Origin of the sequence: Escherichia sp. 10290 (assembly GCF_030295155.1) — a bacterium.
Classification (GTDB): Bacteria; Pseudomonadota; Gammaproteobacteria; order Enterobacterales; family Enterobacteriaceae; genus Escherichia; species Escherichia coli_F.
The window spans coordinates 3,561,269-3,618,939 of sequence record NZ_AP025741.1 but is presented as its reverse complement, the minus strand read 5'-3'; the positions used below and the strand labels follow the sequence as shown (position 1 = coordinate 3,618,939).

The window sequence follows — 57,671 nt, the reverse complement described above, 5'->3', positions numbered from 1 at the left end:
TATATCGATTTTGGTGATGGCAGTCCGCTTAACTTCTTCAGCTATGCCGGAAAGAATGGTCATGCCTATCGCAGTATTGGTAAGGTGCTGATTGACCGTGGCGAAGTGAAAAAAGAAGATATGTCGATGCAGGCGATTCGTCACTGGGGTGAAACACACAGTGAAGCCGAGGTTCGCGAGCTGCTGGAACAGAACCCGTCTTTCGTCTTCTTTAAACCGCAATCTTTTGCTCCGGTGAAAGGGGCAAGTGCGGTGCCGCTGGTTGGTCGCGCTTCAGTTGCGTCCGATCGTTCCATTATCCCGCCTGGTACAACTTTACTGGCAGAAGTGCCGCTGCTGGATAATAACGGCAAATTTAACGGTCAGTACGAACTGCGGCTGATGGTGGCGCTGGATGTCGGTGGTGCAATCAAAGGCCAACACTTCGATATTTATCAAGGTATCGGGCCGGAAGCCGGACACCGCGCAGGTTGGTACAACCACTATGGACGTGTTTGGGTGCTGAAAACCGCCCCGGGCGCAGGTAACGTCTTTAGCGGCTGATGTGTTATTCTGTATACCGTTTTGACGGATACGACAGGGTGAGGGATAACCTCGCCCTTTTTAATTCTGAGGTGCTATGTCTGTGGTAATTAGTGATGCATGGCGTCAGCGTTTTGGTGGCACTGCGCGTCTGTATGGTGAAAAAGCGTTGCAACTGTTTGCTGATGCGCATATTTGTGTGGTCGGTATCGGTGGCGTCGGTTCCTGGGCGGCGGAAGCGCTGGCGCGTACGGGGATTGGCGCAATCACACTTATCGATATGGATGATGTGTGCGTCACTAATACCAATCGGCAAATTCACGCGCTGCGAGATAACGTCGGGCTGGCCAAAGCGGAAGTAATGGCGGAGCGTATTCGCCAGATTAACCCGGAGTGCCGTGTAACGGTGGTAGATGACTTCGTGACGCCGGATAACGTAGCGCAATATATGAGTGCCGGTTATTCGTACGTGATTGATGCCATTGATAGTGTGCGACCCAAAGCGGCGCTGATTGCTTATTGTCGGCGCAATAAAATCCCTCTGGTCACGACTGGTGGTGCTGGTGGGCAGATTGATCCGACGCAGATTCAGGTTACCGATCTGGCGAAAACGATTCAGGACCCTCTGGCGGCGAAGTTGCGCGAGCGCCTGAAAAGCGATTTTGGCGTAGTGAAAAACAGCAAAGGTAAGCTCGGCGTGGATTGCGTGTTCTCTACCGAAGCGCTGGTGTACCCGCAGTCAGACGGTACGGTGTGCGCGATGAAAGCCACGGCAGAAGGGCCGAAGCGGATGGATTGTGCATCTGGATTTGGCGCGGCGACGATGGTGACCGCCACCTTTGGTTTTGTTGCGGTTTCTCATGCGTTGAGGAAGATGATGGTGAAAGCGGCGCGTCAGGGGTAAACAATCAGGTCGGATGCGACGTGAACGTCTTATCCGACCTGGTTTTGCGCTTAACCCTGCTTCGCCGCCGCGATAATCGCCTCGCTTAACGCATTCAACCCCTGACTGCGAGAGGCGCTAAGTTGCCCACGCAATCCCAGCTCATCAAACAATGCCAGCGGCGACTGTGCCTGCAATTCGGCGGCGGTTTTCCCCTCAACGGCAGTCAACAACACCGCCAGCAGGCCGCGCACAATGCGTCCTTCGCTGTCGCCAAAGAAATGCATCGTGCCGTTTTCAGCCACGGTATATCCCAGCCAGACGCGGTTTTCGCATCCGGCGATCTCTTTAGCCTGCGCTTTTAACTCGTCTGGCAAAGCTGGAAGCTGTTTCCCCAACATAATTAGCTGACGATATTTGTCTTCCCATTGAGTCAACGGCGCGAAAGTTTCGTGTAACGTCTTTACGGTAACGGTTGTGCCGAACGGATGTCCGGCGAATTGCGGGTTCGTCATTAATCCACCAATAATTCCAGCGCACGGTCAACGGCATTCACCAGCGCATCCACATCACTCTTTGTATTATATGGCGCAAAAGAGGCGCGCAGTGTGCCGGTTACGCCTAATTCTGCCAGTAGCGGCTGAGCGCAATGCTGCCCGGCCCGCAGGGCAATGCCGTACTCCGCCAGCAGCGTCACCATATCGCTGTGATGAACGCCAGCAAAATCAAAGGCTAGCAGGCTGGAATCCTGGCTGCGGAATGAACGAAAGCCTGGACGTTTTGCCAGCGCCTCTTCTGCAATCGTCGCCAGGCTGCGACTCCAGCTTTCTGCCTGGTTGATATCGTAATCTGCCAGCCATTCCAGCGCCGCGCTTAACCCAATTACGCCAGCGACATTTGGCGTTCCTGCTTCCAGTTTCCACGGCGCAGATTGAGTGATGAAGCCGTCAAAACTCACTTCGTGAACCATTTTGCCGCCGCCCAGCCAGGGCGACATTGCTTCCAGCAGTTCTGGTTTGCCGTAAAGTACGCCTATCCCTGTCGGGCCATACAGTTTGTGACCAGAGAAAGCGTAAAAATCAATATCCAGTTGCTGAACATCCGCGGGGAAATGCACCGCCCCCTGAGCACCATCAACCATCACCACCATCCCGGCTGAATGAGCAAAGGTAATCGCTCGTGCCAGATCCGGGCAACCGCCAGTGACGTTAGACATCTGGCCCAACGCCAGAATCCGACTATGGGGAGTAATCAGTTCAGGCAACAAATCGATATCTGGCAACCGCTGCGCATTAAGCGGCAATTTCACCACTTTGGCTCCGGTTTGTTGGGCGACCATCAGCCAGGGGACGAGGTTGGCGTGATGCTCTGCCACACTGACAATAATTTCATCGCCCGGTTGCAGACGCGGACGGGCATAGCATTGCGCCACCATGTTGATGGATTCAGTGGTGCCACGCGTCCAGACGATAGTTTTGTCATCTGGTGCATTCAGTAATTGCGCCACTTTTTCCCGTGCAGCTTCGTAACGCGCGGTCAGGCGTTGGGCCTCGGCAAACTGACTACGATGGACGTTTCCGGCGCTCAGGCTGTAAAACTGTCGGGTTGCTTCAACCACGACTTCAGGTTTAAGCGCGGTCGCGGCACTGTCGAGATAGACGCCCGCATCCTGTAGCGCGGGAAACTGGGCGCGAAATTGCGCGGGATTAAAAACGTTCATGGTACTCCTCGGCTTGATGCACCGATCGTGACGCAAAATTCACTTTGATACAAGGAGAGTGCTAACCATCAGAATTATCTGGATATCCTGACGAAGCCGCGTAAGTAACATATGCTAAATAGTGTTAGGCGTTAATTTTAGCCTGTTAATCAATACTATTAAGATTTATTAATCGCTTTAAGGAGAAGATGATGAAAAAGACTGCCGCAATTATTTCTGCCTGTATGCTGACTTTTGCCCTGAGCGCCTGTTCCGGTTCGAACTATGTGATGCACACCAATGACGGACGTACCATCGTCTCTGACGGCAAACCACAGACTGATAACGATACCGGTATGATTTCGTATAAAGACGCTAATGGCAACAAACAGCAGATCAACCGTACCGACGTGAAAGAGATGGTCGAACTGGATCAGTAATTCGCGATCGCAAGGTAAAAAAAAGCACCGCAATTAGGCGGTGCTACATTAATCACTATGGACAGACAGGGTAAATGTACAGGAAGTGAAAAAAGGTAGCTTTGCTACCATGGTCTGAATCGCAGACCAATTGCAAACACAACAACACAACATCACAACCGTAAGCCAAAAGTTCACCAGAACACGCATTCCGATAAAACTTTTCGTTCCGGCTCAGGAAGTGCCGCCACTATAGGTATTTGCTGGTAGAAGCTCAACGGACAATTTATAATGGCTCAGATTAAAAAAACTAATAGGTTACACAGTGTGATCTAATTGTTAAATTCATTTAACATCAAAGTTTAAAAGCCATGTCTAAACGATTACCACCGCTAAATGCCTTACGAGTTTTTGATGCCGCAGCACGCCATTTAAGTTTCACTCGCGCAGCAGAAGAGCTTTTTGTGACTCAGGCCGCAGTAAGTCATCAAATCAAGTCTCTTGAGGATTTTCTGGGGCTAAAACTGTTCCGCCGCCGTAATCGTTCACTCCTGCTGACCGAGGAAGGGCAAAGCTATTTCCTCGATATCAAAGAGATATTTTCGCAATTAACCGAAGCGACACGTAAACTCCAGGCCCGTAGCGCCAAGGGGGCGTTGACGGTCAGTTTACTCCCCAGTTTCGCCATTCATTGGTTGGTTCCACGACTTTCCAGCTTTAATTCAGCTTATCCGGGAATTGACGTTCGCATCCAGGCGGTTGATCGTCAGGAAGATAAGCTGGCGGATGATGTTGACGTGGCGATATTCTATGGTCGGGGCAACTGGCCGGGGCTACGGGTGGAAAAACTTTACGCCGAATATTTATTGCCGGTGTGTTCGCCGCTACTGCTGACAGGCGATAAACCCTTGAAGACCCCGGAAGACTTGGCTAAACATACGTTATTACATGATGCGTCTCGCCGTGACTGGCAGACATATACTCGCCAATTGGGGTTAAATCATATCAACGTTCAGCAAGGACCAATATTTAGTCATAGCGCCATGGTGCTGCAAGCGGCTATCCACGGGCAGGGAGTGGCGCTGGCGAATAACGTGATGGCGCAATCTGAAATTGAAGCCGGACGTCTTGTTTGCCCGTTTAATGATGTTCTGGTCAGTAAAAACGCTTTTTATCTGGTTTGTCATGACAGCCAGGCAGAACTGGGTAAAATAGCCGCCTTTCGCCAATGGATCCTGGCGAAAGCCGCTGCTGAACAAGAAAAATTCCGCTTTCGTTATGAACAATAATTTACGTAGGGTACGACCATGACCAGCCGTTTTATGCTGATTTTCGCCGCCATTAGCGGCTTCATTTTTGTGGCGCTGGGCGCTTTTGGCGCGCATGTGTTAAGTAAAACCATGGGGGCCGTTGAGATGGGCTGGATCCAGACCGGTCTCGAATACCAGGCGTTCCATACGCTGGCGATCTTAGGTCTGGCGGTGGCAATGCAGCGTCGCATCAGTATCTGGTTTTACTGGAGTAGCGTTTTCCTTGCGTTAGGCACGGTGCTGTTCAGCGGCAGCCTTTATTGCCTGGCGCTGTCCCATCTGCGTTTGTGGGCATTTGTCACACCGGTTGGCGGCGTGAGCTTCCTCGCGGGCTGGGCGTTAATGTTAGTTGGTGCTATCCGTTTAAAGCGCAAGGGCGTAAGTCATGAATAAGGTTGTATTGCTGTGCCGTCCGGGCTTTGAAAAAGAGTGCGCCGCAGAAATTACCGATAAAGCCGGCCAGCGGGAAATTTTCGGTTTTGCCCGCGTGAAAGAGAATGCGGGTTATGTCATTTATGAATGTTATCAACCTGATGATGGCGATAAGTTAATCCGTGAGCTGCCGTTCAGTTCATTAATTTTTGCCCGCCAGTGGTTTGTGGTCGGGGAACTCCTGCAGCATTTGCCGCCAGAAGATCGTATTACCCCCATTGTCGGCATGTTACAGGGCGTAGTAGAGAAGGGCGGTGAACTGCGTGTTGAAGTTGCCGATACCAACGAAAGCAAAGAGTTGCTGAAATTCTGCCGTAAATTCACCGTGCCGCTACGCGCTGCCTTGCGCGATGCCGGGGTGCTGGCGAACTATGAAACGCCGAAGCGTCCGGTTGTGCATGTATTCTTTATTGCACCAGGTTGCTGCTATACCGGTTACTCATACAGCAACAATAATTCGCCGTTCTATATGGGCATTCCGCGCCTGAAATTTCCGGCAGATGCGCCGAGTCGTTCCACGCTCAAACTGGAAGAGGCATTTCATGTGTTTATTCCGGCGGATGAGTGGGATGAACGTCTGGCGAACGGGATGTGGGCGGTGGATTTAGGTGCTTGCCCAGGCGGCTGGACCTACCAACTGGTGAAGCGCAACATGTGGGTATATTCCGTTGATAACGGCCCGATGGCACAAAGCCTGATGGATACCGGGCAGGTGACGTGGCTGCGGGAAGACGGTTTCAAATTCCGTCCGACACGCAGCAATATCTCCTGGATGGTATGCGATATGGTTGAAAAGCCGGCGAAAGTTGCGGCATTGATGGCGCAGTGGCTGGTTAATGGCTGGTGCCGTGAAACCATTTTCAACCTCAAACTGCCGATGAAAAAACGCTACGAAGAAGTGTCACATAATCTGGCGTATATTCAGGCACAGCTTGATGAACATGGCATAAATGCTCAGATTCAGGCGCGACAGTTGTATCACGATCGTGAAGAAGTGACGGTGCATGTCCGCCGCATCTGGGCTGCGGTGGGAGGCCGTCGCGACGAGCGATAACTAACAAGGCCGGGGCGTCGTCTCCGGCCTGCTACCCTTTCCGTCAGGCTGTTACCAAAGAAGCCGCAACCTGGCGCTCATCAGAAATAATGTGCGTGACCTCATCCAGATGCCCGATGCGGGCTTCCCCTGAACGATTAAATTTACTTTTATCAATCAATAACAACGATTGCGCGGCACGTTTTAATAGCATCGATTTGTAATCAGCGTTGATGGCATTGGAGTCCCACAGTGCACCGCTGCTATCGATCCCTTCACAAGAAAAAATAAACAGATCGATTTCCAGCGATTTAAGTTGGGAAATCAGCGAGGGATTGACGTAACAGCCATATTTGCGCTCAAGTGTGCCGCCGGAACTGATCAGTTGAATGCGTTCACGTTTACCGAGTTCATGGCAAATCGGATGGCTATTGGTGAAGACCTGGATGTTGATGTCAGGCAACTGGCGTGCCAGATACCAGCAGGTTGAACTGGCGTCTAAGGCTATCACCATCCCTTCTTCAATCCACGCGAGCGCCTCGCGCGCGATATCTGCTTTATGCGCATAATGGCTTTTCAGCCGGATGTGAAAGGGATCGCCACTGTCTTGATTTTGACGGTGGATATATTTAGCGCGCCCATGATTGCGCAGAATTTTACCCTGCGTCTGTAATTCATTGAGATCGCGACGAATGGTTTCTTTACTGACCTTTAGCTGTTCAGAGAGAGCTTCCGTGGTCAGGCTGGTATGGTTCAGCAGCAGGTCGACTATCGCTTGCTGGCGTGCCGCTTTCATATTTTTCACCCCATCATTCGATAACCGCCCGCGTCATGCGGGCGTACCGGTATGAGATTACGGTGTTACCCCTTTTTTTAAAAGAATATTCCCATACTTCGCTCGTTCGCCTGTGATAACGATCGCAAAGGCTTTTTGCGCCCGCTCATAAAACGCAAAACGATTGATGCGGATGATGTCAGGACAGGGGGCTTGTAGTGAAAGCGCATTACGATAACGTCGTTCTACTTCAGGATCGAGAGTGTCACCTTCTACCGCCGCCATCATCACCAGCGGCGGTGCATAACTGTCCAGTTCAAATAACGGGATTATCGCCTGGAGCAAGTCGCTCACCAACAGGCCATCAGCGCGGATCACCTGCGGTCCCATCGAATGGGCGGGAAAGTGAGCATCGGAAAAAATAATTTCATCTCCATGTCCCATCTCTGCCAGCACTTTCAATAGTTCGGGGGAAATTAACGGCGAAATTGTTTTCAGCATTTCACACTTCCTCTATAAATTCAGGTTCAGTTTGTGGGTAGAAATAACGGTACTGATAATGAATCTGCGCGCGAGCTTCTTCCGGGCTGTTAAATTCCCCTACGCCATACCAACCGAACAGCGCAGCTCCTGCGACGGTCGTTTCGGCGTCGTCGAGAACTTTTACCGGAATATCAAGCATATTGGCTTTAATCTGATTCCACAATGTGTTGCGACTTCCTCCACCTACTAACAATAATTCAGAGGCTTTAAAGTGCCCGATTTTTTCCAGCATCTGTAGATTGCGCTGTAATTGCGCGGTTAACCCTTCCAGCGCCGCGCGATAGAAATGTCCGCGCGTGGTATTGAGCGTCACTCCTTGCCAGCCAGCGTTCTGACACGACAATAAATCACACTGCATTTTCACACCATCCGTACCCGGGGGGATCAGACGAGCTTCATCAATCAACATTTGCCAGGGCGTTTCAGTAGTCCAGAACAGTTTTCTCACCCATTCCAGCACGCCGGATGCCAGCCATTGCATACCGGGGTTATACAATCCTGCCTGGCTATCCAGTTCGCAGGTCGAACCGGCGTACTGACTTAGCAGTGAAGTATCAACCTGCGTACTGCGGACCATTAAAATTTCCCAGGTACCGGAAGAGAGCACGGGTTCATTTTGTTCGGCACCAGCGCCAAAAAGGGCGAACTGGGTATCGTGACCTGCGGAAATCACCGGTATGCCAACGGGTAAGCCGAGCATTGCTGCGGCGCTGTTCTGTAGCGTACCTATCTGTTCACCCGCTTCCACCAGACGAGGGAAGAGACGGCGTGGAATACCGGTGGCTTGTAAAATTTGCGGACTGAAATCGCGTTGCTGGATATCCAGCATCTGGCTGGTTCCGGCCATCGTGATATCAGTAGTCAATTCGCCGGTTAAACGGTGGTTAATCAGCGACGAAATAAAGAGCCAGGCGTGCGCGCGTTCCAGCAGTTGTGGATGATTTTCTTTCAACCACACCAATTTATATAACGTATTGAAACTAAAGGCTCCGACGCCAGAAATAGCCTGCAACTGCTGTGCGGAGATCAACCGTTCAATATTGTCCATTACCGCTGCTGTTCGCGGACATTTCCAGCTAATGATCGGATAGAGCAGATTGCCTTGCTTATCTACCAGAGCGCCATCCACACCAAAGGTGGTGACGGCGATACCGCGGATGTGGCATTCAGTCAGTTCACTATTGATTTGCCGACAGCAATCAGCAAAGCGTTGCAAAATGGCGTCTAAAGACCACTGGTGCCAGGTGTTGTTTTCCATCGCGATATCGCTGGCATTAGGCGTTGAGGCGCGGGCAACAATTTTTCCCTGCCGATTAACCGCGATGGCCCTGACATTGGTTGCGCCACAGTCGAGTACCAGGATAACTTCTTGTTTCATAATCGCTCCTGCAATATAGCCGGATAACATTGTTTATCCGGCTAACCACTCTTGCTTGTTCAGGCCCGGTAGCCGGAGCGACCGGGCATCACATCAGGGAGTAATGTATTAACGCTTGTACAACGGACCGTAGTTCTGGCAAGCGCGGTAATCCTGGCCTTCAATATCCATGCCGTGCGCAGCCCAGGCAGAAGGACGATACACTTTGGTCTCTTCAACGTTGTGCATACATACCGGGATACGCAGCATGGAGGCGAGAGTGATAAAGTCTGCGCCAACGTGGCCGATGGTCAGAACCCCATGGTTAGCGCCCCAGTTCGCCATTACCGAGTACACATCCGTAAACGGCCCTTTACCGGTGAGGCGCGGTGCAAACCAGGTGGTTGGCCAGGTTGAGTTGGTGCGTTTGTTGAGGATGTCATGCACATCCTTCGGTAACTCAACGCTCCAGCCTTCCGCGATTTGCAGTACCGGTCCCAGGCCTTTGATGATGTTGACACGGGTCATGGTGAACGGGACACCGCCTTCAGTAAGGAAGCGGGAAGAGTAACCACCGCCACGGAAATATTCGTGGATAGCCGGGCACCATTCGGTCGCGGCGAGGCAAGCGTCAGCCTCTTGCTGAGAGATTTCCCAGTGCGGCTTCATCGTCGGTTTACCTTCGCTGTCGCGTTGTTTACAGGATCCGTCCAGCGCAGCAGAACCGGAGTTGATCAAGTGGATGATGCCGTGTTCTGCCAGTCCGTCCAGTTTATGCCCCGTTACTCGCTCAATTGCTTCTGGTGACCAGTAGGTACGCACATCGGCAAATACCTGAGCGGTGCCGGTGAGTTGGTGACCCATTAGCATTGCCACGCCGTTAAGACTGTCGTTTTCGGTCGCCACGACAAAGGGTTCACGCACGCCATTCCAGTCAAATGAACTGTTAAGGATCGCTTCGGCGGTGTCGCCATTGGGATATTGATCGGTCCAGTGACGTTGTCCCTGGAAGCCCGCAGCGATGGCGTTGTAGCCAAGTGATTCTTCCACGCGACCAATATCGGCCAGTTTGCTGTTGCCTTGCATCATGTCGCGGATACACATCGCCATCAGTAAACTTTCGCGCAGAACTGCGCGGCTTTGCTCGGCATTGCGTTGATACTGTTTGTTATTTTCATCTTCGCCATAGCGGAAGTTTTTATCAGCCCAGGCCAGCGCCATTTCCAGTTCTGCTTCGTCGTAAATCTTCTGATCAATACGGCGACGCAGTTCGGTCATATCCACCGCCTGGACTTTCATTCCCAGCCAGGATTCAAAGAAGTTGTGGTCAACGATGGAACCGGCGATCCCCATCGAAACGCCGCCCAGCGACAGATAGCTTTTACCTTTCATACTGGCGACTGCCAAACCGGCGCGGGCAAAGCGCAGCAGTTTTTCTTCAACGTCGGCAGGAATCGATGTGTCATCGGCATCCTGAACGTCATGACCGTAAATGGAGAATGCCGGGATACCTTTCTGACTGTGAGCTGCCAGAGCTGCGGCGAGGTAAACAGCGCCTGGGCGTTCAGTGCCGTTAAAGCCCCAAATGGCTTTCGGGCGGGTAGGGTCCATGTCAATGGTTTCACTGCCATAGCACCAGCAAGGCGTTACCGTAATGGTGAGGCCTACATTCTGGCTGCTGAATTTTTCTTCGCAAGCAGCAGCTTCAGCCATACCCGCGATACAGGTATCGGAAATGACACACTCGACGGCAGCTCCGCAGGCATGGCGCAGTTTCTCGGTCAGCAGTGCGGCCGTAGCTTTCGCCATATTCATTGTTTGTTCTTCAAGCGACTCACGAACACCCATGCGACGACCGTCAATAACCGGGCGGATACCAATTTTCGGTAAGCTGATTTTTTTCATTACAGATTCCTCACTTTATTCGGAAAATATGTTCAGTTAGTTGCCGTTTGAGAACGGAAACGGGCAAAGATAAAGATGACCGCGAAGCAGAGTGCGGGGATCAGTTCGGCTGTGGGGATGTTGCCCGCCGCGTCACTGACAAAACCCATGACCGGAGTGACAATACCGCCGCCAATAATGGTCATAACGATGAAGGACGAGCCGTATTTGGTGTCCTGGCCGAGATTCTTTATGCCCAGCGAGAAGATTGTTGGGTACTGAATCGACATAAAGGCGCTGCATAAAGTCAGGGCTATTAAACCCACATGACCGCCAGCGAAGGCTGAGATCAGGCACAGTGCCATAGCGATTAATGCGTAGGCTGCCAGGACTTTGTGTGGTGCGAAGCGACTGATGAGCCAGGTGCCGGTGAAACGACCAATAAAGAAGCACACCATGGTTCCGGTTAAATAGTTAGCGGCAAAGCCTGCGGTCATACCTGGAATTTCTTCTACAGCGTAGCGAATTAAATAGCTCCAGCAGGCCGTTTGTGCGCCAACGTAGCAGAATTGCGCTAATACTGCCCAGCGCCAGTGGCGAATACGCGCCAGGCGAGAAAGCGATGCGGAGAACGATCCTTGTTTGGCGTCACTGTGATTATCACTCTGCAATGCCGGGAATTTCGTCAGCATGATCAGCAGGGCGACCAGTAACACGATAGCCACGATGATCATATAAGGTGTCTGTACCGATAATACCAAGCTGTGTTTATACGCACTCAATTGCTCTGGTGACATTTTATCGAGAACGTCTTGCGATTGATGTGGCACGTTAGACAAAATAAGACTTTGCCCAAAGACAACCGCAATAATTGCGCCAAATGAGTTAAATGTTTGCGCAAGATTTAAGCGAAAGTGACCGCTGCTTTCTGGTCCTAATACCGTAACGAAAGGGTTTGCGGCAGTTTCCAGACAACCTAATCCGGCTGCAATAATAAATAGGCCAATTAAAAATAAGGTGTAGTTCATTATTTCTGCGGCGGGCCAGAATAATGCAGCGCCGAAGGCATATAAAAACAATCCGGTAATAATCCCTGCTTTATAACTGAGTTTTTTCATCAATATCCCGGCAGGGATTGGGATAATGAAATAACCAAAGTAAAAGGCCGATTGGATCAGACCTGCCTGAAAGTTTGTCAGCGTAAAAGCCTGCTGAAATTGAGGCAATAAAATGTCGTTAAGGTTATTGGCTACCGCCCAAAGAAAAAACAGTGAGCACAGCAGCGCGAATGGAATAATGTAACTTCTGCTTTGCCCTGCATCTTTATCTACCGCACGGTAACTCTGCGTTTGTATTGATGTGTTTCCCATAGCATCCTCTTAGGTTCAGAAGCTTAAGCACGTAATCGGTTATGTTTTCAAAAGTGCAAAACCAGCGAGTTCGGGCTTCATATCAGTGAATATTTGCCTGTCTGAAATGAACTCATGGATTCATTTTCAAATAAAAAACGCTCTGTAATATGACGGCGGTCACACTTATTAGCTGGAAGGTGACTTTATGTGACTACCATCACTTTAATAATCGAAATTTCATGCCCGTTTCAGAAAATAAATCATAAAAAACACAAACCCGATGACCGTATTAATTGTTTGTGCCGAAAACGGGCATTTCTGGCGAGGGGGAATGGAAAAATGACCGTTTTGATAAATATTTTTAAGAGCGGTCATTTTTAATAGGGTTATAAAAAGACAACTTGCAGTTATTTACTGTGATTAGTTGAACCAGGTCACAAAATATAAGCTTGTGAATTTCTTTCTGGTTAATCAGGAAGAAGATGGTGGGTAATTAAACGGCTAATTCAATAGTGTGAAAGGAACAACATTATTGCCCTGTTTTGAATCAGAGAGAGGTAGCTAATGGAACGAAATAAACTTGCTCGTCAGATTATTGACACTTGCCTGGAAATGACCCGCTTGGGACTGAACCAGGGAACAGCGGGTAACGTCAGTGTACGTTATCAGGATGGGATGCTGATTACGCCTACAGGCATTCCGTATGAAAAACTGACGGAGTCGCATATTGTCTTTATTGATGGCAACGGTAAACATGAGGAAGGAAAGCTTCCCTCAAGCGAATGGCGTTTCCATATGGCGGCCTATCAAAGCAGACCGGATGCCAACGCGATTGTTCACAATCATGCCGTTCATTGCACGGCAGTTTCCATTCTTAACCGACCGATCCCTGCTATTCACTACATGATTGCGGCGGCTGGTGGTAATTCTATTCCTTGCGCGCCTTATGCGACCTTTGGAACTCGCGAACTTTCTGAACATGTTGCGCTGGCTCTCAAAAACCGTAAGGCAACTTTGTTACAACATCATGGGCTTATCGCTTGTGAGGTGAATCTGGAGAAAGCGTTATGGCTGGCGCATGAGGTTGAAGTGCTGGCGCAACTTTACCTGACGACCCTGGCGATTACGGACCCGGTGCCAGTGCTGAGCGATGAAGAGATTGCCGTAGTGCTGGAGAAATTCAAAACCTACGGGTTACGGATTGAAGAGTAATTTCGTAAAGCAAAAAGGAGCAGGATGATGGCTAACAGAATGATTCTGAACGAAACGGCATGGTTTGGTCGGGGAGCTGTTGGGGCCTTAACTGATGAGGTGAAACGCCGTGGTTATCAGAAGGCACTGATCGTCACCGATAAAACGCTGGTGCAATGCGGCGTGGTGGCGAAAGTGACCGATAAGATGGATGCTGCAGGGCTGGCATGGGCGATTTACGATGGTGTAGTGCCCAACCCGACAATTACTGTCGTCAAAGAAGGGCTTGGTGTATTCCAGAGTAGCGGTGCGGATTACCTGATCGCTATTGGTGGTGGTTCTCCACAGGACACGTGTAAAGCGATTGGCATCATCAGCAACAACCCGGAATTCGCCGATGTGCGCAGTCTGGAAGGGCTTTCCCCGACCAATAAACCCAGTGTACCGATTCTGGCAATCCCCACCACAGCAGGCACTGCGGCAGAAGTGACCATTAACTATGTGATCACTGACGAAGAAAAACGACGCAAGTTCGTTTGTGTTGATCCGCATGATATCCCGCAGGTGGCATTTATTGACGCTGACATGATGGATGGTATGCCGCCTGCGCTGAAAGCCGCGACGGGTGTCGATGCACTCACTCATGCTATTGAGGGGTATATTACTCGTGGTGCGTGGGCGCTAACCGATGCGCTGCACATTAAAGCGATTGAAATTATTGCTGGGGCGCTACGAGGATCGGTTGCTGGTGATAAGGATGCCGGAGAAGAAATGGCGCTCGGGCAGTATGTTGCGGGTATGGGCTTCTCGAATGTTGGGTTAGGGCTGGTGCATGGTATGGCGCATCCGCTGGGCGCGTTTTACAACACTCCACACGGTGTTGCGAACGCCATCTTGTTACCGCATGTCATGCGTTATAACGCCGAATTTACTGGCGAGAAGTACCGCGATATCGCGCGCGTTATGGGCGTGAAAGTGGAAGGTTTGAGCCTGGAAGACGCGCGTAATGCCGCTGTTGAAGCGGTATTTGCTCTCAACCGTGATGTCGGTATTCCGCCACATTTGCGTGATGTTGGTGTACGCAAGGAAGACATTCCGGCACTGGCGCAGGCGGCTCTGGACGATGTTTGTACCGGTGGCAACCCGCGTGAAGCAACGCTTGAGGATATTGTAGCGCTTTACCATACCGCCTGGTAATTGCGCTGATGTGACGATGCCGGATGCGACGTTTGCACCGTATCCGGCACGCCGTTACCGTACCAACCGCAATTGCTGTAAATTGCCGTCGATATGCAAATCAGTCTGTAAGCGGGCAATATCGCGGCACAGAAATGCCATCTCTTTATGCATTTCTAATTTCTTGCGCCACTTTTCGGCAACCGCATCCAGATTCTCATAGATCCCTTCCAGACTCTGAAACTCGACCAGCAACTGCGTGGCGCTTTTGGGGCCAATCCCCGCAACGCCTGGCACCTTTGAACTGCTGATCCCCGCCAGCCCCCAGTAATCGGGTAACTGCTGCGGTTGAACGCCAAATTCTTTATCAATAAATGGTGCATCCAGCCAACGTTTCTGGAAGTAATCACGAATACGTAATGTCGGTGAAAGTAACTGGCAGTAGCCTTTATCTGTCGAAACAATAGTTGCCTGATGCCCGGCCTGAGTTACTTTGACCGCCAGCGTGGCGGCTAAGTCATCGGCTTCGTTGCCGCTGGCTGACCAGCACGGGACGCCTCGTTGCTCAAAGGCGGCGCGTAATGCAGGCATTTCGTTGTGCAACTCTTCCGGCATTGGCGGTCGACCCGCTTTGTAATCTGGTAAACGCTGATGACGCCAGCCGCTACTGCGGTTTTCATCATCAAAAACGGCGACCGCGTGGGTTGGCTGGCTGTGCATAATGAGCTGATCGAGCGCGTGCTGGCAGGTTTCGACACAGGGCGAACCCTGAACGGCATGAATGCGACGGATAAGATTCAGTGCATCGACAATAAGCAAATGAACAGCCACGATAACCCCCTTAAAGATCAGGTGATAAGGGTAACATTCACTACTGGAAGAGGCTACGGCTGGATGAGAAAACGGGAAGAGGCCTCGCAAATCGAGGCCTCTGGAGAGCGATTAATCGCAGGCAACGATCTTCATCGCCAGGCCACCACGAGAGGTTTCGCGGTACTTGGCATTCATATCTTTACCTGTTTCGTACATGGTTTCGATAACTTTATCGAGGCAGACACGTGGTTCGCTGGTACGGCGTAGCGCCATACGTGCAGCGTTCACCGCTTTTACTGCCGCAATGGCGTTACGCTCAATGCACGGTACCTGAACTTGTCCAGCAACCGGGTCACAAGTCAGACCGAGGTTGTGTTCCATGGCGATTTCCGCCGCGATGCACACCTGCGCCGGGCTTGCGCCTAACAGTTCTGCCAGACCAGCTGCCGCCATAGAGCACGCCACGCCAACTTCACCCTGGCAACCCACTTCGGCACCAGAAATCGAGGCGTTCATCTTATAAAGAGAACCAATCGCGCTTGCTACCAGCAGGTAACGAGCCAGTGAGTTAGCGTTCACTTCGCGGATAAACTTGTCGTAGTACGCCAGCACTGCCGGGATAATCCCGCACGCACCGTTAGTCGGCGCAGTCACCACGCGACCGCCCGCAGCGTTCTCTTCGTTCACTGCCAGCGCAAACATGTTGATCCAGTCAACAACTGCCATCGGATCAGTGGTGGTTTTATCCTGGCTAACCAGCATCCGGCGCAGTGCCGCAGCGCGGCGTGGAACGCGCAGTTTGCCTGGCAACACGCCTTCGGTGGCAATACCGCGCTCAATACCGCCACGCATTACTTCCCAGACGTTCGCCAGGTGCTGTTCCAGCTCTTCTTTGCTGTGCAGCGCCAGCTCGTTTTTCATCATCAGACCAGAGAGTGACAGCCCGGTCTCCTGACAATGTTTTTGAAGATCGGCAGCGGAACTGTACGGATAAGGAACTTCAACCGGTGCGCTATCCTGCTGACCAAAATGTTCTTCATCAACGATAAAGCCACCGCCGATAGAGTAGTAAGTCTGACTGTAAACGACTTTATCGCCCGCCAGCGCGGTAATGCGCATGCCGTTTTCATGCAGAGAAAGGTTATCGGCATGGAAGTTCATGCACTGATCAACCGGGAACTCCACTTCGTGCTGACCGTTTGCCAACATCAGGCGACCATGAGTATTCACATCCTGAATAAAACCAGGGATGGAATCGATATCCACGGTATCCGGCAGGTTACCCGCCAGGCCCATAATAATGGCGATATCAGTGTGGTGGCCTTTACCAGTCAGAGAGAGCGAGCCGTACACGTCAACCACCACGCGGGTCACGTCTTTAAGCAGGTTACGGGCAATCAGATCGTCGGTAAATTGTTTACCCGCTTTCATTGGTCCAACGGTATGAGAACTGGAAGGGCCAATGCCGATTTTGAAAATATCGAATACGCTAATCATAGGAAATACATCGCGTTAAAACGGAGGAAGCGCCGCCCGAAAGCGGCGCGAAAGGACTTAGCTGAACAGAGAGTAGAAGATTGCGGAGATTGCAATCAGACCCATCACGACAACGAATACGTTGCTGATGTGACCGCTGTACTTACGCATTGCCGGTACTTTCTGGATTGCGTACATCGGCATCAGGAACAGGATCATCGCGATGATTGGGCCACCCAGGGTTTCAATCATACCCAGGATGCTCGGGTTCAGGGTGGCAACAATCCAGGTCGTTACCAGCATGAACAGCGCAGTGATACGGTTCAGCTTGTTGATTTCGATAGACTTACCTTTACCACGCAGAGATTTAATCACCATACCGTTGAAGCCTTCACGTGCACCCAGGTAGTGGCCGAGGAAGGATTTGGTGATAGCGATAATCGCGATAATCGGAGCCATCCACGCGATAACCGGTGCGTTAAAGTGGTTAGCCAGGTAAGACAGAATCGAGATGTTCTGCTCTTTAGCCGCAGCCAGGTCTGCCGGAGTCAGGCTCAGTACGCAGCTGAAGACGAAGAACATTACGGTCAGCACCATCATGATGTGTGCGAATGCCAGGATCTTCGAGCATTTCTGTTCTGCCATATCGCCGTACTCTTCACGCTTCGCAACGGCGAAAGAAGAGATGATCGGAGAGTGGTTGAACGAGAACACCATGACCGGAATCGCCAGCCACAGGGTCATCCACAGACCGTTGCCGGTTGCCGATGCAGTGTCCAGAGACAGCGTTTCCAGTGCTGCGCCGTTCCACTGCGGGATCAGGTACAGAGCCAGCAGCATCAGTACACCAACAAACGGGAATACCAGAATACTCATCGCCTTCACGATCATCTGCTCACCGAAGCGAACAATGGTCATCATACCCACAATCAGGATCAGAGACAGAATCGCACGCGGCGGCGGCGTCATACCCAGCTGGTGAGACATGAAGCTTTCAACCGTGTTGGTGATTGCCACACTGTAAACCAGCAGGATCGGGTAGATAGCAAAGAAGTAGAGCAGGGTAATCAGTTTACCTGCACCAATACCAAAGTGTTCTTCTACAACCTCGGTGATGTCTTCGCCTGGGTTTTTACCAGACAGTACGAAGCGAGTCAGGCCGCGGTGAGCAAAAAACGTCATCGGGAACGCAAGGATAGCCATGATGATCAGCGGGATCATACCGCCAACACCGGCGTTGATTGGCAGGAACAGCACGCCCGCGCCGATTGCCGTGCCGTAAAGGCCCAGCATCCACATGGTGTCTGTCTTGCGCCATGCACTACGTGAGTCTTTCGACACAATCGTGCTGGTTTGAGTCGTTTCCATCAATTTCTCCTGGAGGAATGCAAATAATTCAGCTTTTAGCCAGTTCAGCCCGGGAAGGTGCCTGACCGTAAAAATGAAATCTGTCTATCGGCGATGGCTTAATCATTTTCCGCCGTAATAATTTGAGGGCGGAAAGATACACACAAGTTATGTATCTATCAGTGATCTTGATCTCAAATACAATAATCTACTTGGAAGATAGATAATCTCAACGCTTTACTCTGTAAATCAAAAGTAAAAAAGAATTTAAGGGCAATATTTGCCCATTAAACGACATCTGACCTCTTCCGGGGCGCGCAATATATGTAGGTTGAGCTGAAAAAATCAATACTTTTAGTGAATAATGGGGATAATTTATTTTTCATAGCGATAAAATGTGGTTTGTGAAAACAGGGAAACGTTTGCGTTGCAATATAAATTGTATGACATATTAACTGTGATGATGTTTATCGCGTGAGGACGGTAAGAAACATTTATATAACAAATGAAATGAATTGATGGGTAAGTAACCAAAAACGAGAAAACCCGGCAACTAATGTCACCGGGGAAGGGGAGATTACGTGCAGATTTCGTAGCAAGGGATGTACGCTGAGCCTGGCAACTTCATACGATGCTGGGCAACAAAACCCTGTAGCAGGTCGTCCATACGACGCATAATCTCTTTATCGCCGTTGATTTTGTAAGGACCAAACTCTTCAATGGCGCGAATACCGACTTCTTTTACGTTACCCGCCACAATACCGGAGAAGGCACGACGCAGATCAGCGGCCAAAACTTCTACTGGCTGATCCGGGTACAGTTTCAGATTAGCCATGTTCTCGTGAGACGGCTCAAACGGCATTTGCAGATCGGGCGCAATGCGCATTGACCAGTTAAAGCTGTAGGCATCGCCCGTATCGCGACGGTTTTCTTTCACCAGCGGCATCGATTTTTTCATCTGACGAGCGACTTCAGCGGCGTCATCAATGATGATGCGATAATGGCGTCGTGCGTTTTCTCCCAGCGTATGCACGACAAACTCGTCCAGTACGCGGAAATAGTCGGCGCTCTCTTTTGGCCCGGTGAGGATCAATGGTAAAACCTGATCTTTGTTGGCCGGATTCATTAAAATTCCCAGCAAATACAGCAACTCTTCTGCCGTACCCACACCGCCAGGGAAGATAATGATGCCGTGAGCGATACGAACAAAAGCTTCCAGACGTTTTTCGATATCCGGCATGATGATCAATTCGTTGACCAGCGGGTTAGGCGGTTCAGCGGCGATAATCGACGGCTCAGTCATGCCAATAAAACGACTGTCTTTGTAACGCTGCTGTGCGTGTCCGACCGCAGCACCTTTCATCGGCGCTTCCATCGCTCCCGGACCACAGCCGGTGCAGATATTCAGCTCACGCAGGCCCAGCTGATTCCCGACGCGACGGGCATACAAATACTCGTTTTCGTTAATTGAGTGCCCGCCCCAGCAGACCACCATATTTGGCGCTTCACCGACATGCAGTGCGCGAGCGTTACGCAAGATGGAAAAGACCAGGTTAGTGATGTGGACGGAGTTGTCGAGATTCAGGTTGGGAAAACGAACGGTGTTATGGATTTGCCCGTAAACGAAGAGAATGTCACGCAGAACCGCGAACAAGTTGGCCTGCAAAGCGCGGATAATACGCCCATCGACAAAAGCTTCTTCCGGGGGATTAATCAGTTCCAGCTTTACGCCGCGTTCACGGCGCAGGACGTTAATATCGAAATTTTCAAAACGAGACAGCAATTCTTTGCTGTTATCGGTCAAACTACCGGAGTTCAGTACGGCAAGTGAACAGTTGCGAAACAGTTGATAGAGGTCGCTGCTGGCGGTGCGTTTAAGCATATCCACTTCCAGCTGCGACAACATATCCATGGAGCCAAGCGGGCTAATATGTGTAATCAAGAAAAACTCCTTATGGGACGAATATCGTCATTCCCTTTGATTACAATAGCCCTGCCTGATGACCTTTCACAACCTTCTGCGTGAATCCAGCACGCAAAATTGAGAAAAAATTTATTGCCGAACCAGTCTTGTGGTCGATGGGACAAAATCGCTATTACTGCGCCACGGGTTAATGTCCAGACCGCCACGACGGGTATAACGTGCGTAAACGCTCAATTTCTCTGGCTGGCAGAAGCGTAACAGGTCATTAAAGATGCGTTCCACGCACTGTTCGTGGAACTCGTTGTGATGACGGAAAGAGACCAGGTAACGCAGCAGTTTTTCTCTGTCAATTTGGCGTCCACGATACTGAATTTGGATCGAACCCCAATCTGGTTGATGGGTGATCAGGCAGTTTGATTTCAGCAGGTGGCTGACGAGCGTCTCTTCTACTACTTTTTCACCACTGGTGGCATTCTCAAGATAGTCAGTAGTGAATTCATAGTTATCGATAGTGATATCCTGGTCATCAATGCAGGTGCCATTGAAATGACCTATCGGCTGGCCTTCCAGTTCATCAAGACGATATAACGCCACGCTAACCTTACCCTGAGCGCAAGTGCTTAAGTCGCGCTCCAGCGTCTGGCGCACCTCATCCCAGTTATTAAAACGCGTCTGGTTAAAACTGTTGAGATAAAGCTTAAAACTCTTCGACTCAATCAGATTTACGCTGGTGTAATCAAGTTCAACATGACCGACAGCGACCTGCGGCAAACCTTTCGCATTCAGCCAGGAGAGTTCATACAGCGTCCAGATATCAGCGCCATGAAAAGGCAGGTTATCTGCTTTCAGGCCCAACGGGTCGCGATTCAGGCTGCGTGGAACGCCTTGCAGTAGGCTGGCGTCATAGGTATCCCGGTAATCGGTTGATTTTCCAAGAGTCAGGCCCGCAAGTGCCTGATGGTTTGCATAAGAAGACATGTTTCACCGTCATAAACCAGATAAACTAAACGACAAGTGTATCTGGTTTAAGTGAAGAGAGAAATTAGTGGACGATTTGACCGCACAAGCCTTGAAAGATTTTACTGCACGCTACTGCGATGCGTGGCATGAAGAGCATAAAAGCTGGCCGTTAAGTGAGGAACTGTACGGCGTTCCTTCACCGTGCATTATTTCAACCACCGAAGACGCTGTATACTGGCAACCCCAGCCGTTTACCGGTGAACAAAATGTAAACGCGGTTGAACGTGCTTTTGATATTGTGATACAACCCACGGTTCATACTTTTTACACGACCCAGTTTGCCGGGGATATGCACGCGCAGTTTGGCGATATCAAACTGACATTGCTGCAAACCTGGAGTGAAGACGACTTCCGTCGGGTGCAGGAAAATCTGATTGGTCATCTGGTGACTCAGAAAAGGCTAAAACTGCCGCCCACGCTATTTATCGCGACGCTGGAAGAAGAGTTAGAGGTCATCTCGTTGTGTAATCTCTCCGGTGAAGTGTGCAAAGAGACGCTGGGAACACGCAAACGGACGCATTTAGCCTCAAATCTTGCGGAATTCCTTAATCAACTTAAGCCTCTTCTGTAATCCAAATACCCCATCTTGTTGTGAGAGATCTCTTACAGACTCTGTAGGAGATCGCCAGGAAATAAGCGAATACTTAAAAAGATAAGAATCGTTATTTTCATTTAAAATCAATATATTGCTTGTTAATTCTTAACTTTCATATGAAATTTTCCTTAAGGCATTGTCTGTAAGCGCCTTGTAAGACTTCGCGAAAAAGACGATTCTATCTTCGTCGACAGGGAGTCAGACAACGAAGTGAACATCAGGATGATGACACTTCTGAAGGACACACCAGGAGGGTGTTTCAGGGAAAGGCTTCTGGATGAAGCGAAGAGGATGACGCAGGACGCGTTAAAGGACACCTCCAGGATGGAGAATGAGAACCGGTCAGGATGATTCGGTGGGTCAGGAAGGCCAGGGACACTTCAGGATGAAGTATCACATCGGGGTGGTGTGAGCAGGAAGCAATAGTTCAGGATGAACGATTGGCCGCAAGGCCAGAGGAAAAGTTGTCAAGGATGAGCAGGGAGCAACAAAAGTAGCTGGAATGCTGCGAAACGAACCGGGAGCACTGTGAATACAGTGCTCCCTTTTTTTATTCCTGCTATCCTTCGCGGCAGTTTTTCTTATTGAGGTTGCTTTATGACCACTCATGACCGCGTTCGTCTCCAGTTGCAGGCGCTTGAAGCGTTACTGCGTGAACATCAGCACTGGCGAAACGATGAACCCCAGCCGCATCAATTTAACAGTACCCAACCGTTCTTTATGGACACCATGGAACCACTGGAGTGGTTGCAGTGGGTGCTGATCCCGCGAATGCACGATTTGTTAGATAACAACCAGCCGTTACCGGGCGCTTTTGCCGTTGCACCCTATTATGAAATGGCGCTGGCGACGGACCACCCGCAACGCGCGCTTATTCTGGCTGAGCTGGAAAAACTGGATGCTCTTTTTGCGGATGATGCGAGCTGATGCTGGAAATAATCTACCAGGATGAATGGCTGGTTGCGGTAAATAAACCCTCCGGCTGGCTGGTTCACCGCAGCTGGCTGGATCGCGACGAGAAAGTGGTGGTTATGCAAACCGTGCGTGACCAGATTGGTCAGCATGTATTTACCGCGCATCGGCTGGATCGACCGACGTCCGGCGTATTGCTGATGGGACTATCCAGCGAGGCCGGACGGCTGCTGGCACAACAGTTTGAACAGCACCAAATCCAGAAACGTTACCATGCGATTGTGCGCGGCTGGCTGATGGAAGAGGCTGTGCTGGATTATCCGCTGGTGGAAGAACTGGACAAAATCGCTGATAAATTCGCCCGCGAAGATAAAGGTCCACAGCCAGCGGTGACACATTATCGCGGTCTGGCGACCGTAGAAATGCCTGTAGCGACCGGACGTTACCCGACTACGCGCTACGGTCTGGTGGAACTGGAGCCGAAAACAGGACGCAAGCATCAGCTCCGTCGCCATCTTGCCCACTTGCGCCATCCGATTATTGGCGACAGCAAACATGGTGATTTACGTCAGAATCGTAGCGGTGCTGAACATTTTGGCCTTCAGCGGTTAATGCTGCATGCCAGTCAGTTGTCATTGACACATCCATTTACTGGCGAGCCGCTGACTATTCACGCGGGCCTGGACGACACCTGGATGCAGGCGTTATCACAATTTGGCTGGCGTGGTCTGCTTCCTGAAAATGAAAGGGTTGAGTTCAGCGCGCCATCGGGTCAGGATGGAGAGATAAGTTCCTAATCCAGGGAGAAAACGGTATGGCGGAAATTGGTATTTTTGTGGGCACCATGTACGGAAATTCACTGTTAGTGGCGGAAGAAGCGGAAGCAATTCTGACCGCGCAGGGCCACAAAGCAACGGTATTTGAAGATCCTGAATTAAGTGACTGGCTGCCCTATCAGGATAAGTTCGTTCTGGTGGTTACGTCCACGACCGGGCAGGGCGACCTTCCTGATAGCATTGTGCCACTTTTTCAGGGAATCAAAGATAGCCTGGGCTTCCAGCCGAATCTGCGTTATGGCGTGATTGCGCTCGGCGACAGTAGTTATGTGAATTTCTGCAATGGCGGCAAACAGTTCGATGCCTTGTTGCAGGAACAGAGTGCGCAGCGGATAGGGGAAATGCTGTTGATTGACGCCAGTGAGAACCCGGAACCGGAAACGGAATCAAATCCGTGGGTCGAACATTGGGGCACGCTGTTGTCCTGATACGTTCAGCGAGCGGTAAATGCCGTTTTAGCGGTGCTGAATCGAATCTTTTCAGGCAAATGCCAGTAAAAACTGCTTCATAGCGCGGATTTTTACTGGCGTTTGCCTGGAGTCAAGCGATCCATTTCATACTCTTCTTTATTTCTTCGTTTTAACCCTTCCTTTCTTATTCTTGTTTTCATTTCCGTGAAGTGGATTCCACCGTCCAGGGCTAATGCCAAAATCGGGCCTCATTGAACGCATTAATGTTGTGTTGTTGCACGGTGAGCCGCTATGGCGCGCTTTTTATACTGTTATTGCCAGATATAAACACGCGCCGTATTCGGCGAACGACCTATAAAAACGGCAAAAAATACCCTACGTCACCTCTGATTTCCTGGCGATGTCGCAGTCCAGAGTGAGCGTGGCTAACGCGAATTTTCAGGAGTGCAACAATGAGTTCTTTAAGTCAGGCTGCGAGCAGTGTGGAAAAACGCACGAATGCTCGTTACTGGATAGTGGTGATGTTGTTTATCGTCACATCCTTCAACTACGGCGACCGCGCTACGCTCTCTATCGCCGGTTCGGAAATGGCCAAAGATATCGGCCTTGATCCTGTGGGAATGGGCTATGTGTTCTCTGCTTTCTCATGGGCTTATGTTATCGGGCAGATCCCTGGTGGCTGGTTGCTGGACCGTTTTGGTTCAAAACGCGTCTACTTCTGGTCGATCTTTATCTGGTCGATGTTTACCTTGCTGCAAGGCTTCGTCGATATCTTTAGTGGATTCGGCATTATCGTTGCCCTGTTTACGCTGCGCTTCCTGGTCGGGCTTGCTGAAGCGCCATCTTTCCCTGGCAACAGCCGCATTGTTGCGGCCTGGTTTCCGGCGCAGGAAAGGGGAACGGCGGTGTCGATTTTTAACTCCGCCCAATACTTCGCAACGGTTATCTTCGCGCCGATTATGGGCTGGCTGACTCATGAAGTGGGCTGGTCACACGTCTTCTTCTTTATGGGCGGTCTGGGCATTGTCATCAGCTTTATCTGGTTGAAAGTCATCCACGAGCCAAATCAACATCCGGGCGTAAATCAGAAAGAGCTGGAGTACATCGCCGCGGGTGGTGCGCTGATCAATATGGATCAGCAAAATACCAAAGTTAAAGTGTCGTTCAGCGTGAAGTGGGGGCAGATCAAACAGCTGCTCGGGTCACGGATGATGATCGGCGTTTATATCGGTCAGTACTGTATCAACGCCCTGACTTACTTCTTCATTACCTGGTTTCCGGTTTATCTGGTGCAGGCACGCGGGATGTCGATTCTGAAAGCGGGCTTTGTGGCTTCCGTACCGGCGGTTTGCGGTTTTATCGGCGGCGTGTTGGGGGGGATTATTTCAGACTGGCTGATGCGCCGCACAGGTTCGCTGAACATTGCGCGTAAAACACCGATCGTAATGGGCATGTTGCTGTCGATGGTGATGGTGTTCTGCAACTACGTCAACGTTGAGTGGATGATCATCGGCTTTATGGCGCTGGCCTTCTTCGGTAAGGGCATCGGGGCGCTGGGTTGGGCAGTAATGGCAGATACCGCGCCAAAAGAGATCAGCGGTCTTTCCGGTGGCCTGTTCAACATGTTCGGTAACATTTCTGGCATCGTCACGCCAATCGCAATTGGTTATATCGTTGGCACGACTGGCTCGTTTAATGGGGCGCTGATTTATGTTGGTGTTCATGCCTTAATCGCGGTACTGAGCTACCTGGTGCTGGTGGGCGATATCAAGCGTATCGAGCTGAAACCTGTTGCGGGGCAATAAGATGACGACACAATCCAGTCCTGTTATTACTGATATGAAGGTTATTCCGGTCGCCGGGCACGACAGCATGTTGCTTAATATTGGTGGTGCACATAACGCATATTTCACCCGCAATATTGTGGTACTCACCGATAACGCCGGGCATACCGGTATTGGTGAAGCGCCGGGCGGAGAGGTGATTTATCAAACACTGGTCGATGCTATTCCGATGGTGTTGGGCCAGGAAGTTGCGCGCCTGAATAAAGTGGTTCAGCAGGTGCATAAAGGTAATCAGGCAGCCGATTTTGATACCTTCGGCAAAGGTGCCTGGACTTTTGAATTGCGCGTTAATGCCGTGGCGGCGCTGGAAGCCGCCTTGCTAGACCTGCTAGGTAAGGCGCTGAATGTTCCGGTCTGCGAACTGTTAGGGCCAGGCAAGCAACGCGATGCTATTACCGTCCTCGGTTATCTGTTTTATATCGGTGATCGGACCAAAACCGATCTTCCTTATCTGGAAAATACGCTGGGCAACCATGAGTGGTATCAATTGCGGCATCAGAAAGCGATGAACAGCGAAGCCGTTGTGCGTCTGGCGGAAGCTTCACAGGATCGCTATGGCTTTAAAGATTTCAAACTTAAGGGCGGCGTGTTACCTGGCGAGCAAGAAATCGACACTGTTCGTGCATTGAAGAAACGCTTCCCGGATGCGCGAATTACCGTTGATCCCAACGGTGCATGGCTGCTTGATGAAGCCATTTCTCTGTGCAAAGGGCTGAATGATGTTCTTACCTATGCCGAAGATCCATGCGGAGCAGAACAGGGCTTCTCCGGACGTGAAGTGATGGCGGAGTTTCGGCGGGCGACCGGCTTGCCCGTCGCGACTAATATGATCGCCACCAACTGGCGCGAAATGGGCCATGCGGTGATGCTCAATGCGGTAGATATTCCACTTGCCGATCCGCACTTCTGGACGCTTTCCGGTGCAGTTCGCGTGGCGCAGCTTTGCGACGACTGGGGGCTGACCTGGGGCTGCCATTCCAACAACCATTTCGATATCTCTCTGGCGATGTTTACCCATGTGGGCGCGGCGGCACCGGGTAATCCTACCGCTATCGATACCCACTGGATTTGGCAGGAGGGCGATTGTCGCCTGACCCAAAATCCGCTGGAGATTAAAAACGGAAAAATTGCCGTTCCTGATGCGCCCGGTCTGGGCGTGGAACTGGACTGGGAACAGGTACAAAAGGCACATGAGGCCTATAAACGTCTGCCTGGCGGTGCGCGTAACGACGCAGGCCCGATGCAGTACCTGATCCCCGGCTGGACCTTTGACCGTAAACGTCCCGTTTTCGGCCGTCATTGATTTTGAAAAAGGACATAAAGATGAGTTCTCAATTTACGACGCCTGTTGTTACTGAAATGCAGGTCATCCCGGTGGCGGGCCATGACAGTATGCTGATGAATCTGAGTGGTGCACACGCACCGTTCTTCACGCGTAATATTGTGATTATCAAAGATAATTCTGGTCACACTGGCGTAGGGGAAATTCCCGGCGGCGAGAAAATCCGTAAAACGCTGGAAGATGCGATTCCGCTGGTGATGGGTAAAACGCTGGGTGAATACAAAAACGTTCTGACGCTGGTGCGTAATACTTTTGCCGATCGTGATGCTGGTGGGCGCGGTTTGCAGACATTTGATTTGCGTACCACTATTCATGTAGTTACCGGGATAGAAGCGGCAATGCTGGATCTGCTGGGGCAGCATCTGGGGGTTAACGTGGCATCCCTGCTGGGCGATGGTCAACAGCGTAGCGAAGTCGAAATGCTCGGTTATCTGTTCTTCGTCGGTAATCGCAAAGCCACACCACTGCCGTATCAAAGCCAGCCGGATGACTCATGCGACTGGTATCGCCTGCGTCATGAAGAAGCGATGACGCCGGATGCGGTAGTGCGCCTGGCGGAAGCAGCATATGAAAAATATGGCTTCAACGATTTCAAACTGAAGGGCGGTGTACTGGCCGGAGAAGAAGAGGCCGAATCTATTGTAGCACTGGCGCAACGCTTCCCGCAGGCGCGTATTACCCTCGATCCTAACGGTGCCTGGTCGCTGAACGAAGCGATTAAAATCGGTAAATACCTGAAAGGTTCGCTGGCTTATGCAGAAGATCCGTGTGGTGCGGAGCAAGGTTTCTCCGGGCGTGAAGTGATGGCAGAGTTCCGTCGCGCAACTGGCCTGCCGACCGCAACCAATATGATCGCCACCGACTGGCGGCAGATGGGCCATACGCTCTCGTTACAATCCGTTGATATCCCGCTGGCGGATCCGCATTTCTGGACGATGCAAGGTTCGGTACGTGTGGCGCAAATGTGCCATGAGTTTGGCCTGACCTGGGGTTCACACTCTAACAACCACTTCGATATTTCCCTGGCGATGTTTACCCATGTAGCCGCTGCTGCACCGGGTAAAATTACTGCTATTGATACGCACTGGATCTGGCAGGAAGGCAATCAGCGTCTGACCAAAGAACCGTTTGAGATCAAAGGCGGGCTGGTACAGGTGCCGCAAAAACCAGGATTGGGCGTAGAAATCGATATGGATCAGGTGATGAAAGCCCACGAGCTGTATCAGAAACACGGGCTTGGCGCGCGTGACGATGCAATGGGAATGCAGTATCTGATTCCTGGCTGGACGTTCGATAACAAGCGTCCGTGCATGGTGCGTTAAGACAGAAAACCAAAACCGGCTCTGTCAGGAGCCGGTTTTTACTGGATAACATATTTATTACCCAAGAATTTTGCTGGCTTCGCGCGCCACATTATCCATCTCGTCCAGCAGTTCCAGAAGCTCTGGCTCCAAATCTTCTTCTTTAGTACCGCTGCGTAGCTGTTGTTCAATCAGTTGGCAGAGATTCTTCATACGCGGCACACCGCTATAGCCGCAACTGCCATGCAGTTTATGAATCAAATCAACCAGGCCTTCCGGGTTTTCTCCAACCAGCTGTTCCTCAACTTTGTTGCGAACTTCAGGCAGGAAATCGAGTAACATTTGCAGCATATCGCGCGCTAAATCGGTTTTTCCTGCTGCCTGGCGTAGTGCCAGTTGCCAGTCGAGGGTCGCATTCGGGTTCACCACAATTTCATTGACTTCGGGGGTCACGACGCGAGAGGAAATACCGCTGCCAGGCTTGTAGCGCAACAGCAAATTATGCAATCGTTCTTCTTCAATCGGTTTCGCCAGATAATCGCTCATCCCTGCGCCAAGCAGCTTCTCTTTTTGCCCGGCCATTGCATGCGCCGTTACCGCGATAACCGGCGTTTGTTGCTGATGTGGGAGCTGGTGGATGAGTTCGCAGGCCCGAATTCCGTCCATGTCCGGCATTTGAATATCCATTAAGATCAGATCGAACGGCATCTGTTTCGCCCGTTCAACGGCCTGATGCCCGCTATCGCAAAGCTCTACATGTTGCACCATATCTTCCAGCAATGCGCCGATAAGTTTCAGGTTAGCGGGGTTGTCATCAACCGCCATGACTGTCATTGCCAGCTTACTTTCATCGGTTACAGGCAAAAGCGTGTTTTGTTTGTGATGACAAAATTCCGTCAGGGCAGGGAACAGGCGCGTAGGTGTTAATGGTTTCAGCAGACACGCGCCGATACCATCTTGCTTAAGTTTTTCAGCATTGACTTGTGCATGGCAAGGAAGTGCCAGCATCAGAAAATCGGTCATCGATACCGCTTTCGCTAATCGCTCATGTTGCATTGTTAGCGGCTCGCGGAAGGTCACCGCAATGCCTAATAACATCATGTCGTAATGCGCGGGAGGCAGCGCGGAGAACGTTGGGCTATAAACCACTTCCAGCGGCGTTTCACTTAAAATATCCAGCGTGCATTGCGCTGCTGCGGAGTTTGGTTCGACATAGGCCAGGCGCTTGCCGGCGAGGCACTGGGTGGATGGCCCTTCGATAATAATGTTCGGATTCAGATCGAGATTAATGTGGAACCAGAAAGTTGAACCGCGATTCGGCTGGCTATGGAACGAAATATCGCCGCCCATTTCATTAACCAGTTTTTGTGTAATCACCAGCCCCAGCCCGGTGCCACCATGACGGCGGGAAATACTGGCATCAGCCTGTCGGAAGGCCTGGAATAAGCGCGATTGATCGCGTTCAGGAATACCAATGCCGGTATCCCGAATCTGCACTTCAATCTGCACTTTGGTATTACTCAGCGCACGTTTTTCTACCAGAATATCAATGTTGCCATTCTCGGTGAATTTAATTGCATTCCCTACCAGGTTAGTGATGATTTGCTGTAATCGCAGTGGGTCGCCAATTACGTTATCGGGCACGTCGCTCTTAATATTGAGCGTCAGTTCCAGCCCTTTATCGTGAGAAGAATGTGCCAGCAGGGTAACGACTTCATCCAGCGTGCTGCGTAGTGGGAATGGAATACTTTCCAGAATCAGCTTACCTGCTTCCAGTTTCGAGAAGTCGAGAACATCATTAATAATTGCCAGCAAATTATTTGCCGAACGTTCAATCGTATTCAGGTGATCGCGCTGCGTTGGCGTTAATTCTGTTTTCAGCGTCAGGCGGGTAAAGCCAATAACACCATTCAGTGGTGTACGCAGCTCGTGTGACATATTTGCCAGAAACTCGGATTTAATACGCGCCGCTTCCTGGGCGCGCTTTTTCGCCAGATCCAACTCAACGTTCTGAATTTCCATCTGCTCCAGCGTTTCACGTAGATCGGACGTCGCCTGGTCGATATTGTGCTGCATCTCTTCGTGATAAGCTGCCAGCGACATTGCCATCGAGTTGATACCGTTTTTCAGCATATCCAGCTCGCCGAGCATAAATCCTTCCACCCGGCTGTCGAGTTGCCCGCGACGGATGCGGTCGACGGTATTCACCATGTTGCGAATCGGACCGGTTACATCGCGCATTAAGCGCCAGCCAAAAATAAGCGCAATACCGATACAAAACAGCATCATCACGCTGGAAATAAAGATCTCTTTATATTGCTGCAAGCGAACCGATTTAAGATCCAGCTCAAGCGCAATATATCCCAACATATTTTGACTATTTTTGGCATCGCTACTGGGCGATTCGTCGGGGGAGTAACTCTCAGAAATAATCGGCGTGCGGAGGATCATAATATCGCCGTCACGAGTGACAGTGAGCTGGCGAGGAAACGGCACGTTGCTGCCGAGCTGCATTGATGAGGGATCAAGATGAAAATTGGAGGTGACAAAGAGTCGGTTATTTTCATCATAAACCGAAATCGCGCGAACAATATCGGAATGGCGACGATGCAGTACGCTTATTAACTGACCGATAGATTCGCGATTTTGCAGGCTCATGCCATATTCAGTAGAAACTGCAAGCGGCTCAATAATGCTGGCTCCGGCATCTTCCAGTTGACGCTGCAAGTCGTTATAGCGATGCACAACGAAAAAGATACTCAGCAATAAACCAATAAGGACGGTCGGTGCCAGGATCAGAATCATCATGCGTGCGCGCAGGCTGTAGTTGGTCATGGAGTTCCGTTATGGGACAATTAAGGTCACACTGTTAAATTGAGAAAGTCTCGCCAATGGCGCAATTCTACTCTGCAAAACGACGCACGACGACGCGTCAGATCATAACTGTTTCAGTCAACGACCTCGACTCTTTTGGTCAGGGCGTGGCACGACATAACGGCAAAGCGTTATTTATTCCTGGATTATTGCCACAGGAAAACGCGGAAGTTACTGTTACTGAAGATAAAAAACAGTACGCCCGCGCTAAAGTCGTACGCCGGTTAAGCGATAGCCCGGAACGCGAAACGCCACGCTGCCCTCATTTTGGCGTATGCGGTGGCTGTCAGCAACAACACGCCAGCGAGGATTTACAGCAGCGAAGCAAAAGTGCGGCACTCGCCCGATTAATGAAACACGAAGTCTCTGAAGTGATCGCCGATGTTCCCTGGGGCTATCGCCGTCGCGCGCGTTTAAGTTTGAACTACTTACCGAAAACACAGCAACTTCAGATGGGGTTTCGCAAAGCGGGCTCCAGTGACATTGTCGACGTTAAACAATGCCCCATTTTAGTGCCCCAACTTGAAGCATTGCTGCCCAAAGTCAGGGCATGCCTGGGCAGCTTACAAGCTATGCGCCATCTTGGTCATGTTGAACTGGTACAGGCAACCAGCGGCACGCTGATGATTTTGCGCCATACCGCATCGCTAAGTTCGGCAGATCGCGAAAAACTGGAACGCTTTTCGCATTCTGAAGGCCTGGATCTGTATCTCGCCCCCGATAGTGAGATACTCGAAACCGTCTCTGGTGAGATGCCCTGGTATGAGTCAAACGGGTTGCGCTTAACTTTTAGCCCGCGCGATTTTATTCAGGTCAATGCGGGTGTGAACCAAAAAATGGTAGCGCGTGCGTTGGAATGGCTGGATGTACAACCTGAAGATCGCGTACTGGATCTGTTCTGCGGTATGGGCAACTTTACACTGCCATTGGCGACACAAGCTGCCAGTGTGGTGGGTGTAGAAGGCGTTCCGGCGCTGGTTGAAAAAGGCCAGCAGAATGCGCGTCTTAATGGCTTACACAATGTGACGTTTTATCACGAAAATCTTGAAGAAGATGTCACAAAGCAGCCGTGGGCGAAAAACGGCTTCGATAAAGTGTTGCTGGACCCGGCGCGAGCAGGTGCCGCAGGTGTTATGCAGCAAATTATAAAACTGGAACCTATTCGTATAGTTTATGTATCCTGTAATCCTGCAACGCTGGCTCGGGATAGCGAAGCGTTATTAAAAGCAGGATATACCATTGCGCGACTGGCGATGCTGGATATGTTCCCACACACGGGACATCTGGAATCGATGGTACTTTTCTCGCGCGTTAAATAGTTACGATTTGCCGATTTCGGCAGGTCTGGTCCCTAAAGGAGAGGACGATGGTTGCGGTAAGAAGTGCACATATCAATAAGGCTGGTGAATTTGATCCGGAAAAATGGATCGCAAGTCTGGGTATTACCAGCCAGAAGTCGTGTGAGTGCTTAGCCGAAACCTGGGCGTATTGTCTGCAACAGACGCAGGGGCATCCGGATGCCAGTCTGTTATTGTGGCGTGGTGTTGAGATGGTGGAGATCCTCTCGACATTAAGTATGGACATTGACACGCTGCGGGCGGCGCTGCTGTTCCCTCTGGCGGATGCCAACGTAGTTAGCGAAGATGTGCTGCGTGAGAGCGTCGGTAAGTCGGTCGTTAACCTTATTCACGGCGTGCGTGATATGGCGGCGATCCGCCAGCTGAAAGCGACGCATACCGATTCTGTTTCCTCCGAACAGGTCGATAACGTTCGCCGGATGTTATTGGCGATGGTCGATGATTTCCGCTGTGTGGTTATCAAACTGGCAGAGCGTATTGCTCATCTGCGAGAAGTGAAAGACGCGCCGGAAGATGAACGCGTACTGGCGGCAAAAGAGTGCACCAATATCTACGCGCCGTTGGCGAACCGTCTTGGGATTGGGCAACTGAAATGGGAGCTGGAAGATTACTGCTTCCGTTATCTCCACCCGACCGAATACAAACGCATCGCAAAACTGCTGCATGAACGCCGTCTCGACCGCGAACACTATATCGAAGAGTTTGTCGGTCATCTGCGCGCTGAGATGAAAGCTGAAGGCGTTAAAGCTGAAGTGTATGGTCGTCCGAAACACATCTACAGTATCTGGCGCAAAATGCAGAAAAAGAACCTCGCCTTCGATGAGCTGTTTGATGTGCGTGCGGTACGTATTGTCGCCGAGCGTTTACAGGATTGTTATGCCGCACTGGGGATAGTGCACACTCACTATCGCCACCTGCCGGATGAGTTTGACGATTACGTTGCTAACCCGAAACCAAACGGTTATCAGTCTATTCATACCGTGGTTCTGGGGCCGGGTGGCAAAACCGTTGAGATCCAAATCCGCACCAAACAGATGCATGAAGATGCAGAGTTGGGTGTTGCTGCGCACTGGAAATATAAAGAAGGCGCGGCAGCTGGCGGCGCACGTTCGGGACATGAAGACCGAATTGCCTGGCTGCGTAAACTGATTGCGTGGCAGGAAGAGATGGCTGATTCCGGCGAAATGCTCGACGAAGTACGCAGCCAGGTTTTTGACGACCGGGTGTATGTCTTTACGCCGAAAGGCGATGTCGTTGATTTGCCTGCGGGATCAACGCCGCTGGACTTCGCTTACCACATCCACAGTGATGTCGGACACCGCTGCATCGGGGCAAAAATTGGCGGGCGCATTGTGCCGTTCACCTACCAGTTGCAGATGGGCGACCAGATTGAAATTATCACCCAGAAACAGCCGAACCCCAGCCGTGACTGGTTAAACCCAAACCTCGGTTACGTCACAACCAGCCGTGGGCGTTCGAAAATTCACGCCTGGTTCCGTAAACAGGATCGTGACAAAAATATTCTGGCAGGGCGGCAAATCCTTGACGACGAGCTGGAACATCTGGGGATCAGCCTGAAAGAAGCAGAAAAACATCTGCTGCCGCGTTACAACTTCAATGATGTCGACGAGTTGTTAGCAGCGATTGGTGGCGGGGATATCCGTCTCAATCAGATGGTGAACTTCCTGCAATCGCAATTTAATAAGCCGAGTGCCGAAGAGCAGGATGCCGCCGCGCTGAAGCAACTTCAGCAAAAAAGCTATACGCCGCAAAACCGCAGTAAAGATAACGGTCGTGTGGTGGTAGAAGGTGTCGGCAACCTGATGCACCACATCGCGCGCTGCTGTCAGCCGATTCCTGGAGATGAGATTGTCGGTTTCATTACCCAGGGGCGCGGTATTTCAGTACACCGCGCCGATTGCGAACAACTGGCGGAACTGCGCTCCCATGCGCCAGAACGCATTGTTGACGCGGTATGGGGCGAGAGTTACTCCGCCGGATATTCGCTGGTGGTCCGCGTGGTGGCTAATGATCGTAGTGGGTTGTTACGTGATATCACGACCATTCTCGCCAACGAGAAGGTGAACGTGCTTGGCGTTGCCAGCCGTAGCGACACCAAACAGCAACTGGCAACCATCGACATGACTATTGAGATTTACAACCTGCAAGTGCTGGGCCGCGTGCTGGGTAAACTCAACCAGGTGCCGGATGTTATCGACGCGCGTCGACTGCATGGGAATTAATCATGCATAGCTGGATATGGCATCAGCCGTATCCAGCGGTATCTTTTACTCGAAGGTATTACACCTGACAGACCCGCAATTTTCAGGACATTCTAATGAATCAAATCGACCGTTTGCTCACTATTATGCAGCGCCTGCGCGACCCGGAAAACGGCTGCCCGTGGGATAAAGAGCAGACATTTGCCACCATTGCACCTTACACCCTTGAAGAAACCTACGAGGTGCTGGACGCCATTGCCCGTGAAGATTTTGACGATCTGCGCGGTGAACTCGGCGATCTGCTGTTCCAGGTGGTGTTTTACGCACAAATGGCCCAGGAAGAAGGGCGCTTTGACTTTAATGATATTTGCGCTGCGATTAGCGATAAATTAGAGCGTCGCCATCCGCATGTTTTTGCTGACAGTTCTGCCGAAAACAGTCGTGAAGTGCTTGCCCGTTGGGAGCAAATCAAAACCGAAGAGCGCGCGCAGAAAGCGCAGCATTCGGCGCTGGACGATATTCCTCGTAGTTTACCGGCTTTAATGCGTGCGCAAAAAATCCAGAAACGTTGCGCCAACGTTGGCTTCGATTGGACGACGCTTGGTCCGGTAGTCGATAAAGTCTACGAAGAGATCGACGAGGTGATGTACGAGGCGCGGCAGGCTGTTGTCGACCAGGCTAAACTGGAGGATGAAATGGGTGACCTGCTGTTTGCCACGGTCAACATGGCCCGCCATTTAGGGACAAAAGCAGAGATTGCACTACAAAAAGCCAATGAAAAATTCGAGCGCCGTTTTCGCGAAGTGGAGCGTATTGTTGCCGCGCGTGGACTGGAAATGACAGGTGTAGACCTCGAAACAATGGAAGAAGTCTGGCAACAGGTAAAACGGCAGGAAATTGATCTCTAAGGGAATTACGTGGTCAAGCGCGATTTGTGTCATTTTTTAAATGACAAGCGCTTGATTTGCGTCAAAAACATTTACCCCAAAGGGGCTATTTTCTCACTCCTGATTTCAATGGTGAGCTGGCGAAGAGGAGGGATAATGAAAGTTTGTGGCACAGGTCATGTTCGGGTATACTGCTTTCCCGTCCTGGTTATTCCATCGTCTTTTCAACCTAACTTCTCAGGTTCAGCATGACAACGAACTATATTTTTGTGACCGGCGGGGTCGTATCCTCTCTGGGTAAAGGCATTGCCGCAGCCTCCCTCGCAGCCATTCTTGAAGCCCGTGGCCTCAATGTGACCATCATGAAACTGGATCCGTACATCAACGTCGATCCAGGTACTATGAGCCCAATCCAACACGGGGAAGTGTTCGTTACTGAAGACGGCGCTGAAACCGACCTGGACCTGGGGCATTACGAGCGTTTCATTCGTACCAAAATGAGCCGCCGCAACAACTTCACCACGGGTCGTATCTACTCTGACGTTCTGCGTAAAGAACGCCGCGGTGATTACCTCGGCGCAACCGTACAGGTTATTCCGCACATCACTAACGCTATCAAAGAGCGCGTGCTGGAAGGCGGTGAAGGTCATGACGTGGTACTGGTAGAAATCGGCGGTACTGTAGGTGATATCGAGTCCCTGCCGTTCCTCGAAGCGATTCGCCAGATGGCTGTTGAAATTGGCCGTGAGCACACCCTGTTTATGCACCTGACGCTGGTGCCGTACATGGCAGCGTCTGGTGAAGTCAAAACCAAACCGACTCAGCACTCTGTAAAAGAACTGCTCTCCATCGGTATCCAGCCTGACATCCTGATTTGTCGTTCAGATCGCGCTGTTCCGGCGAACGAACGTGCGAAGATTGCATTGTTCTGTAATGTTCCGGAAAAAGCGGTTATTTCTCTGAAAGACGTCGATTCCATCTATAAAATTCCGGGCCTGTTGAAATCGCAGGGGCTGGACGATTATATTTGTAAACGATTCAGCTTAAACTGCCCGGAAGCGAATCTGTCCGAATGGGAACAGGTTATCTTCGAAGAAGCGAATCCGGTAAGTGAAGTCACCATTGGTATGGTCGGCAAGTACATTGAACTGCCGGACGCTTACAAATCCGTGATCGAAGCACTGAAACACGGTGGGCTGAAGAATCGTGTCAGCGTCAACATCAAACTGATCGATTCACAAGATGTTGAAACGCGCGGCGTTGAAATCCTTAAAGGTCTGGACGCAATCCTCGTACCTGGCGGTTTCGGCTATCGTGGCGTAGAAGGCATGATTACGACCGCGCGTTTTGCGCGTGAGAACAATATTCCTTATCTGGGCATTTGCTTGGGTATGCAGGTGGCGTTAATTGATTACGCTCGCCATGTTGCCAACATGGAGAACGCCAACTCTACGGAATTTGTGCCAGACTGTAAGTACCCGGTTGTGGCGCTGATTACCGAGTGGCGCGATGAAAACGGCAACGTTGAAGTTCGTAGCGAGAAGAGCGATCTCGGCGGTACCATGCGTCTCGGCGCACAGCAGTGCCAGTTGGTTGACGATAGCCTGGTTCGCCAGCTGTACAATGCGCCGACAATTGTTGAGCGTCATCGTCACCGTTACGAAGTCAACAACATGCTGTTGAAACAGATTGAAGATGCAGGTCTGCGCGTTGCGGGCCGTTCCGGGGATGATCAGTTGGTCGAGATCATCGAAGTTCCGAATCACCCGTGGTTCGTGGCTTGTCAGTTCCATCCGGAGTTTACTTCTACTCCACGTGATGGCCACCCGCTGTTTGCAGGCTTTGTGAAAGCCGCCAGTGAGTTCCAGAAACGTCAGGCGAAGTAAGTAAAAAAGTTAGAACGGCAACGCGTACCCAGGGTACGCGTTGTTTGTCTGGAGTTTCAGTTTAACTAGTGACTTGAGGAAAACCTAATGTCCAAAATCGTAAAAATCATCGGTCGTGAAATCATCGACTCCCGTGGTAACCCGACTGTTGAAGCCGAAGTACATCTGGAGGGTGGTTTCGTCGGTATGGCAGCTGCTCCGTCAGGTGCTTCTACTGGTTCCCGTGAAGCTCTGGAACTGCGCGATGGCGACAAATCCCGTTTCCTGGGCAAAGGCGTAACTAAAGCTGTTGCTGCAGTTAACGGCCCGATCGCTCAGGCGCTGATTGGCAAAGATGCCAAAGATCAGGCTGGCATTGACAAGATCATGATCGACCTGGACGGCACCGAAAACAAATCCAAATTCGGCGCGAACGCAATCCTGGCTGTATCTCTGGCTAACGCCAAAGCTGCTGCTGCCGCTAAAGGCATGCCGCTGTACGAGCACATCGCTGAACTGAACGGTACTCCGGGCAAATACTCTATGCCGGTTCCGATGATGAACATCATCAACGGTGGTGAGCACGCTGACAACAACGTTGATATCCAGGAATTCATGATTCAGCCGGTTGGCGCGAAAACTGTGAAAGAAGCCATCCGCATGGGTTCTGAAGTTTTCCATCACCTGGCAAAAGTTCTGAAAGCGAAAGGCATGAACACTGCTGTTGGTGACGAAGGTGGCTATGCGCCGAACCTGGGTTCCAACGCTGAAGCTCTGGCTGTTATCGCTGAAGCTGTTAAAGCTGCTGGTTATGAACTGGGCAAAGACATCACTCTGGCGATGGACTGCGCAGCTTCTGAATTCTACAAAGACGGTAAATACGTTCTGGCTGGCGAAGGCAACAAAGCGTTCACCTCTGAAGAATTCACTCACTTCCTGGAAGAACTGACCAAACAGTACCCGATCGTTTCTATCGAAGACGGTCTGGACGAATCTGACTGGGACGGTTTCGCATACCAGACCAAAGTTCTGGGCGATAAAATCCAGCTGGTTGGTGACGACCTGTTCGTAACCAACACCAAGATCCTGAAAGAAGGTATCGAAAAAGGCATCGCTAACTCCATCCTGATCAAATTCAACCAGATCGGTTCTCTGACCGAAACTCTGGCTGCAATCAAGATGGCGAAAGACGCTGGCTACACTGCTGTAATCTCTCACCGTTCTGGCGAAACTGAAGACGCTACCATCGCTGACCTGGCTGTTGGTACTGCTGCAGGCCAGATCAAAACGGGTTCCATGAGCCGTTCTGACCGTGTTGCTAAATACAACCAGCTGATTCGTATCGAAGAAGCTCTGGGCGAAAAAGCACCGTACAACGGTCGTAAAGAGATCAAAGGCCAGGCATAAGCCTGACTTTATCTGATTTAAAAATGCCAGCCTTCGGGCTGGCATTTTTTATGGTTGAGTTACCAGCGACCGGAAGCACCGCCACCGCCAGAAGAACCGTCACCTCCGCTAAATCCGCCACCACTTGAGCCGCCACCAGAACCGCCGCTGTCTGAATGATAACTTCTACCTGATGCTTTTTTCTGTGGGACACATAACCAGGTAAAGACCATAATGATGGTGAAAGTAAAAAAGAAGGAAAATACAGCAATGGAAAAAGTTTGATCGGAGAACAGGAATAAATCTATAAGATAGACTGTTGAAATACAAACACTGCTTTTAAATGCCCGACAAAAATTATTGCCTTGATGAAAAAACCAGAAAGGGAAGAACATCACTGCAAATACCCAAAAAATAGCAAAGTAGTAATGATCACTGGAAGACGCTGATTCACTTTCTGAAGGATTAGACGAATATTGGTGTTGTGAAGTGAGTTGGTTATTCAAAGCGATTATAGCTAACTCTCATCCCTTAGCTAATTTTTGTTTTTTAAAGGCGGGTATCATGATGTTACGGATGATATTGCCAGCCAGAGCATCGGTTACCTTTTCTTCCAGCCCATAACCTACCTGAATGCGGACAGTTCGATCCGACCAGGCAACAACGATCAGTATCCCATCATTACGTTTGGCATCTCCTAAACGCCAATTGTCAAAAACCCTTGTAGCATATTGTTCAATAGAATCGCCTCCGGTGGATGGCACTATTAATACAGCGACCTGTGCCCGTGTTTTTTGTGTAATATCCTGCAGCTGTTGTGTCAGTGATTGTTGTTCAGACGTGCTTAAGGTACCAGTAATATCGGTCACCTGTTGGCGCAGCTCCGGCACAGCAATTTGCTGGGCAAGCACAGGAAGGCACCATAAAGTGAGTAGAAAAAGGATTATACGCATAACGATCACCAACGGTCGGATGAACCGCCACCGCCAGAAGAACCGCCGCCACCGCGGAAAGAGTTTTTCGACGAAGAACGAGAATGAGCATTACGATTCCCCGTTTTCTTGTTGCTTTTATGCCCTGATCCCAGTTTAAGATTGCCAGTAAATTTGGCCACAATGATCAGCAGAACGATGCCAGCAATGGTTATTGGGCCGATAAAATGATCAATTAGCCCAATAATTGTTGAGATGAACGCAATATCTTTATTACTGGCGAATACCAGGCACCATCCCACAACAATTATCAGCAGCACGACAAACAATGAATTTCGTCCTGATTCACGAACCTGCGGAGCCTTCTTTTGTTTTTTCACTTTAGCGTTTTTATTTTGGGGGGCCAGCATCATAGGAAATGTGCGGCATATATTAAAAACTACCGCGAGACGCTGCCAGCAGATTGCTGCGAAAAATAAACTAAAACAAACGACCGATACCCGCCGAATGATGACATCGTCCTGAAAGGAGAAAAACCAGACCATAGGAGTAATCATCGATATCATCCATATGCCAGGCCCGGGACGGCTGGTAAATCGCCAGAGGACAACGATGGCAACGATCATCAGTAATGTCCAGGCAAGACATGGCAGCGAGCGTTGCGGATTAGCAAACAGATGATTGGCTAAAGCATCCAAAGGGCTAAGATTCGCTTTTATATAGGTAAACTGTGCGATGCCTTCAATTCCCTGCGTTAACCCGGAGAAGAGATTATTTTTTTGAATTCCGGTTGCATATGGTAATGAACAATTTGCGCAGCTTGTTCCGGTGGCAGCATCTCTTCCAGTCCATGCCCAATCTTCATTGACGCCAGCCCTTCCGGCCAAACGACGAGAATTAAGATACCTTCGCCGTACCGCTTCTCTCCAACAGGTTTCCAGTGATATAACCCGTAGCTTTGCGAGGCTGCAAGTTTAATGTCTTTACCCCCAGTGGTCAGCGTTACCAACACGGCAACCTGAAAGTGGTTTTGCTGCTCGAGAGTCTGTAATTGTTGAGTTAAAGCAGTTTGTTCTTCTGTCGTTAATGTCCCGGTTAAGTCAGTTACTGAAGGCAATTGTTCAGCGAATGCCTGGAAACCACATAGCATCAGAAGTAAGAGAAAAATACGCATTTCAATTCCTTTTGTTACCAGCGCCCGGAGGCGCCACCGCCGCCAGATGAACCGCCGCCGCCGCTGAAATTATCATTGTCAAAAGAGGATGAAGAGGAAGATGACGACGATGATGAAGAACGCCTGGAGGCCGAGTTACTTCTTTCGTAATGTGACGGTCGGTTGGCACTGCGCATCGAATCCCGAACCTTTTTGCCGAAGGGGGTAAAAGCGATGGCGACAGCCAGGAACGGTGTGGCGAAGCAGAGTAATGTTGCGAGTACTCCCCAGCTTCCGCTGAAACCTGCTATAGGTAAAACAAAGGCCAGTACAATAGCTGTGAAGCAAATTAGTCCCAGCGTTTTGACATATCCTCTGGCGGAAATAAAGGTCAGTACTATTGCCCAGACTAACAAAGCCCACCAACCGCTAAAGGGCAAAGGGTGATCGGTCGGTGTTATCGCTTCTAAATTATTCCCCGTCAGACGATTATCAATATCGCTTATTCCCTTTTGCAAGCCGCCAGCAAGGTCGCCATTTTTAAATGCCGGAATAATACTGTTGCGAATAATTTTCCCGGACTGCGCATCCGTAATAACGCCTTCCAGTCCGTAACCGATTTCAATACGCACGGTATGATCCTGCCAGGCGACTAACAGTAGAACGCCATCATCGCGGTCTTTATCTCCGGGTTTCCAGCTATCGAATACCCGCGTTGCGTACTGCTCGATGGTTTCATCGCCTGTGGTTTCAACCACTAACACGACCAGTTGTGCGTGGCTTTTTTGCGTCAGCTCTTTAATCTGATTGGTCAACGTATTTACTTCATCGTTCGTCAATTTGCCGGTTAAGTCATTCACATACCTGGGTGATTCAGGCACTGGAATTTGTATGGCAAACACAGATGAACAAAAGAAAGCCATAAGGAAGATAAAATTTCGCACAGGACTTCCTCGCTTAATGAGCATTAGCATTCTGGCTAAAATCTATTGTTGGGGTTTTACTCACAGCGGCGACATCATCCGGTAAATAATTTTTCTTCGGTGTGTAATCCATGACTTTTGCGGTTAACACTGCGGGGAATTTGCGGATAGTGACATTATATTGTTCGATGGCTTTAATATATCTTCCTCGCGCAACGGCAATTCGATTTTCACTTCCTTCGAGCTGTACCATCAAATTTTGATAGAGTTCCTGGGCCTTTAGCTCAGGGTAACGTTCACTAATTATCGTTAACTGACCGAGAGTGCGAGACACCTGCGCCTGGGCCTGTTGCCAGACTTGTAATTTTTGTTCATCCCCCGGAGTTTGCTGAAGATCGCTACTGGCGCGATTAGCCTGACTACGTGCCAATGTTACGGCTTCCAGTACCTCTTGTTCATGGCTGGAATAACCTTTAATACTAGCGACAAGATTAGGAATAAGATCGGCGCGACGTTGATATTGATTTAATACCTCAGACCAGGAAGCGTTAACCTGCTCATCATAGGTTTGAATATCGTTATATCCACAGCCTGATAAATTGAAAATAAATATAATTACGATGAATATTCTGAGCATGGTTAAATTCCTTTTAATTAATTCCTTAAAACATAATACGCCACTTCATTTTATTCTTTATGATCTAATCCACTTTTTGCCTTAAACCTGCCTGTAACAGAATGTTAATAAGACATGATTGTTGTGGCAGGATCTGCAATAATTAACAATTATCCACTTCACAGAGAATGCTATGCAGTACCCGATTAACGAGATGTTCCAGACCCTGCAAGGTGAGGGTTACTTTACCGGCGTCCCCGCCATTTTTATTCGTTTACAGGGATGCCCGGTCGGCTGTGCCTGGTGCGACACCAAACACACCTGGGAAAAGCTTGAGGATCGGGAAGTCTCCCTTTTCAGCATTCTGGCGAAGACCAAAGAGAGTGATAAGTGGGGGGCGGCGAGCAGTGAAGATTTGCTGGCTGTCATTGGTCGTCAGGGATACACCGCGCGGCATGTGGTGATTACGGGTGGTGAGCCTTGCATTCATGATTTGCTGCCACTGACTGACCTGCTCGAAAAGAACGGTTTTAGCTGCCAGATCGAAACCAGCGGTACTCATGAAGTACGCTGCACGCCGAATACCTGGGTTACCGTATCGCCAAAGCTGAACATGCGCGGCGGCTATGAAGTGTTGTCACAGGCACTGGAGCGAGCCAACGAAATCAAGCATCCAGTGGGACGCGTACGTGATATTGAAGCACTGGATGAACTACTGGCAACGCTGACCGATGATAAACCACGAGTCATTGCACTGCAGCCAATTAGCCAGAAGGACGATGCCACACGTTTGTGCATTGAAACCTGTATTGCGCGTAACTGGCGTTTATCGATGCAAACACATAAATATTTAAATATTGCCTGATTAAACATTTATAAGCGTTATAAATGGGTGGAACCTGTAAAGACTTCCACTCATTTATATTCTTTGTCGCCTCTGAAAAAACTCCATTTTGCCCATTCTGGACTAATCATTATCATTCTCTACAAATTCTCTGGCGTTAATTTTTCGTTGGAGTGAAAATTATTGCAGTGAAGTTTGGTAGATTTTAGTGGGTATAGAGTTATTTTAAATATTTACTTTTTTAATCAATGGATTAAGTGTTCTTTAACATAATGGATGTGTTGTTTGTGTGATCCTGTAAAGTTGGTAGATTGTGACTGGCTTAAAAAATCATTAATTAATAATAGGTTATGTTTAGAGAGTTCCCCACGTCAGCGGGGATAAACCGCTATACGAAGTTATTAGGTCCGAAGAGGAGTTGAGTTCCCCACGTCAGCGGGGATAAACCGTTTACGTGTTATCGCGCACCGGCGACGGTGTGGAGTTCCCCGCGCCAGCGGGGATAAACCGATTCAGCAAATAGCGAATTTCATAAATATGATGTGTTCCCCGCGCCAGCGGGGATAAACCACCATATAACCCGTTATCTCTTTCTCAAGTTTTTATATTAGCTGTACTTGTAATAAGCAACATATCCACATAACACCTCATGTTCAAAATAGTTCCCCATGCCAGATAAGTTCACAATTATCGATACAAAAAATCAAATTTAATCAAAGTGTTATATGTATAATCCTTAAACCGTTAAGAAATTTTAATATATTATTTTTTTAATATTAATTAATGCCTGTTAATTTTTTCTTTAGAATAACAGTGTATTTTTTAAGCTTGTTATTCATTGATTAAGTAATAAATCTGGAAGTTTGTCTTTGTTTTGAGGCTAATGAGTGGTTTTACATAACCGCCTCTATACGCTGTTGATGAATAGTTCTTATGAATAAAGATATCCAGTTCATACTTTAAGTGAAAATTGATAAAGTGCGATTCGTATTGTCTTTTATTCTAAAGACATCGAGTGTAGTTAATATTCCTTGTAAAAACAGGGATAAACCGAACTAGTTAAAGTTTTTATTATGTTCCCTGCATCAGCGGGGATAAACCGGACTTGTTATCATTTTTTAAGTTGTCGAACTTATGTTCCCCGCGCCAGCGGGGATAACCATTCAGGTATGTTCAGGCCGGGCAGTTTCCCGCCCGGTCTTCCTCACTTACGCATTCGACCAGCTCTGGATCGAATCTGCATTCCCCAACTCACCATGCATCACTTCATACGATTTTTTCAGGATCACATCAGTGTGTTTGGTTAGGTCTTTGAAAATGCCTTTATTCATCGCGTCGTAGCGTTTGGCATTGCTCTCAATCGGCATAAAGATATCTTTCACGCGAACCATTTTGTCGACAGCCGTTGCGTAATCCGGGTATAGCCCCAGACCTACCGCTGTATTAATCGCGGCCCCCAGACTTGCGCAACCATTAATGGCGTTACGGCGTGCCGGAAGGTTGAACACGTCGGCAAAAATCTGCATAAACAGATCGCTGTTCGAACCACCGCCAGTAATGATCACATGTTTCGCAAAGTGATTCATTTCATGACACATATTGTCGTAATTGTTCTTCAGCGTCAGCGCCACGCTTTCCAGTATCGAACGATAAATCCATGCGTAATCCATGCTGGAATCAAAGCCGATCATAATCCCGCGTTTGTAGGGTTCCCACGGGTTGGTCAGCCAGTCCAGCACCGTCATCAGACCATTACAGCCAGGCGGCACACAACAAGCTTTTTTGTTGAGCAAATCTTCCGGTGAAAGATCCTGCGCCCTGGCATCCTGAATTAACGACTCGCCTAACATGTCGCGTAGCCAGCTCACCGTCCACATGCCTTTGCGAATACCGTAACCTTCATACAGCAAGGTTTGCGGAATAGAAGACATAATCGGCCAGTACGCTACCGGATCTTTCGGCAGTGCTTTGCCGTTCATCATCAGCGCGATGTAGGTACCAAGAGAAATTACCGCAGTTTCATCATCCAGTAACCCGGCTCCCAGTGCTTCTACCGGTTTATCACTGGTGGTACAAACAACCGGCAGCCCAGCCGGGAAATGTGTCGCCAGCGCGGCTTGTGGTGTGATATGCCCAAGAACAGTGCCCGGCATTTGCACATCAAAAAGCATCTGTCGGGGAATATTAAACTTCTCCATTACCGCGGTATCTTCGCTCCATGCCCAGGTCTTATAATCCACCGGCCACTGACCAAAATAGTTGGCGATATTGTCTTTAAACTCGCCGGTTAAACGGTGTGTCAGATAACCTGAAAAAGAGGTGACATATGCCACATCAGGATTGGTGTGCTCGTAGGGACGTGTTACGCGTGCATCCTGCCAGCTAATCAACGGCGCAGCTGGCGTGCCATCGGCTTTCAATAACTCACGGCAGCAACGGATAGATCCCAGACCAATGCCGACAATATCTTCTTTATTCCCGGCAAACTGGCTCATCAAATCGTGACCGGCAAAACATAATGATGCCCATAAATCGTCATCAGGATGTTCTGCGGTATCGGCATCTGGCGTGCGCATCGGCTGCAATAAGCCTTTGCCTTCGCATACCACATTACCTTCCAGATCGTACATCACCACTTTTGTGCTCTGACTTCCGCCATCAATCCCTATGATGTATTTTTTCGACATGATTTTTCTCCTGTAATTTTCTGGACTTACTTGTTGCTAGCCATTGCGGGGGCGCTATCAGCAGTACGAATTTTTTGGAACAGCAAAAAGGTAAAGACGATCACCATGGCAAGCGCCGCCATGCCCATCAGCCACATATTGCGGTAGGCTTCTGCCGCGGGCAGGGTGTCTTGCCAGTGGCCGATAATTGGGTAAACGAAGACATCCGGCAGAAATCCAATCACCGAACAAATACCTACCGTGGTGCCCATAATGTAAGACGGTGTTCTCGCTTCGCCAGGGCAGGCCCAGTACAGCCCGCGTGAGGCGTAACAGGTGAATCCCAGAAGTAAAATCAGACCAATCCCCATCGCGACCGATTGCGGGTTAGAGTTCGTGATGAGCAGGGCAGTTAACGCCAGCAGGCCGAGTACGGAAAGGATTTGGATCACGCGGGTAGGGGATTTCACTTTGCTGTAGGTGGTGATAATGCCACCAAGTGGGCCGCACAGTGCGCGGAAGATTTTGTTGATCACAATCCCCATGTAGCTCGCCGCCACCAGCGACATGCCGTACATTTCGGTCAGATAGTTGGTGGAGTAACTCAGAATGGCGTAGATGGTGAAGACGCCAAAAATCACCATGCTGCAGTACCATGTGGTGCTGATGCGCAAAACGGCAAGGATGTCGCTAAGCTGGAATGACTGTTTTTCTTCGTTATTGGCATTGCGCAGGTTGTTGTTATCGCTAACAAAAAACCAGCACAGAATCCCCAATAAAATGTAGACCACACTATAGATGATAATGACCGTTTTCAGGCTGGCGCTGTCATCCGGTGCAAAGCGAGAAAAGACCCACATGGTAAACACCGCCAGCGACATTACACCGACGCCGCGCAGCCCTTCCATCCAGCCCATAATTTTCCCCTGCTCGCTATGATCGCCAAGCAACGATGCGGCTTTAATCGACACCGACCACAGCATTAAAATCGTCGTTATCGCAAAGGCGACCTGAATACAGAGCATTACCCACAGCGGTGGATACGTTGCCATTAACAGACCCAGCAATCCGGTAATGATCATCGCGGAAGTAATCATTTTGCGGTGTGAAAATTTATCGGCAATAACGCCGCTGGGGGCATAAAGAATAATAGCCGCAATACCAAAGGTACTCATTATTAAACCTATCTCGGTATTGCTGAATCCCATAAATTTCGCCATGGGAATTTGATAAATATAACGTAAATAAGCCAGGTCGAAACTAACGCCGCCGCTAAAACTAATTATCGCGAGGGTTATCCAACGGCGATATGAGTTGTGTTGCATATCGTATTCCCATTTGTAATAGACAAAAAAAAGAGAAAAGTAAGCCGCCCTTTCAGGTGGATTACTTTTCTCAGGTCTCTAGTAATTGCAGTAAGAAATAACATGGAAAGCAGTGGTGTTGTGTGAGAGTAATCACGCTTCTGCTTTTTAAAATTATTTGACAATTCGAATATCACACTGTGATTACGATCACATTAGCACTTATTCCCTTATGATAAAAATTATCTCCAGTTACCAGAGATAATGAGAAAGGTAACTTCCCTCTCGCGGGGGAAGTTACCTTTCTTTTTTTTTGCCTTACGGAAATTGGAGCTAACTATGTCAATCGAATCTCTCAATGCGTTCTCAATGGATTTTTTCTCCCTGAAAGGTAAAACCGCAATTGTTACCGGCGGGAATAGCGGTTTAGGCCAGGCATTTGCCATGGCGCTGGCAAAAGCAGGCGCAAATATCTTTATTCCAAGTTTCGTTAAAGATAATGGCGAAACAAAGGAAATGATTGAAAAACAGGGTGTTGAGGTGGACTTCATGCAGGTGGATATCACCGCAGAAGGCGCGCCGCAGAAGATAATTACCGCCTGTTGTGAACGTTTCGGCACCGTCGATATTCTGGTTAACAATGCCGGTATATGTAAGCTGAATAAGGTGCTGGATTTCGGTCGTGCCGACTGGGACCCGATGATTGACGTGAACCTGACCGCCGCATTCGAGTTAAGCTACGAAGCGGCAAAAATTATGATCCCGCAGAAAAGCGGTAAAATCATTAATATCTGTTCACTGTTTTCTTACTTAGGTGGTCAATGGTCACCTGCTTATTCTGCCACTAAACACGCCCTTGCCGGATTTACCAAAGCCTATTGCGATGAATTAGGTCAATATAATATTCAGGTAAATGGTATTGCCCCAGGATATTACGCTACCGATATCACCCTGGCGACACGCAGTAATCCAGAAACCAATCAGCGCGTTCTTGATCATATTCCAGCAAACCGTTGGGGCGATACTCAGGATTTAATGGGCGCAGCCATATTTCTCGCAAGTCCGGCATCGAATTATGTCAACGGGCATTTATTAGTGGTTGATGGCGGTTATTTAGTGCGCTAATCCATAACGGTGGTTTCTGATTTCTTTTATTAATGACTATTCCATTTTTATTATCAGGAAGGAATTACTATGTCTTTATCTCGCGCAGCGATTGTCGACCAGCTAAAGGAAATTGTTGGTGCAGATCGCGTAATTACCGATGAAACGGTATTGAAGAAAAACAGTATTGATCGTTTTCGTAAATTTCCGGATATTCATGGTATTTATACTTTGCCTATTCCGGCAGCGGTCGTAAAACTCGGTTCCACAGAGCAAGTGTCCCGTGTGCTGAATTTTATGAATGCACACAAAATTAACGGTGTGCCGCGTACCGGGGCTTCCGCTACCGAAGGTGGGCTGGAAACCGTTGTGGAAAACTCGGTGGTGCTCGACGGCTCTGCCATGAATCAAATCATTAATATTGATATTGAGAATATGCAGGCCACGGCGCAATGCGGTGTTCCGCTGGAAGTGCTGGAAAACGCGTTGCGTGAAAAAGGTTACACCACGGGGCACTCTCCGCAGTCAAAACCGTTGGCACAGATGGGTGGACTGGTGGCGACCCGTAGTATTGGGCAGTTCTCCACACTCTACGGCGCAATCGAGGATATGGTCGTTGGCCTGGAAGCAGTACTGGCTGATGGCACCGTGACACGCATTAAAAACGTGCCACGACGCGCGGCGGGTCCGGACATTCGTCACATCATCATCGGCAACGAAGGCGCATTGTGCTATATCACTGAAGTCACTGTGAAAATCTTTAAATTCACTCCGGAAAACAACCTCTTCTACGGCTATATCCTGGAAGACATGAAAACCGGCTTCAACATCCTGCGTGAAATCATGGTGGAAGGATATCGTCCGTCGATCGCTCGTTTGTATGACGCTGAAGATGGCACCCAACACTTCACCCATTTTGCCGACGGAAAATGCGTGCTGATCTTTATGGCTGAAGGTAACCCTCGCATTGCGAAGGCGACGGGCGAAGGGATTGCTGAAATCGTGGCACGTTACCCGCAATGCCAGCGCGTGGACAGCAAGCTGATCGAAACCTGGTTTAACAACCTGAACTGGGGACCGGATAAAGTGGCTGCCGAACGTGTGCAGATCCTCAAAACCGGCAACATGGGCTTTACCACCGAAGTGTCCGGATGCTGGAGTTGCATACACGAAATCTACGAAAGCGTTATTAACCGTATTCGTACCGAGTTCGCGCACGCCGACGACATCACCATGCTGGGCGGTCACTCCTCTCATAGCTATCAGAACGGCACCAACATGTACTTCGTCTACGACTACAACGTCGTTGACTGTAAGCCGGAAGAGGAAATCGACAAGTACCACAATCCGCTCAACAAAATCATCTGCGAAGAAACCATTCGCCTCGGCGGTTCGATGGTGCACCACCACGGTATCGGTAAACATCGCGTTCACTGGAGCAAACTGGAACACGGCAGCGCGTGGGCATTGCTGGAAGGGCTGAAAAAACAGTTCGATCCTAACGGTATTATGAATACGGGTACTATCTATCCGATTGAAAAATAATGTGTCAGGCAGCGTTTCGCGATGACGGGGCGTTGTCTTTTCGGCTTCTCAACCGGGAAGCCGTTCTTATTACCGGACAATGAAGGGGTAAAGATGAACACTTCACCGGTGCGAATGGATGATTTACCGCTTAACCGTTTTCACTGTCGAATTGCTGCGCTGACTTTCGGCGCACACCTGACCGACGGTTATGTTCTCGGCGTCATTGGTTACGCCATAATTCAGCTTACTCCAGCCATGCAACTGACGCCGTTTATGGCGGGAATGATTGGTGGCTCGGCGCTACTTGGCCTGTTTATCGGCAGCCTGGTTTTGGGGTGGATCTCCGACCATATCGGGCGGCAAAAAATCTTCACCTTCAGCTTTATGCTGATTACGCTCGCCTCGTTCCTGCAATTTTTTGCCACCACGCCAGAGCATCTTATTGGACTGCGCATTTTGATCGGCATTGGGCTGGGAGGTGATTACTCAGTAGGTCACACCTTGCTGGCTGAATTTTCCCCGCGCCGCCATCGCGGTATTTTGCTGGGCGCTTTCAGCGTGGTGTGGACCGTAGGTTATGTGTTGGCAAGTCTTGCCGGACATCACTTAATTAGCGAAAGCCCCGAAGCCTGGCGATGGTTACTTGCATCGGCGGCATTTCCTGCCCTGTTGATTACGTTGTTACGTTGGGGAACGCCAGAATCGCCACGCTGGCTACTGCGCCAGGGGCGTTTTGCAGAAGCTCACGCTATCGTGCATCGCTATTTTGGTCCCCATGTTTTACTGGGCGATGAAGTGGCAACGGCGACCCATAAACACATCAAAACCTTGTTCTCTTCGCGCTACTGGCGGCGCACGGCGTTTAACAGCATCTTCTTTGTCTGCCTCGTGATCCCGTGGTTTGTGATTTATACCTGGCTGCCAACTATCGCCCAGACTATTGGACTGGAAGATGCGCTGACTGCCAGCCTGATGCTTAATGCGTTGTTAATTGTGGGCGCGCTGCTGGGATTAGTTCTGACGCACCTGCTGGCACATCGCAAATTTTTGCTGGGAAGTTTTTTGCTGCTGGCGGCAACGCTGGTAGTGATGGCCTGTTTGCCTTCTGGCAGTTCATTAACGCTGCTGCTTTTTGTTCTCTTCAGCACCACCATTTCGTCAGTCAGTAATCTGGTGGGCATTTTGCCTGCGGAAAGTTTTCCTACTGACATTCGCTCGCTGGGTATCGGTTTTGCCACTGCCATGAGTCGGTTGGGGGCGGCGGTAAGTACTGGCCTGCTGCCGTGGGTGCTGGCGCAGTGGGGAATGCAAGTCACCTTATTGCTCCTGGCGGCAGTGTTGTTGGTTGGTTTTGTTGTGACCTGGCTATGGGCACCAGAAACCAAAGCACTCCCGCTGGTGGCGGCGGGAAATGTAGGAGGTACGAATGAACATTCTGTTAGCGTTTAAAGCCGAACCGGATGCCGGAATGCTGGCGGAAAAAGAGTGGCAGGCAGCGGCTCAGGGTAATAGCGGACCGGATGTTTCGCTTCTGCGAAGTTTACTCGGTGCTGATGAACAGGCTGCCGCCGCGCTGCTGTTGGCGCAGAGAAAAAACGGTATGTCGATGTCTTTAACCGCGTTGAGCATGGGGGATGAACGGGCGTTGCACTGGCTGCGCTATCTCATGGCTCTTGGGTTTGAGGAAGCTGTATTGCTGGAGACGGCGGCAGATCTGCGCTTTGCGCCGGAATTTGTCGCTCGCCATATTGCCGAATGGCAGCGCCAGAATCCGCTGGATCTGATCATTACTGGCTGCCAGAGCAGCGAAGGGCAGAACGGGCAAACGCCATTTTTGCTGGCGGAAATGCTGACTTGGCCCTGCTTTACCCAGGTGGAGCGTTTTACTCTCGACGCACCGTTTATCTCGCTCGAACAGCGTACTGAACATGGATTACGCTGTTGTCGGGTTCGCTTGCCTGCGGTGATTGCCGTGCGCCAGTGTGGCGAGGTGGCCTTGCCAGTACCGGGAATGCGCCAGCGAATGGCTGCGGGGAAAGCTGAAATTATCCGCAAAACTGTTACTGCTGAATCGCCAGCGATGCAGTGCCGGCAACTGGAAAGGCCAGAGCAACGACGCGGTGCAACGCTTCTTGATGGGCAAACGGTAGCAGAAAAAGCGCAAAAGCTATGGCAGGACTATTTACGCCAAAGGATGCAGCCATGAATATCGCCATTGTGACAATAAATCAGGACCATGCCGCAATAGCGGGCTGGCTGGCGGAGCAGGATTTCAGCGGCAGCACATTAACGCACTGGCAAATCGAGCCGCAGCCGATGGTCGCGGAACAGGTGCTGGATGCGCTGGTAGAACAGTGGCAGCGAACGCCTGCGGACGTTGTTCTCTTTCCGCCGGGAACGTTTGGTGATGAACTGTCGACACGGTTGGCCTGGCGATTACATGGTGCAAGCATCAGCCAGGTGACTTCGTTAGATATTTCAACCGGAAGCGTACGCAAATCCCACTGGGGAAATGCGCTAACGGCGACGCTGCAAACAGAAAAACGCCCGCTATGCCTCTCCCTGGCGCGTCAGGCGGGAGCAGATAAAAACGCCTCGTTGCCCCCGGGTATGCAGCAACTGAACATTGTCCCAGGTGCGCTTCCCAGCTGGCTGGTTAGCATAGTGAACCTGAAAAATGTTACCCGCGACCCATTAGCTGAGGCCAGACGGGTGCTGGTGGTGGGGCAGGGCGGAGAGGCAGATAACCAGGAAATCGCTATGCTGGCAGAAAAGCTGGGAGCCGAAGTGGGCTACAGTCGGGCACGAGTGATGAACGGTGGCGTTGATGCTGAAAAAGTGATTGGTATTTCAGGACATCTGCTGGCACCTGAGGTGTGCATTGTTGTTGGCGCTTCCGGCGCAGCAGCGTTAATGGCGGGCGTACGCAATAGCAAGTTTGTGGTGGCGATTAATCATGACGCCAGCGCAGCGGTATTTTCACAGGCAGATGTTGGCGTGGTTGATGACTGGAAAGTGGTGCTGGAGGCACTGGTGACAAACATTCACGCAGATTGCCAATAACGTGTTGCCGGATGATCCTGCCTACGGTTCTTGCCAGGGGACTTGTAGGCCTGATAAGACGCGTCAAGCGTCGCATCAGGCGCTGAATGTCGGATGTGGCGTGCAGCCTACAAATCACACAAATTCAATTCGTTACGATTATCTCGTCAAAGCAATTTTTTCGCTAACGTCCAGACCCCGGTATTCGTGGTAGAAAGCGCCACTACACCGGCGTTAATCGCATTACGCGCATCTTCTTCATCGCACACCAGCCCGCCAGCAATCAGCGGCTGGTGGATTTTCTCCGTTACCCAGCCCAGCACTTTAGGCATACAGCCTGGCAGAATTTCAATACAATCAGGATTCGATTGCGCAACCTGCTTATCAATGTTGTGAAAAGAAATCGAGTCGACAATAAACAAGCGATGAATACAGAAAAAGCCTTCCGCTCTCGCCGCTTTTAGCATTGACGCTTTGGTACTGATAATGCCGTCCGCCTCGGTCACCAGTTTCAGAAACTGAATTACTACTTCTTTATTTGACGCGCCTTCCAGCAAATCGACATGAATAAAAGCATATTTTCCGGCGTTCTTAATCTTTTTGACGATATGACTGATGGTGCAAATATTGCCGTATAACACGGAAATAAACTGGCATTCAGAATCGATTGCCAACTGCAGGCTGGCATTATCTTTAACGGCAGCAATCACCGGATTCTGGCGGAGCAGGTGTAAGAGGGGCATAAATTATCCTTATTATTTATCCAAAGCGGTAGATGATGCCGAATCCGGAAGGCGGATAGCGCCACTGTTGCAGTGTTTTTTCATCGCACAGCAAACGGCAGGTGCCACACTCCAGACAATTACGATAATCAACGTGCAAATCACCTTCCGGTGTGAGCGAAAAAAGACCAGCCGGACAAGCGTTAATCAACCGTTCTGCCGTCTGGCGCTCAACGGAGTCAGCCGGAACAATATGTGGCGCATCAGCAGCGCGCCAGAGATTACGGGCTACAGACATCGAATACTCCTGACAACATCGCCCGCCAGATGCCACAGGCCATGACGACGTAAATGACGCCAGAGCAACTGGCGCAGCGGCGGAACAGGTTTATCACCCTGATCCCATAAATCGCGGGAAATATCCTGCATTAACGCAGGCCACTTACGGTACCAGCCCGGGCGTTGCAAAAGCGCCGGAACATGCTGATAGCGCTGTAGAACATCCCACAGCAGGCTGCGCTCTACGTTGTAATGATAAAGCGGAAACAGATTTTGCGGCTCGCGGTGCTGGCAGGCGCTTATCAGCGTTTGTGCCGCCGCCTGTGCGCCAGCCAGCGCCATATCCATGCCGCGCACGGAAATTCCGGTATTGACGCAACTGCGCAACGCATCGCCCAGCAGCAGCCAGCCGTTACCGGCGTATTGCACCGGCATACTGTGCAAGCCACCTTCTGGCACCAGATGCGCACCATACTCCAGTGATTCCGTGTTTTTGATAAGCGGGCGCACTGCCGGATGCGTTTTAAAGCGAGCCAGCAGCTCGCTTGCCGGAACACGACTTTGCGTAAGTGAAGAGAGCGGGCAAACAATCCCTAACGAGAGCGTTTGTTGATTAGTATAAAGAAATGCGCCGTCGGGTAAGTCATCACAGATTCCGCCGCTGAACAGCAACGCTGCGCCTTCGTTATTCTCCAGATGAAAACGTTCTTCAATAGCGGATGTTTCCAGTGACAGAACTTCTTTAATCCCCAACGCCATCACTTCGCCAGCAGGACGAGTCACTAACCCGTGACGCTCAGACAGGACGCTGTTGGCACCTTCTGCCAGCACCACATAACGGGCGCGGAGAATATCGTCACCACAAATAACGCCGCAAACTCTGCCTTTTTCTTCATACAGTGCATCCACCGTCGTACCGGGGATGCATTCGACACCTTCTTTTTCGGCTTCGGCAACCAGCCACGGATCGAATCGCGCACGTAATACACTCCAGGATTCACCGCCGGGCTGTAAGCTGGAAAACGTCGTTGCGCCATCCGGCGTTAGCAGAGAAAGACTTTCGTGAGTGATGCGTCGTTCAAGAGGCGCGGTCAGGTGAAACTGAGGGAGGAGTTCCGCGAGCGCATGGGTGTATAAACGCCCGCCGGAAAGGTTTTTACTGCCGGGAATTTCAGCGCGTTCCAGTAACAGAACGGATAAACCTGCCCGCGCGCAGCGTAAAGAACAAGCGGTGCCTGCTATACCCGCACCAATAATAATAATGTCGCAGTCGTCTTCCATGTCATGCCCCAGATATCCAGAGCGCAACACCCTAACATAGCGTTACTTAAGGGAAATTGACCGCCGACACACTCTTATCATTCGCCGCGATAGATGCAACCTGCGGTGCAGGTTTCTTTCACCATAACCGCACTTAACAGCGGAACAACCGGTTTAACCTGATCCCAAATCCATTTTGCTAAAACCTCGCTGGTCGGGTTTTCCAGGCCAGGAATATCATTGAGATAATAGTGATCGAGGCGATCATAGGTTGGTTTAAATGCCGCTTTCAGTTCAGCGAAATCGATAATCCAGCCCGTATGCGGATCGACTTCCCCGGTAATTTCCAGTCGCACCATAAAGGAATGCCCGTGCAGGCGACCACATTTATGTCCTTCCGGGACGTGTGGTAAGCGGTGAGCGGCTTCGAAGGTGAAATCTTTAAATAACGTGGTGGACATCATAATTTCTCTACATGACGATAAAACCGCCGTAGAGTACCGGAAAGGCTGTTTTTTCGCATTATCTAAAACGACTTTGTTGCGCAAAATCGCTGATTTATCTTAATGATTGGTTAAATTCATTTGTTTTTCATTGGGTTGGTTAATCTGTTTTGTTGTTAAAGACTATTGCTAAAACAGGTTAGTCGATTTGGTTATTAGTTATCGCTATCCCGTCTTTAATCCACACCGTTCACCCCGTTAACCTTACCTTCTCTTCTGTTTTATGGGCGCTGACAGGGCGCAGAAACAGCTTTGCTTACTGGAACATAACGACGCATGACGACACAGGTCCCACCTTCCGCGTTGCTTCCGTTGAACCCGGAGCAACTGGCACGCCTTCAGGCGGCCACGACCGATTTAACTCCCACCCAGCTTGCCTGGGTTTCTGGCTATTTCTGGGGCGTGCTCAACCAACAGCCTGCTGCGCTTACAGCGACGCCAGCGCCCGCCCCCGCCGCAGAAATGCCGGGTATAACTATTATCTCCGCTTCGCAAACCGGCAATGCGCGCCGGGTTGCTGAAACATTACGCGATGATTTATTAGCGGCAAAACTGAACGTTAAGCTGGTGAACGCGGGCGACTATAAATTCAAACAAATCGCCAGCGAAAAACTGCTCATCGTGGTGACGTCAACGCAAGGTGAAGGGGAACCGCCGGAGGAGGCCGTCGCGCTGCATAAGTTCCTGTTCTCCAAAAAAGCGCCGAAGCTGGAAAACACCGCGTTTGCCGTGTTTAGTCTCGGCGATAGCTCTTATGAATTTTTCTGCCAGTCCGGAAAAGATTTCGATAGCAAGCTGGCGGAACTGGGCGGTGAACGCCTGCTCGACCGTGTCGATGCCGATGTTGAATACCAGGCCGCTGCCAGCGAGTGGCGCGCCCGCGTGGTAGATGCTCTTAAATCGCGTTCGCCTGTCGCGGCACCTTCGCAATCCGTCGCTACTGGCGCGGTAAATGAAATCCACACCAGCCCGTACAGCAAAGACGCGCCGCTGGTGGCGAGCCTTTCGGTTAACCAGAAAATTACTGGGCGTAACTCTGAAAAAGACGTTCGCCATATCGAAATTGACCTGGGCGACTCTGGCCTGCGTTACCAGCCTGGCGATGCGCTGGGCGTCTGGTATCAGAACGATCCGGCGCTGGTGAAAGAACTTGTCGAATTGCTGTGGCTGAAAGGCGATGAACCTGTCACCGTCGAGGGCAAAACGTTGCCTCTGAACGAGGCCCTACAGTGGCACTTCGAACTGACCGTCAACACCGCCAACATCGTTGAGAACTACGCCACGCTTACCCGCAGCGAAACACTGCTGCCGCTGGTGGGCGATAAAGCGAAGTTACAGCATTACGCCGCGACCACGCCGATTGTCGATATGGTGCGTTTCTCTCCTGCGCAGCTTGACGCTGAAGCCCTGATTAACTTGCTGCGCCCGCTGACCCCGCGCCTGTACTCCATCGCCTCCTCGCAGGCGGAAGTCGAGAACGAAGTACACGTCACCGTTGGTGTGGTGCGTTATGACATTGAAGGCCGCGCCCGTGCTGGCGGTGCCTCCAGCTTTCTTGCGGACCGTGTGGAAGAAGAGGGCGAAGTCCGCGTATTTATCGAACATAACGACAACTTCCGCCTGCCCGCTAACCCGGAAACGCCGGTGATTATGATTGGCCCAGGCACCGGCATCGCGCCATTCCGCGCCTTTATGCAGCAACGCGCCGCTGACGAAGCGCCGGGCAAAAACTGGCTGTTCTTCGGCAACCCACACTTTACCGAAGATTTCCTCTACCAGGTGGAGTGGCAGCGCTACGTCAAAGAGGG

At 50.3% G+C, this 57,671-nt stretch carries 47 protein-coding genes and 3 pseudogenes (2 of these 50 running past the window's edge); 27 read left to right on the top strand and 23 right to left on the bottom strand.

What is annotated here, in order from left to right; all coding sequences use genetic code 11:
- Positions 1-543, top strand: the end of a protein-coding gene (gene mltA, locus QUE74_RS18340; protein WP_000678652.1) for a murein transglycosylase A. It extends 555 nt beyond the left edge of the window; 543 of the gene's 1,098 nt are visible here — the last part of the coding sequence; its start codon lies beyond the left edge, outside the window; it ends in the stop codon at positions 541-543.
- Positions 544-619: 76 nt separating this feature from the next.
- On the top strand, positions 620-1,426 hold the full coding sequence (tcdA, locus tag QUE74_RS18335; RefSeq protein WP_000117725.1) for a tRNA cyclic N6-threonylcarbamoyladenosine(37) synthase TcdA: 807 nt from the start codon (positions 620-622) through the stop codon (positions 1,424-1,426).
- A 50-nt stretch (positions 1,427-1,476) separates the two neighbouring features.
- Here the strand turns inward: tcdA and csdE are convergent, their stop codons facing one another.
- A complete protein-coding gene (gene csdE, locus QUE74_RS18330; protein WP_000184287.1) occupies positions 1,477-1,920 on the bottom strand; it encodes a cysteine desulfurase sulfur acceptor subunit CsdE in 444 nt (147 codons plus the stop codon).
- Positions 1,920-3,125, bottom strand: a complete 1,206-nt coding sequence (gene csdA / locus QUE74_RS18325) for a cysteine desulfurase CsdA (protein WP_001354935.1) — start codon at positions 3,123-3,125, stop codon at positions 1,920-1,922. The genes csdE and csdA overlap by 1 nt, the downstream gene beginning before the upstream one ends.
- 191 nt (positions 3,126-3,316) lie before the next feature.
- Here csdA and QUE74_RS18320 point away from each other — a divergent pair, with 191 nt between their 5' ends.
- The 4 genes from QUE74_RS18320 to rlmM all read left to right on the top strand — a co-directional run bounded on the left by QUE74_RS18320 (position 3,317) and on the right by rlmM (position 6,319).
- Entirely contained in the window at positions 3,317-3,544 is a 228-nt protein-coding gene (locus QUE74_RS18320; RefSeq protein WP_000750398.1) for a YgdI/YgdR family lipoprotein, read from the top strand.
- 350 nt (positions 3,545-3,894) lie between these two features.
- On the top strand, positions 3,895-4,812 hold the full coding sequence (gene gcvA / locus QUE74_RS18315; RefSeq protein ID WP_000044394.1) for a glycine cleavage system transcriptional regulator GcvA: 918 nt from the start codon (positions 3,895-3,897) through the stop codon (positions 4,810-4,812).
- 18 nt (positions 4,813-4,830) lie between these two features.
- A complete protein-coding gene (locus QUE74_RS18310; RefSeq protein ID WP_000203905.1) occupies positions 4,831-5,226 on the top strand; it encodes a DUF423 domain-containing protein in 396 nt (131 codons plus the stop codon).
- Positions 5,219-6,319 carry a 23S rRNA (cytidine(2498)-2'-O)-methyltransferase RlmM gene (gene rlmM / locus QUE74_RS18305; protein WP_001045520.1) on the top strand — a complete coding sequence of 367 codons (1,101 nt, stop codon included), beginning with the start codon at positions 5,219-5,221 and terminating at the stop codon, positions 6,317-6,319. Before QUE74_RS18310 ends, rlmM begins: the two co-directional genes overlap by 8 nt.
- 43 nt (positions 6,320-6,362) lie before the next feature.
- Here the strand turns inward: rlmM and fucR are convergent, their stop codons facing one another.
- The 5 genes from fucR to fucP all read right to left on the bottom strand — a co-directional run bounded on the left by fucR (position 6,363) and on the right by fucP (position 12,227).
- A complete protein-coding gene (gene fucR / locus QUE74_RS18300) occupies positions 6,363-7,094 on the bottom strand; it encodes an L-fucose operon activator (protein WP_001308912.1) in 732 nt (243 codons plus the stop codon).
- 57 nt (positions 7,095-7,151) lie between these two features.
- The gene (fucU, locus tag QUE74_RS18295; RefSeq protein WP_000920840.1) at positions 7,152-7,574 is read right to left on the bottom strand and encodes an L-fucose mutarotase; all 423 of its coding nucleotides are present in this window, start codon (positions 7,572-7,574) and stop codon (positions 7,152-7,154) included.
- A 1-nt stretch (position 7,575) separates the two neighbouring features.
- The gene (gene fucK, locus QUE74_RS18290) at positions 7,576-8,994 is read right to left on the bottom strand and encodes an L-fuculokinase (protein ID WP_000808386.1); all 1,419 of its coding nucleotides are present in this window, start codon (positions 8,992-8,994) and stop codon (positions 7,576-7,578) included.
- A gap of 108 nt (positions 8,995-9,102) precedes the next feature.
- On the bottom strand, positions 9,103-10,878 hold the full coding sequence (fucI, locus tag QUE74_RS18285) for an L-fucose isomerase (protein WP_000724148.1): 1,776 nt from the start codon (positions 10,876-10,878) through the stop codon (positions 9,103-9,105).
- Between the two features lie 32 nt (positions 10,879-10,910).
- Complete coding sequence (gene fucP / locus QUE74_RS18280) at positions 10,911-12,227, bottom strand: L-fucose:H+ symporter permease (RefSeq protein ID WP_000528581.1); 1,317 nt, start codon at positions 12,225-12,227, stop codon at positions 10,911-10,913.
- A 546-nt stretch (positions 12,228-12,773) separates the two neighbouring features.
- Between fucP and fucA the strand changes: the two genes are divergently transcribed.
- Positions 12,774-13,421 carry an L-fuculose-phosphate aldolase gene (gene fucA / locus QUE74_RS18275; protein ID WP_000440769.1) on the top strand — a complete coding sequence of 216 codons (648 nt, stop codon included), beginning with the start codon at positions 12,774-12,776 and terminating at the stop codon, positions 13,419-13,421.
- 27 nt (positions 13,422-13,448) lie between these two features.
- Positions 13,449-14,597, top strand: coding sequence for a lactaldehyde reductase (fucO, locus tag QUE74_RS18270; protein WP_000013601.1), 1,149 nt, complete (start codon positions 13,449-13,451; stop codon positions 14,595-14,597).
- 54 nt (positions 14,598-14,651) lie between these two features.
- Here fucO and xni read toward each other — a convergent pair whose 3' ends face one another.
- The 5 genes from xni to queF all read right to left on the bottom strand — a co-directional run bounded on the left by xni (position 14,652) and on the right by queF (position 21,114).
- Positions 14,652-15,407 (bottom strand): flap endonuclease Xni, encoded by a 756-nt coding sequence (xni, locus tag QUE74_RS18265; protein WP_001352986.1) that lies wholly within the window; start codon positions 15,405-15,407, stop codon positions 14,652-14,654.
- 111 nt (positions 15,408-15,518) lie between these two features.
- Positions 15,519-16,886 (bottom strand): L-serine ammonia-lyase II, encoded by a 1,368-nt coding sequence (sdaB, locus tag QUE74_RS18260; RefSeq protein WP_000626401.1) that lies wholly within the window; start codon positions 16,884-16,886, stop codon positions 15,519-15,521.
- 57 nt (positions 16,887-16,943) lie between these two features.
- Positions 16,944-18,233: an HAAAP family serine/threonine permease SdaC gene (gene sdaC / locus QUE74_RS18255; RefSeq protein ID WP_000450486.1), complete on the bottom strand. Its 1,290-nt coding sequence runs from the start codon at positions 18,231-18,233 to the stop codon at positions 16,944-16,946.
- Positions 18,234-18,789: 556 nt separating this feature from the next.
- A complete protein-coding gene (gene ppnN, locus QUE74_RS18250) occupies positions 18,790-20,154 on the bottom strand; it encodes a nucleotide 5'-monophosphate nucleosidase PpnN (protein WP_000627995.1) in 1,365 nt (454 codons plus the stop codon).
- Positions 20,155-20,265: 111 nt separating this feature from the next.
- The gene (gene queF, locus QUE74_RS18245; protein ID WP_000100400.1) at positions 20,266-21,114 is read right to left on the bottom strand and encodes an NADPH-dependent 7-cyano-7-deazaguanine reductase QueF; all 849 of its coding nucleotides are present in this window, start codon (positions 21,112-21,114) and stop codon (positions 20,266-20,268) included.
- A 67-nt stretch (positions 21,115-21,181) separates the two neighbouring features.
- Between queF and syd the strand changes: the two genes are divergently transcribed.
- The 7 genes from syd to gudD all read left to right on the top strand — a co-directional run bounded on the left by syd (position 21,182) and on the right by gudD (position 28,417).
- The gene (gene syd, locus QUE74_RS18240) at positions 21,182-21,727 is read left to right on the top strand and encodes a SecY-interacting protein (protein WP_000342436.1); all 546 of its coding nucleotides are present in this window, start codon (positions 21,182-21,184) and stop codon (positions 21,725-21,727) included.
- A gap of 621 nt (positions 21,728-22,348) precedes the next feature.
- Complete coding sequence (locus tag QUE74_RS18235) at positions 22,349-22,678, top strand: YqcC family protein (protein ID WP_000206991.1); 330 nt, start codon at positions 22,349-22,351, stop codon at positions 22,676-22,678.
- Entirely contained in the window at positions 22,678-23,460 is a 783-nt protein-coding gene (gene truC / locus QUE74_RS18230) for a tRNA pseudouridine(65) synthase TruC (protein WP_000889771.1), read from the top strand. Before QUE74_RS18235 ends, truC begins: the two co-directional genes overlap by 1 nt.
- A gap of 17 nt (positions 23,461-23,477) precedes the next feature.
- Entirely contained in the window at positions 23,478-23,927 is a 450-nt protein-coding gene (locus QUE74_RS18225; protein WP_000807746.1) for a flavodoxin, read from the top strand.
- A gap of 434 nt (positions 23,928-24,361) precedes the next feature.
- On the top strand, positions 24,362-25,714 hold the full coding sequence (gene gudP / locus QUE74_RS18220) for a galactarate/glucarate/glycerate transporter GudP (RefSeq protein WP_000097090.1): 1,353 nt from the start codon (positions 24,362-24,364) through the stop codon (positions 25,712-25,714).
- A 1-nt stretch (position 25,715) separates the two neighbouring features.
- Entirely contained in the window at positions 25,716-27,056 is a 1,341-nt protein-coding gene (locus tag QUE74_RS18215; RefSeq protein ID WP_000211748.1) for an enolase C-terminal domain-like protein, read from the top strand.
- Between the two features lie 20 nt (positions 27,057-27,076).
- Positions 27,077-28,417 (top strand): glucarate dehydratase, encoded by a 1,341-nt coding sequence (gene gudD / locus QUE74_RS18210; protein WP_000098228.1) that lies wholly within the window; start codon positions 27,077-27,079, stop codon positions 28,415-28,417.
- Between the two features lie 57 nt (positions 28,418-28,474).
- On the opposite strand, the gene barA is transcribed toward gudD, so the two are convergent.
- Positions 28,475-31,231, bottom strand: a complete 2,757-nt coding sequence (barA, locus tag QUE74_RS18205) for a two-component sensor histidine kinase BarA (RefSeq protein WP_000186438.1) — start codon at positions 31,229-31,231, stop codon at positions 28,475-28,477.
- 56 nt (positions 31,232-31,287) lie between these two features.
- Here barA and rlmD point away from each other — a divergent pair, with 56 nt between their 5' ends.
- The 5 genes from rlmD to eno all read left to right on the top strand — a co-directional run bounded on the left by rlmD (position 31,288) and on the right by eno (position 39,009).
- Positions 31,288-32,589 (top strand): 23S rRNA (uracil(1939)-C(5))-methyltransferase RlmD, encoded by a 1,302-nt coding sequence (rlmD, locus tag QUE74_RS18200; protein WP_000046783.1) that lies wholly within the window; start codon positions 31,288-31,290, stop codon positions 32,587-32,589.
- Between the two features lie 47 nt (positions 32,590-32,636).
- Positions 32,637-34,871 carry a GTP diphosphokinase gene (relA, locus tag QUE74_RS18195; protein ID WP_000226814.1) on the top strand — a complete coding sequence of 745 codons (2,235 nt, stop codon included), beginning with the start codon at positions 32,637-32,639 and terminating at the stop codon, positions 34,869-34,871.
- 95 nt (positions 34,872-34,966) lie between these two features.
- Entirely contained in the window at positions 34,967-35,758 is a 792-nt protein-coding gene (gene mazG / locus QUE74_RS18190; RefSeq protein WP_001071636.1) for a nucleoside triphosphate pyrophosphohydrolase, read from the top strand.
- Between the two features lie 227 nt (positions 35,759-35,985).
- Positions 35,986-37,623, top strand: coding sequence for a glutamine hydrolyzing CTP synthase (pyrG, locus tag QUE74_RS18185; RefSeq protein WP_000210878.1), 1,638 nt, complete (start codon positions 35,986-35,988; stop codon positions 37,621-37,623).
- A gap of 87 nt (positions 37,624-37,710) precedes the next feature.
- Positions 37,711-39,009 (top strand): phosphopyruvate hydratase, encoded by a 1,299-nt coding sequence (eno, locus tag QUE74_RS18180; protein ID WP_000036723.1) that lies wholly within the window; start codon positions 37,711-37,713, stop codon positions 39,007-39,009.
- A 59-nt stretch (positions 39,010-39,068) separates the two neighbouring features.
- Here the strand turns inward: eno and QUE74_RS18175 are convergent.
- From QUE74_RS18175 to QUE74_RS18160, 4 genes and pseudogenes are all read right to left on the bottom strand, one after another.
- Positions 39,069-39,941: pseudogene (locus tag QUE74_RS18175) on the bottom strand (TPM domain-containing protein).
- A 5-nt stretch (positions 39,942-39,946) separates the two neighbouring features.
- A pseudogene (locus QUE74_RS18170) lies at positions 39,947-41,094 on the bottom strand (TPM domain-containing protein).
- Between the two features lie 251 nt (positions 41,095-41,345).
- Positions 41,346-42,017 (bottom strand): annotated as a pseudogene (locus tag QUE74_RS18165) (TPM domain-containing protein); the annotation flags it as partial.
- A 13-nt stretch (positions 42,018-42,030) separates the two neighbouring features.
- Positions 42,031-42,633, bottom strand: coding sequence for a LemA family protein (locus QUE74_RS18160; protein WP_000944225.1), 603 nt, complete (start codon positions 42,631-42,633; stop codon positions 42,031-42,033).
- A gap of 172 nt (positions 42,634-42,805) precedes the next feature.
- Here QUE74_RS18160 and queE point away from each other — a divergent pair, with 172 nt between their 5' ends.
- Positions 42,806-43,477 (top strand): 7-carboxy-7-deazaguanine synthase QueE, encoded by a 672-nt coding sequence (queE, locus tag QUE74_RS18155; protein WP_001199973.1) that lies wholly within the window; start codon positions 42,806-42,808, stop codon positions 43,475-43,477.
- Between the two features lie 1,187 nt (positions 43,478-44,664).
- On the opposite strand, the gene QUE74_RS18150 is transcribed toward queE, so the two are convergent.
- Together QUE74_RS18150 and QUE74_RS18145 are read right to left on the bottom strand one after the other, a co-directional pair.
- Complete coding sequence (locus tag QUE74_RS18150) at positions 44,665-46,143, bottom strand: FGGY-family carbohydrate kinase (RefSeq protein WP_286331676.1); 1,479 nt, start codon at positions 46,141-46,143, stop codon at positions 44,665-44,667.
- 26 nt (positions 46,144-46,169) lie between these two features.
- Complete coding sequence (locus QUE74_RS18145) at positions 46,170-47,447, bottom strand: MFS transporter (RefSeq protein ID WP_001164551.1); 1,278 nt, start codon at positions 47,445-47,447, stop codon at positions 46,170-46,172.
- Between the two features lie 318 nt (positions 47,448-47,765).
- Here QUE74_RS18145 and QUE74_RS18140 point away from each other — a divergent pair, with 318 nt between their 5' ends.
- The 5 genes from QUE74_RS18140 (at position 47,766) to QUE74_RS18120 (ending at position 53,120) form a co-directional block, all read left to right on the top strand.
- Positions 47,766-48,551 carry an SDR family oxidoreductase gene (locus QUE74_RS18140; RefSeq protein ID WP_000021331.1) on the top strand — a complete coding sequence of 262 codons (786 nt, stop codon included), beginning with the start codon at positions 47,766-47,768 and terminating at the stop codon, positions 48,549-48,551.
- A 69-nt stretch (positions 48,552-48,620) separates the two neighbouring features.
- Positions 48,621-50,075, top strand: coding sequence for an FAD-binding oxidoreductase (locus tag QUE74_RS18135; protein WP_000059297.1), 1,455 nt, complete (start codon positions 48,621-48,623; stop codon positions 50,073-50,075).
- 21 nt (positions 50,076-50,096) lie between these two features.
- A complete protein-coding gene (locus QUE74_RS18130; protein ID WP_000147691.1) occupies positions 50,097-51,506 on the top strand; it encodes an MFS transporter in 1,410 nt (469 codons plus the stop codon).
- The gene (locus QUE74_RS18125; RefSeq protein ID WP_001023524.1) at positions 51,484-52,263 is read left to right on the top strand and encodes an adenine nucleotide alpha hydrolase family protein; all 780 of its coding nucleotides are present in this window, start codon (positions 51,484-51,486) and stop codon (positions 52,261-52,263) included. Before QUE74_RS18130 ends, QUE74_RS18125 begins: the two co-directional genes overlap by 23 nt.
- Positions 52,260-53,120 (top strand): electron transfer flavoprotein subunit alpha/FixB family protein, encoded by an 861-nt coding sequence (locus QUE74_RS18120; RefSeq protein WP_001354929.1) that lies wholly within the window; start codon positions 52,260-52,262, stop codon positions 53,118-53,120. Before QUE74_RS18125 ends, QUE74_RS18120 begins: the two co-directional genes overlap by 4 nt.
- Before the next feature lie 146 nt (positions 53,121-53,266).
- Here the strand turns inward: QUE74_RS18120 and QUE74_RS18115 are convergent, their stop codons facing one another.
- The 4 genes from QUE74_RS18115 to queD all read right to left on the bottom strand — a co-directional run bounded on the left by QUE74_RS18115 (position 53,267) and on the right by queD (position 55,824).
- The gene (locus tag QUE74_RS18115) at positions 53,267-53,842 is read right to left on the bottom strand and encodes a glycerol-3-phosphate responsive antiterminator (RefSeq protein ID WP_001130254.1); all 576 of its coding nucleotides are present in this window, start codon (positions 53,840-53,842) and stop codon (positions 53,267-53,269) included.
- A 16-nt stretch (positions 53,843-53,858) separates the two neighbouring features.
- A complete protein-coding gene (locus tag QUE74_RS18110; RefSeq protein ID WP_000109505.1) occupies positions 53,859-54,119 on the bottom strand; it encodes a ferredoxin family protein in 261 nt (86 codons plus the stop codon).
- The gene (locus QUE74_RS18105) at positions 54,110-55,381 is read right to left on the bottom strand and encodes an FAD-dependent oxidoreductase (RefSeq protein WP_001354928.1); all 1,272 of its coding nucleotides are present in this window, start codon (positions 55,379-55,381) and stop codon (positions 54,110-54,112) included. The genes QUE74_RS18110 and QUE74_RS18105 overlap by 10 nt, the downstream gene beginning before the upstream one ends.
- Positions 55,382-55,458: 77 nt before the next feature.
- A complete protein-coding gene (queD, locus tag QUE74_RS18100; RefSeq protein WP_001329795.1) occupies positions 55,459-55,824 on the bottom strand; it encodes a 6-carboxytetrahydropterin synthase QueD in 366 nt (121 codons plus the stop codon).
- 315 nt (positions 55,825-56,139) lie between these two features.
- Here queD and cysJ point away from each other — a divergent pair, with 315 nt between their 5' ends.
- Positions 56,140-57,671, top strand: the 5' portion of a protein-coding gene (gene cysJ / locus QUE74_RS18095) for an NADPH-dependent assimilatory sulfite reductase flavoprotein subunit (RefSeq protein WP_000211945.1). 274 nt of this gene lie beyond the right edge of the window; 1,532 of the gene's 1,806 nt are visible here — the first part of the coding sequence; the start codon lies at positions 56,140-56,142; the stop codon falls past the right edge of the window.

Coding starts and splice junctions, on each gene's coding strand:
- tcdA (WP_000117725.1), top strand. CDS start 620: ATGTCTGTGGTAATTAGTGATGCATGGCGTCAGCGTTTTGGTGGCACT.
- csdE (WP_000184287.1), bottom strand. CDS start 1,920: ATGACGAACCCGCAATTCGCCGGACATCCGTTCGGCACAACCGTTACC.
- csdA (WP_001354935.1), bottom strand. CDS start 3,125: ATGAACGTTTTTAATCCCGCGCAATTTCGCGCCCAGTTTCCCGCGCTA.
- QUE74_RS18320 (WP_000750398.1), top strand. CDS start 3,317: ATGAAAAAGACTGCCGCAATTATTTCTGCCTGTATGCTGACTTTTGCC.
- gcvA (WP_000044394.1), top strand. CDS start 3,895: ATGTCTAAACGATTACCACCGCTAAATGCCTTACGAGTTTTTGATGCC.
- QUE74_RS18310 (WP_000203905.1), top strand. CDS start 4,831: ATGACCAGCCGTTTTATGCTGATTTTCGCCGCCATTAGCGGCTTCATT.
- rlmM (WP_001045520.1), top strand. CDS start 5,219: ATGAATAAGGTTGTATTGCTGTGCCGTCCGGGCTTTGAAAAAGAGTGC.
- fucR (WP_001308912.1), bottom strand. CDS start 7,094: ATGAAAGCGGCACGCCAGCAAGCGATAGTCGACCTGCTGCTGAACCAT.
- fucU (WP_000920840.1), bottom strand. CDS start 7,574: ATGCTGAAAACAATTTCGCCGTTAATTTCCCCCGAACTATTGAAAGTG.
- fucK (WP_000808386.1), bottom strand. CDS start 8,994: ATGAAACAAGAAGTTATCCTGGTACTCGACTGTGGCGCAACCAATGTC.
- fucI (WP_000724148.1), bottom strand. CDS start 10,878: ATGAAAAAAATCAGCTTACCGAAAATTGGTATCCGCCCGGTTATTGAC.
- fucP (WP_000528581.1), bottom strand. CDS start 12,227: ATGGGAAACACATCAATACAAACGCAGAGTTACCGTGCGGTAGATAAA.
- fucA (WP_000440769.1), top strand. CDS start 12,774: ATGGAACGAAATAAACTTGCTCGTCAGATTATTGACACTTGCCTGGAA.
- fucO (WP_000013601.1), top strand. CDS start 13,449: ATGGCTAACAGAATGATTCTGAACGAAACGGCATGGTTTGGTCGGGGA.
- sdaB (WP_000626401.1), bottom strand. CDS start 16,886: ATGATTAGCGTATTCGATATTTTCAAAATCGGCATTGGCCCTTCCAGT.
- sdaC (WP_000450486.1), bottom strand. CDS start 18,233: ATGGAAACGACTCAAACCAGCACGATTGTGTCGAAAGACTCACGTAGT.
- queF (WP_000100400.1), bottom strand. CDS start 21,114: ATGTCTTCTTATGCAAACCATCAGGCACTTGCGGGCCTGACTCTTGGA.
- QUE74_RS18235 (WP_000206991.1), top strand. CDS start 22,349: ATGACCACTCATGACCGCGTTCGTCTCCAGTTGCAGGCGCTTGAAGCG.
- truC (WP_000889771.1), top strand. CDS start 22,678: ATGCTGGAAATAATCTACCAGGATGAATGGCTGGTTGCGGTAAATAAA.
- QUE74_RS18225 (WP_000807746.1), top strand. CDS start 23,478: ATGGCGGAAATTGGTATTTTTGTGGGCACCATGTACGGAAATTCACTG.
- gudP (WP_000097090.1), top strand. CDS start 24,362: ATGAGTTCTTTAAGTCAGGCTGCGAGCAGTGTGGAAAAACGCACGAAT.
- QUE74_RS18215 (WP_000211748.1), top strand. CDS start 25,716: ATGACGACACAATCCAGTCCTGTTATTACTGATATGAAGGTTATTCCG.
- gudD (WP_000098228.1), top strand. CDS start 27,077: ATGAGTTCTCAATTTACGACGCCTGTTGTTACTGAAATGCAGGTCATC.
- barA (WP_000186438.1), bottom strand. CDS start 31,231: ATGACCAACTACAGCCTGCGCGCACGCATGATGATTCTGATCCTGGCA.
- rlmD (WP_000046783.1), top strand. CDS start 31,288: ATGGCGCAATTCTACTCTGCAAAACGACGCACGACGACGCGTCAGATC.
- relA (WP_000226814.1), top strand. CDS start 32,637: ATGGTTGCGGTAAGAAGTGCACATATCAATAAGGCTGGTGAATTTGAT.
- mazG (WP_001071636.1), top strand. CDS start 34,967: ATGAATCAAATCGACCGTTTGCTCACTATTATGCAGCGCCTGCGCGAC.
- pyrG (WP_000210878.1), top strand. CDS start 35,986: ATGACAACGAACTATATTTTTGTGACCGGCGGGGTCGTATCCTCTCTG.
- eno (WP_000036723.1), top strand. CDS start 37,711: ATGTCCAAAATCGTAAAAATCATCGGTCGTGAAATCATCGACTCCCGT.
- QUE74_RS18160 (WP_000944225.1), bottom strand. CDS start 42,633: ATGCTCAGAATATTCATCGTAATTATATTTATTTTCAATTTATCAGGC.
- queE (WP_001199973.1), top strand. CDS start 42,806: ATGCAGTACCCGATTAACGAGATGTTCCAGACCCTGCAAGGTGAGGGT.
- QUE74_RS18150 (WP_286331676.1), bottom strand. CDS start 46,143: ATGTCGAAAAAATACATCATAGGGATTGATGGCGGAAGTCAGAGCACA.
- QUE74_RS18145 (WP_001164551.1), bottom strand. CDS start 47,447: ATGCAACACAACTCATATCGCCGTTGGATAACCCTCGCGATAATTAGT.
- QUE74_RS18140 (WP_000021331.1), top strand. CDS start 47,766: ATGTCAATCGAATCTCTCAATGCGTTCTCAATGGATTTTTTCTCCCTG.
- QUE74_RS18135 (WP_000059297.1), top strand. CDS start 48,621: ATGTCTTTATCTCGCGCAGCGATTGTCGACCAGCTAAAGGAAATTGTT.
- QUE74_RS18130 (WP_000147691.1), top strand. CDS start 50,097: ATGACGGGGCGTTGTCTTTTCGGCTTCTCAACCGGGAAGCCGTTCTTA.
- QUE74_RS18125 (WP_001023524.1), top strand. CDS start 51,484: ATGAACATTCTGTTAGCGTTTAAAGCCGAACCGGATGCCGGAATGCTG.
- QUE74_RS18120 (WP_001354929.1), top strand. CDS start 52,260: ATGAATATCGCCATTGTGACAATAAATCAGGACCATGCCGCAATAGCG.
- QUE74_RS18115 (WP_001130254.1), bottom strand. CDS start 53,842: ATGCCCCTCTTACACCTGCTCCGCCAGAATCCGGTGATTGCTGCCGTT.
- QUE74_RS18110 (WP_000109505.1), bottom strand. CDS start 54,119: ATGTCTGTAGCCCGTAATCTCTGGCGCGCTGCTGATGCGCCACATATT.
- QUE74_RS18105 (WP_001354928.1), bottom strand. CDS start 55,381: ATGGAAGACGACTGCGACATTATTATTATTGGTGCGGGTATAGCAGGC.
- queD (WP_001329795.1), bottom strand. CDS start 55,824: ATGATGTCCACCACGTTATTTAAAGATTTCACCTTCGAAGCCGCTCAC.